This is a genomic window from Pelagibacterium lentulum (genome assembly GCF_003992625.1).
In the GTDB taxonomy this organism is placed as follows: domain Bacteria; phylum Pseudomonadota; class Alphaproteobacteria; order Rhizobiales; family Devosiaceae; genus Pelagibacterium; species Pelagibacterium lentulum.
The window spans coordinates 1-43,657 of record NZ_RZMW01000018.1; the positions used below are offsets into that span (position 1 = coordinate 1).

A 43,657-nucleotide genomic window follows, 5' to 3' on the forward strand; every position below is an offset into this window, starting at 1 on the left:
TGACCTGCTGCCGTGAATTTGGACCATTCTGAACTGGAATTTTCCAATTATGATCCCGTGGTCGGGAGATGGAGAATGCTCATGAAGAAGTCCAAGTTTACCGAGGCCCAAATCGCCTTCGTGCTCAAGCAGGCCGAGGATGGCACGGCGGTCGGGGAAGTCTGTCGCAAGGCAGGCATTTCGGAAGCCACGTTTTACAACTGGCGCAAGCGGTATGCGGGGCTGATGCCATCGGAGATGAAACGGCTGCGTCAGCTCGAGGAAGAGAACGGCAAGCTCAAGCGGATCGTCGCCGATCTGAGCCTGGACAAGGCCATGCTTCAGGATGTGCTGTCAAAAAAGCTCTGACGCCTGCTCGCAAGCGCTCGCTTGTCGATGAGATCAGAGCGACCTGGAAGGTCTCGATCCGAAAGACCTGTGATGCCTTGAGAGTCGACAGGTCGCTCTACCACTACAAGTCCAGGCGCGGCGAGCAGGCTGATCTGCAGCTACGGATCAAGGAGATTTGCGAGACCCGTGTCCGCTATGGCTATCGTCGGGTTCACATCCTGTTGCGCCGGGAGGGCTGGGATGTGAACCCGAAGAGAATCTACAGGCTTTACAAAGAGATGGGGCTTCAGCTGCGCAACAAGACGCCCAAGCGGCGGGTTAGGGCAAAGCTGCGTGATGACCGGATGGCTGCCACGAGCACCAATCAAGTGTGGGCCATGGACTTTGTGCATGACCAGTTGGCCACCGGCCGCAAGATCCGTATCCTGACTATCGTGGACACCTTCTCACGCTACGCACCAGCCGTGGACCCTCGGTTCAGCTACAGGGGCGAGGATGTGGTTATGACACTCGAAAAGGTCTGCAGGGAAATAGGATATCCGAGGACGATCCGGGTCGACCAAGGCTCGGAGTTCATCTCCCGCGACCTTGATCTCTGGGCGTATCAGAAGGACGTCGTGCTCGACTTCTCCCGCCCTGGAAAGCCAACCGACAACGCCTTTATCGAGTCGTTCAATGGCAAGTTCCGAGCCGAATGCCTGAACGCTCACTGGTTCATGAGCCTTGACGACGCCCGCTCGAAAATGGAGGATTGGCGTAGAGACTACAACGAAGTCCGCCCGCACAGCGCAATCGGGAACAAACCCCCGATATCGCTTATGAACGCATCAGGGGCAGCCGGCCCACCCTGATCGTTTATCCCCGGAAATTCCCAATCCGGGTGGTCCAAAGTCGGGGAGCACGTCACGGTGGGCCAGAGTCTATTTCAAACTGGATTAGGTCCGCGGGGCAACGTCAACCGTGCCGATGACGGAAGGGGGAAGCCATCATGGTTCGCCAAACGGTTTCAAGCGCGTTACACTTATAGAAATAACGGTGAGAGGGGCACAATGACAATGCGCGCAATTTTGGCGGCGACACTTTTTCTAGTCGGGTCCGGGCCAGTGGTAGCGGTGGCGAACGATTGTTGGGTTGCCAGTAACCTCACCGGCAAAAGCGCTATGTCATCCGAGGGCTATTCCTTCACCGATGATAGTTTCGCGGATGGAATGCTTCTGTGTTTCACCGACGGCGGTGGCACTGTATCCGGCAATGACTTGCAACTGGTACGGTTTGGCGAATCGACACTCATAGGCTGGGCCGAAACCGGTATGGGCCTTGAAACGGTGAACACCTATCAACTTGATAGGCAGCACAACAAACTTTTCATTTCGCAATCGCGGATCGGCACGGTGACTCACAATTCAGTTTTGCCGGACTATGTTGCTGCATTTGTTGCCGACGCGGTGCCTGCACCCTGATAGCATCGATGAATTTTCGGGCACCTCAAAAAAAGCACGCCAACGAAAAACGCCTTACCGAATTTGGTCCGACAAATAATCGAAGGTGAATTTGCGACCAATACGCGCGCGGGGGACTGACAAAATTCGGCCATCGACGGGTTCATTAACTAGCAGATACGTCTTTGCCTCAACGTTTCGCGCAAATTCGGAAACGCTCGCTCGACATCATGGCAAACTGCATTGGCGCCATCATCGAATCCAGCTTGATAATTGCGGCTGCGCGGGTCCAAAGTTTCCTCGCGCGTGAAAAGCCAGTACGCACCTACAATTGCGACCAAGACAAGAACTGAAACGAAAGCCCTCACGCAACCTCCCGATTGCTGTTTGTTATTGCCCCAATACCTCGGCAGCACTGAAGCTCCCCGATACCGCACTGTTGAACATTTCCACAATGATGGAAACATCGGCGGTCTGGGCATAGATCGGTGTTGCGGTCCCAAAGCCGCTACCACTCACATAGGTTGTGTTCCCGTACGTGGTAGCAGTGGCCTGACCCGATGCAGTGCGGTTCATGCCGACCAGTTGGCGGCCTCTTGTGCTGTTCGAAGATATGATGCGGTAATGGGTATATCCCCGCTCGATGGTAGCTTTCGCGGCCTCTTTGTGAACCGTCTCACCAACATTGTTGACAGAGATAAGGCCGGTTGCGGACGTGCCAAGTTGCACAACATTCGGTGCAAGGTCGATTTTGCTGGTTGTGGCACAGGCAGAAAGCGCCAAACCGATTGCACCAGCAATAAAAAGCTTCTGGATATTCATCTTAGCCCCCTAAAATAGCCCTTTGGCCATTTCCCCAAGCCCAATTGTTGACCCGCTAGGTGCAAAAAGGCAAACCTTTCCTGGGCCGAGCATTCAAATCGGGTGGGTTAATCTAAAATAGACGCGAATAGACCAGCCCGAACAGGGCCGTGCTCAAGCACTGACGCGCATTCATGTTGGGGATATTGTTAGGGTCTGGCTTACAATAAATTGGAAAAGATCAATCTTTCCAATTTATTAGCGAGCAGACTATGGCGGAGAGAGAGGGATTCGAACCCTCGAGACGGTTACCCGCCTACACGCGTTCCAGGCGTGCGCCTTCGACCACTCGGCCATCTCTCCGCATTGCATCTGCCTCAAGGGCACGATACCGGATGCCGGATTATCTGGCTTTGCCCACAATGTGAAGAGTCCAATCGCACTTTTGCGTATTTTTTTGCGACCACTGCCCCAAGGCGAGCGCTCCCATGGAGCGATCACGGCAAATTCATCGTTAAAGGCGGGCTAAAGTAACCCTATCACTTTGATTTTCTTGTCGATGGAGCCCCGTGCATGGCACAATATTTATCTAAAGCCGGATATCTTCATCCGGAAGGATATATCAATGGGAATGTTGTTGCGTATTGTGGGCCTCTGGCTTTTGGGGCTTGCTCTTATTCTACTCGTTATCGACGGAACGCGCATGCTTGCAGCCAATGCCTTCGTTATGACGCCGCTCGCCGAGACATGGGATAATCTGTTGCCCGAAACATTGGCCGGGCTGGAGGCATTGCTTGTGCAGAATTTGCATCCGGCGCTATGGGACCCCACATTGACCACAATACTGGCTTGGCCGGGATGGGCGGTGTTTGGCGTTGCAGGGCTGCTGCTTGCCTTTATTGGACGCCGCCGCCACCGGAGAAGCCTTATCGTTTCAGACCCGCTCTAGGGTCCGCTTCAAGGGAGATGGTGGCTGATGGTATTTTCTCTTTTCTCCAGGCCAAGCACATTGCCAACCAAGGATGATGCCTTGCCCGGACGAAGCGAAGCGCTCGATATCGCGCCGGATCATTTCGTTAATGGCCGGGCGCTCAAAGAGCCCTATCCTGACGGGTCCGAAGTGATTTCATTCGCCCTGGGATGCTTTTGGGGCGCTGAGCGGCTGTTCTGGAGCCTTGATGGCGTCCATGTCACAGCCGTTGGCTATCAGGGTGGGTTTACGCCCAATCCCACCTATCGCGAAGTTTGCACCGGCATGACGGGCCACACGGAGGTCGTCCGGGTGGCTTATGATCCCGAAGCGATCAGCCTTGAAAAGCTGCTCAAGATTTTCTGGGAGGCTCATGACCCGACGCAAGGCATGCGCCAGGGCAACGACGTCGGCACGCAATATCGCTCCGCGATCTATACCACGACAGCAGCGCAAACCGAGACAGCGCTCGCCAGCAGAGAGGTCTTTCAGGCCGAGCTTCAGGCGGCACGGCGCGGGGTGATCACGACGGAGATTGCCGAAGGTCCTGAGTTTTATTTCGCCGAGACCGAGCATCAGCAATATCTGGCCAAGAATCCGGCTGGCTATTGCGGTTTGCAGGGCACAGGTGTTACCTGCCCGCTGCCTGCGGCATGACCCTTTTCGACCGGGCGCGGTTTGAAGCCTTTGTTGGCAACCTGCCGCATGTCACCATCGTTCATCAATGGGGCGATGCCAGTGTCGGCAAGGTCGGCCCCATGGACAAGGGCAAGATTTTTGCCATCCTCTCGGATTGGTCGAGAAGCGAACCGGCGATCTCGTTCAAGTGCTCCGATATGAGTTTTGAAATGCTGCCAACACTTCCCGATATACGCCCTGCCCCATATCTGGCGCGGGCCAAATGGGTACAGGTCGGCGCTCGATCACCTCTTTCAGAGACGGAACTGGAGTCGTATATTGCGCAGGCTAACATGCTGGTCTGGGAAAAATTGCCGCTCAGAGTTCGCGAGCAACTTCAATACAATATATGAGGATCGTCATGATTCGACTGACATTGGCCGGCGCGGCAGTAGCGACAATAGCCGTGCTGGCCGGTTGTGCCACAATGACAAAGGCAGAATGCGAGGCCGGAGACTGGCGCAGCGTCGGCATGGCCGACGGCTCCAATGGCAGGCCGCTTGCGTATCTGGACCAACACAACGCCGCCTGTGCCGACCACGGCATTCCCGTCAATCGCCAACTCTACGAAGCTGGACGCAATGACGGATTGCGCGTGTATTGCCGCCTGGACAGGGCAGAGCGTGAAGGCCGGGAAGGCAGAACCTATTACAACGTTTGCACGGGCGATGTTGGCGTGGGCTTCAATCGCGTTTATCTCGATGCCAAGGCGATCCACGATATAGACCGGCAGGTGACAAGTACGCGCCGGGAACTCGATGCACTGCTCGACGAGATGGTAATACCCGGACTTTCGGGCGATCGCCTGACGCGCCTTCGCGCGGAAATCAGAATTGCGCAGAACGCGCTGAACAGGCTGGAACGCGATCGGTCGGCAGCCGAGCGGCGACTCGCTCTAACCCGCAGGCAGGAAGAAGAGCGTCTGGCTCAAGGATAATGTTTTTCTCCGCGCTCAAGCGTTGCCGCACATTCGGCAACCTTGCGCTGGCGTGTTTCGATGTGTTTGACCGCTATGTCGAACTCCATAGACAGTCGGCTTTCACAGCCTTACTGCGCTCAGAATTCTTCTGGAACTGAGGATTTTGGTGGAGCCAAGCGGGATCGAACCGCTGACCTCTTGCATGCCATGCAAGCGCTCTCCCAGCTGAGCTATGGCCCCATCAGACCGTTCGGACGCTGGTCGCTGACCTGCCCGAACGGCGGCGAACCTATGTGAGAGCGGGCCGGGACGCAAGTGCAAAAATACACTTTATGTCCGTTTTTTATAACCCGCTCGAAAGGCTCTATCTTTCGTCCTCATCGACCTCAACTTCGATGCCGATATCGTCATCGTCGTCATCGGTTTCAAGGAACGTATCGTCGTCGTCACCGCCAAGATCATCGTCGACCTCAACGTCATCAACATCGGGGATATCGTCCCCGTTTTCATCGTCACTGTCTTCCGCATCATCGAGCGAAATGACTTCAGCACCGGCAGCCTGAGCAGCCAGATCGACATCGGTGTCTTCCGTATCGTCCTCAGGATCTTCGGCCTTGGGGGCCGCCGCCTTGGGCGCCAGCTTTTCAGGCGGCAGCTCAAAGAAGGACAACGGATAGGATTTGCCCGTATAGGGCGAAACAACGGGATCGTTGTTCAGATCGTAAAACTTCCGCCCTGTTACCGGGCAGGTCCGCTTTGTACCGCGTTCGTCACTGGCCAAGGCATTTCCCCATTATTGGCATCGTGTAAGTGGATTGCTTGTGCTGGGATCGTTTCATTCTCTGCCGCAAATTGGCAGGCGCACCGCATTTGACTGTCCGGTTACGATGAAAAATTTGCTCATGTCAAACGCAAAATGTCCACACTTTACCGCGTTGGCACCGGCCAGCGTTCATGGTAAGCCCTGCCTCGCTTGTAAAGATGACCTAGTTGCGAGGCGAATCCGCCCATGTCCCACACTCAAACGCCCCATCCACTTGCCGCCAGCCACGGCGGCGCACTTACGGGAACGATCCGTGTTCCTGGCGATAAATCCATCTCGCACCGCGCCATGATGTTTGGCGCCATGGCCCGTGGCCGGACGATTGTCACCGGCCTGCTCGAAGGCGAGGACGTCCTTGCAACGGGCAGGGCGATGCAGGCACTGGGCGCAACGGTGAAAAAAAAAGGCGAGCAATGGGAGATCGACGGCCTCGGTGTCGGCGGATTTCTCGAGCCGCAGACCGATCTCGATTTCGGCAATGCTGGAACTGGCGTGCGGCTGACCATGGGTCTTGTGGGCGCTTACCGGTTCGTGACCCGTTTTGTCGGCGACGCGTCACTGACAGCGCGCCCGATGGGCCGGGTGCTCGATCCGCTGCGGGCAATCGGTGTGGAGGTCGTCGAGCATGACAACAACCGCCTTCCCATTGCACTGCGCGGCCCCGAAACACCCGTTCCCATCGACTATCGTGTGCCGATGGCCTCGGCACAGGTCAAAAGCTGCATCCTGCTTGCCGGCCTGACGATCCCGGGCGAAACCCGCGTCGTCGAGCCGATCATGACACGCGACCATACCGAGAAAATGCTGGCGGGCTTTGGCGCCGATATCGACATTAAAACCGACAGCGACGGAGTGCGCACGATATGCGTTCAGGGGCTGCCCGATCTTAAGGGGCAAACGTTGATCGTTCCGGGCGACCCCTCCTCGGCCGGTTTTCCCATTGTTGCCGCGTTGATCGTTCCAGGCTCGGATGTCACGATCGAAAATGTTCTGATGAACCCGACCCGGACCGGCCTGATCGAAACGCTTATTGAAATGGGCGGCGATATCACAATCGAAAACCGCCGCGTCTCGGGTGGCGAGGATATTGCTGACCTTCGCGTCAAGCATTCAGCGCTCAAAGGGGTCGTCGTGCCAGCCGAGCGCGCGCCGTCAATGATCGATGAGTATCCGGTGCTCGCCGTCGCCGCAGGCTTTGCTCAGGGACGCACGGAAATGCCCGGCATCGAAGAATTGCGGGTCAAGGAAAGTGACCGGCTTGCAGCCGTCGCCCGCGGGCTGGAGGCCAATGGCGTTGCCTGCGAAGAGGGCGATGACTACCTTATCGTTGACGGCAAGGGCGGAGTGAAAGGCGGCGGCATGGTCAAAACCCATCTCGACCATCGGATTGCCATGAGCTTCCTTGTCATGGGAATGGCCTCGGAGAAGCCCGTAAGCGTTGATGACGACCAGATGATCGCAACAAGCTTCCCCTCGTTCAAATCCGACTTCGCACGGCTGGGCGCGCGCTTTGAAGCCGTGGAGCCGGCCTGATGATTATCGCGGTCGATGGCCCTGCCGCTTCGGGAAAGGGAACACTCGCTGCCGCGCTTGGGCGACACTTCAATCTTCCGATTCTCGATACGGGTTTGCTGTACCGGGCGGTTGGCCATGCCGTTAAAGCCTATATCGACTTGCCCGATATCGAAGCGCGAGCGCTCGAGGCCGCAAGCAATCTCGATCTTGAGGCGATAGAGCCGGAATATCTGATCAGCGCCGAGGTCGGTGTGCTCGCGTCCAAGATTGCCGTCTATCCTTCGGTGCGCAGGGCCCTTTACCAAGCGCAGCGAGATTTTGCTCTGCAGCCATCGGGTGCAGTTCTGGATGGCCGTGACATTGGTACGACCATTGCGCCGGAAGCCGATGCCAAGCTCTTTATCGTCGCCGCACCCGAAGTGCGGGCGTACCGGCGTGCGCGCCAGCTTGAAGCGCGCGGGCAAAAGGTTGATCGCGAAGCGCTGCTTGAGCAGATCAAGGAGCGCGATGCGCGCGATGCCGGTGCCGCACATGGCGGATTTCGCCCGGCTGAAGATGCATACTTGCTCGATACGACCAATTTGGATATAGAAGCGGCCATTACGGCAGCCATCGCTCAAGTCGAGGCGGTCATCGCGCGCAAGTCCGCACAGCAAGGCTAAAAAGCTCTTGTGTGCAAATCCAAGGCTTGTGACTTTGGGCCGAGCACACTTTTGCGGAACGTGAAAACAAAATCCATTTGGACCTTTGTGCCTGGCGTTCACCTGCCTGAAAATGCCTAGCAGCGTGTCTTTGAGAATCCTGCGCGCGCGTGCCAACCCAGTTGGTGCGGGCGGTGTGGTCTTATAAGGCATGTGACCGACAGCATCCAATGTTCAACACTAACCCAAGCAAAGATTCCGGATCGATCCGGAATGGAGTTTTAATGGCAAACCAAACTGTTTCGGCAGAAGATTTCGAAAGCCTCCTGATGGAGAGCTTCCAGGACATCGATCCCGTTGAGGGAACTGTTGTCAAAGGCACGGTCGTTGCGATCGAAAAGGACCTTGCAATCATCGACGTTGGTCTCAAGACCGAAGGCCGCGTACCGATGAAGGAATTCGGCGCAGCAGGCCGCGATGGCACGATCACGGTAGGCTCAGAAGTCGAGGTCTATGTCGACCGCGTTGAAAACGCGATGGGCGAAGCCGTTCTGTCCCGTGAAAAAGCCCGTCGTGAAGAAAGCTGGGTTCGCCTCGAAGCGCTTTACGAAAAGAACGAAAAAGTCGAAGGCCAGATCTTCAACCAGGTCAAAGGCGGCTTTACTGTCGATCTCGATGGCGCTGTTGCCTTCCTGCCGCGCAGCCAGGTGGATATCCGTCCGATCCGCGACATCGCGCCTTTGATGAATGTTGCCCAGCCGTTCCAGATTCTGAAGATGGACAAGCGCCGTGGCAACATCGTTGTTTCGCGCCGCGCGATCCTCGAAGAATCCCGCGCCGAACAGCGTTCGGAAATCGTTCAGCAGCTCGAAGAAGGTCAGGTTGTTGAAGGCGTCGTCAAAAACATCACCGATTACGGTGCGTTCGTTGACCTTGGCGGCATCGACGGCCTGTTGCACGTCACCGACATTGCATGGCGCCGCGTCAACCACCCCAACGAAGTGCTCAACATTGGCGAAACGATCAAGGTTCAGATCATCCGCGTCAATCAGGAAAGCCATCGTATCTCGCTGGGGATGAAGCAGCTCCAGGCCGATCCATGGGAAGGCATCGCTGCCAAGTACCCGGTCGAAGCCAAGTTCACCGGCCGCGTGACCAACATCACCGATTACGGCGCATTCGTAGAACTGGAGCCGGGTATCGAAGGCCTGATCCACGTCTCGGAAATGAGCTGGACCAAAAAGAACGTCCATCCGGGCAAGATCGTTTCGACCTCTCAGGAAGTCGAAGTGGTTGTTCTGGAAGTCGATCCCGACAAGCGCCGCATTTCGCTGGGCCTCAAGCAGACCCTTGCCAACCCATGGGAAAGCTTTGCAGACAAGTTCCCCGTTGGCGCCGAGATCGAAGGCGAAGTCAAGAACAAGACCGAATTCGGCCTGTTCATCGGTCTCGACGGCGATGTCGACGGCATGGTTCATCTGTCCGATCTGGACTGGAACCGTCCGGGCGAAGAGGCGCTTGAGGACTACAACCGCGGCGATATCGTCAAGGCGAAGGTTCTCGATGTCGATATCGAGAAGGAACGCATCTCGCTTGGCATCAAGCAGCTTGGCTCCGATCCGTTTGCCGATGCAGCCGCTGGCGCTGCCGGTGGTGGCGATGGTCTGCGCAAGGGTGCGGTTGTAACTGCAACGGTTACAGCAGTGACCGACGGTGGTATCGAGGTCCAGATCGCAGATACCGATCTGACCGCCTTTATCCGCCGTGCCGACCTTTCGCGTGATCGTGAAGACCAGCGCCCAGAGCGCTTCGCCGTTGGCGAAAAGCTCGACGCGCGCATCACCCAGTTCGACAAGAAGACCCGCCGTATCGGCATGTCGATCAAGGCTCTGGAAATCGCGGAAGAAAAAGAAGCTGTTGCTCAGTACGGTTCGTCCGATTCCGGCGCATCGCTCGGCGACATCCTCGGCGCCGCTCTAAAGGGCCAGAAGGAAGAAAAGTAAGCCTTTGGCTGCTTAGGACCTTCAACACATTCGAGGCCCTCGCCACCCGGCGAGGGCCTTTTTTCCGGAACCTTGCCCCATGACACCCTTGTTCGACTGGCGCGCCATGACCTCGGACGATATCGGCGCGGTCTCGGAGATTGCCGCGCAGGCGCATCCCGATTTTTTTGAAGAAGATCATATTTTTGCCGAGCGCCAGCGGCTCGCGCCGCACGGCTGCCATATCCTTTGGATGAATGAAGTACCAACCGGATATGTCCTCTCGCATCCTTGGAAACTCGGATCAGTTCCGGCCCTCAATGTGCCGCTTGGCCAACTGCCGCCTGATCCGGATACCTTCTATATCCATGACCTCGCGCTCCTTCCTGCCGCCCGCGGATCGGGCGCTGCGGGCAAGATCATTGAAAGAACCGTTGGCATTGGTGAGCCCTACGGTTCGCTCAGCCTTGTTGCCGTCAACAACTCAGTGCCGTTCTGGGCACGGTTTGGCTTTGTCGGGCAGGATTGGCCGGGGTTGAGCGAAAAACTCAAAAGCTATGACGATGCGGCTCGCTACATGGTGCGGCCAAGCTCGCCCTTGCCATAGGCGCCGCTAACCTTTAGCGCTTACACACGTTTCTTGTTGTACAAGGCTATCCGATGAGCCAGCTTGGAAATGACCCGCTTTACGCGATCCCGGCAACGCGCGCGCTCAGGCGTTCACGCGGACGCTGGCGGATTTCCGCTTTCGTTGCGCTTGCCATAGCCATTGTCGTGGGACTGGTGCGTTTTGTGCCCGATATGGTTGCATCGCCCTCCTATATCGCGCGCGTCGAGATCAGCGGGACGATCACAACCAGCAATCGGCGGCTCGAAGCGCTCAAGGCCCTTGCCGAAAATGACGCCGTTGAGGCGGTGATCGTTGCAATCAACAGCCCCGGCGGCACAACCGCTGGCGGTGAAGAGATCTATGAGGCACTCAGAGCATTGGCCGATGCCAAGCCCACCATCGCCATCATCAACGAAGTGGGTGCATCGGCCGCTTATATGACGGCGATCGCAACCGACCAGATTTTTGCACGGCGCCTTTCCATAATCGGCTCGATTGGCGTTCTTTACCGGCATGTGGATGCGGGGCGCTTGCTCGATACGATCGGCATCGATCTCGATAAGGTCACGTCCGGCATTTTGAAGGCAGAACCCGATGTCGGCGGCCCCATGAGCCCGGAGGTGCGCGAAAGCATCGCCGCGCTTGTCCAAAACAGCTATGGCTGGTTTGTCGACATTGTTGCCGAGCGGCGCGATCTCTCCCGCGCGTCGGTGCTTGCCGTTGCCGATGGCCGGATTATGACAGGCGCCATGGGCGTTGAATCTGGGCTGATCGACCAAATCGGAGGACAGGCCGAAGCGATTGAATGGCTGGCCGCAACCTATGAAATTGATGCTGAATTGCCCGTTCACCTGCATTGGCCGCCTCCCTCGCGCACCGACTGGATATCGGTTCTGCTTGGCGAAGTGGCCGGGCAAGCGCTTGGTATTGAGATTGATGGGCGCATGACGCTTGACGGGCTGGTTTCGGTTTGGCACCCTTCAAACTGAAAATACCAACAAAGCAAGGCCATTAGGCTGCCTGTGTGCCAGGGGGCGCATGTCGAAATGATCAAATCTGAGCTGATTGAGAAACTCGCCGCGGAAAATCCACACCTGTTTCATCGCGATATCGAAAATATCGTCAATGCGATACTTGATGAAATCGGCGATGCGCTGGCACGTGGCGATCGAGTGGAATTGCGCGGCTTCGGTGCGTTTTCCGTCAAGAACCGCCCGGCCCGCGTTGGCCGTAACCCACGCACCGGCGAGCAAGTAGATGTCGGCGAAAAATACGTGCCGCAATTCAAGGCCGGCAAGGAAATCCGCGAGCGGCTCAACCGTCAATAGCCGGGCGCCGCTCCAAAATCGGAAGTGACTTTTAGATGGCAAAACGCATTGTCGGCTGGCTGGTGCTTATCCCGCTGTGCGCGATCATATTGATCTTTGCCCTGGCGAACCGGCACCTCGTCACAGTCAATTTCAACCCTCTTATTACCGTGGACACGACCCAGCCAGCTTATGGCATACCGCTGTTTCTCGTGATCTATGCAATCTTGTTCCTCGGTATCGCCCTTGGCGGTATTGCCGTATGGTTCACGCAGGCCGTTCACCGCAAGGCGGCAAAGCGCTATAAGCGCGAAGCTGAAAAACTCAAAAGCGAGCTTGATGCAGCGCGCCGTGCCCCCGCCCGCGAACCGGACCCGGCTTTGCTGGCCGCAGACGAGTTGGCTTGAACCAAAATGGCTTATGTTCCGGTTATCAAGATTTGCGGGGTTAAAACCCCCGAAATTCTCGATCATGTCATAGCCCAACGCGCCGACATGGTGGGCTTCAATAGCTTTGGCAAGAGCCCTCGCTATATCGATTTCGCAACGATTTCCGGCCTTGTCGACAGGGCCGCTAATCGCATCGAGTCGGTGGTATTGCTCGTCGATCCCGACGATGCGCTTGTCGACGCTGCTGTGGCCACCGGCGCGGGCTGGCTTCAGCTTCATGGACATGAGACGCCGGAGCGGTTGGCCGACATAAAGGCCAGAACGGGCAAGAAAATGATCAAGGCCCTTCCGATCGGCTCTTCCGAAGACATCGCCGCCATCGCCCCATACGCTGCCATAGCAGACGGGCTTATCCTCGATGCAAAACCTCCCAAAGACGCTACGCGGCCGGGGGGGCTTGGGCAGGTTTTCGACTGGACGCTGCTCAACGCGCTTGACCCCGGTATCGGCTTCATGCTTTCCGGTGGACTGACAGTGGACAATGTAGCGCAGGCGGTTTCGCAAATCCGCCCGTTCGGTCTGGACGTAGCAAGCGGGGTGGAAAGCGAAAGAGGGGTCAAGGACCCTGCGCTCATTTCCCGCTTTATCGCCAATGCCAAGGCCGAGATTTAAGAGGATAGCCCCGCAATGAGTGAAGTCATGGTCAATTCCCTGCGTCAGGGGCCCGACGAAGCAGGCAAGTTCGGCATATTTGGCGGCCGTTTCGTTGCCGAAACGCTGATGCCGCTTATCCTTGATCTGGAAAAGGCCTATCGCGCTGCGCAGAAGGATCCTGAGTTCCTCTCGGAAATGGACGATCTGCGCACCCATTTTGCCGGGCGCCCTTCCCCGCTCTATTTTGCCGAGCGGATGACAAAAGAGCTTGGTGGCGCAAAGATTTATTTCAAGCGCGAGGACCTTAACCACACCGGCTCGCATAAGCTCAACAATTGCCTTGGGCAGATCCTGCTGGCCAAGCGTATGGGCAAGACCCGCATCATCGCTGAAACCGGTGCCGGGCAGCACGGTGTGGCAACCGCCACTGTTTGCGCGCGGTTTGGCTTGCCCTGCACTGTGTTCATGGGCGCAACCGACGTTGAGCGGCAAATGCCCAATGTGTTGCGGATGAAAATGCTGGGTGCCGAAGTGCGTCCGGTTACGGCTGGCGCTGGCACACTGAAGGACGCGATGAACGAAGCGTTGCGCGACTGGGTCACCAATGTGGACACGACTTATTATCTGATCGGCACCGCGGCCGGCCCGCATCCCTATCCGGAAATGGTGCGTGACTTCCAGAGAGTTATCGGTGAAGAAATTCGTGCCCAAATCATGGAAGAAGAAGGCCGGTTGCCCGATGCCCTTGTTGCCTGCATAGGCGGCGGATCAAATGCGATCGGCACCTTTTACGATTTTCTCGACGAGCCCGGCGTGCAGATTTTCGGCGCGGAAGCGGGTGGACACGGTCTTGATACCGAAACCGGACACGCCGCATCCATGACCGGCGGACGCCCCGGCGTCTTGCATGGCAACCGTACCTATCTGTTGCAGGACAAGGATGGTCAGATCATTGAAGGCCATTCGATTTCGGCCGGGCTGGACTATCCCGGTGTCGGCCCCGAGCACGCTTTCCTGCGCGATTCCAAACGCGTGAATTACGTGCCTGTGACCGATAACGAGGCGCTTGACGCCTTCATGGCCTGCACCAAGTTCGAGGGCATTATTCCCGCACTGGAAAGCGCGCATGGATTGGCTCACGTCATGAAGCTCGCCCCTGAGATGGATAAGGACAAGATCATCGTTCTGTGCCTGTCGGGTCGCGGCGACAAGGATGTTGAATCGGTGGGCAAGCATTTGGGCATGGCGCTGTAGCCAAGGGCAAGCCATTCGGTTTTTGCATGGCTGGAATACCCCTTTGGCGCTTGTGGAAAAGCCATTTTGGGCCCATTTCATCTATCAGAGATTTTGATGAACGGAGGCCAAGATGGCTCGGAACAGACTTGTCAGTGGTTTTGCAGACTTCTTTGGCGATATTGCTCGTGCCCGTCAGGCATCAAGCATTTACAACGACCTTTCCGGTCTGAGCGATGAAGGGCTCAAGGCGCGCGGACTGAGCCGCAGCGATTTGCCCAACTATGCCTTCAACAAGGCATTCGGCAGCAAGTAAGCGGCAAATTCCTCGTCACGAACAAGGAGCATTCGCAGGGACCTGCGGATGCTCTTTTTGTTTTCTGTTGTTGGTGTTGACTCTCAAGGGCTTAATGTCCTTTATCCGGGGCCGGAACCAATGAAAGGTAGCATCCTCATGCAAGCCACCCGGATCGACAGAAAGTTTGAGCAAACGCGCGCGGAGAACCGAGCCGCTTTTGTTTCATTTGTCATGGCCGGGGACCCCGATGAAGCGACCGCAGATGCGATTCTCGCGGGCCTGCCGGCAGCGGGTGCCGATGTGATCGAGTTGGGCATGCCATTTTCCGACCCAATGGCCGATGGCGTTGCCATACAGCTCGCCGGGCAGCGCGCGCTTGCCGCCGGCATGACGTTGGAAAAAACCCTTGCCATGGTGGCTAGGTTTCGCAAGCAGGACGACCAGACTCCCATCGTGCTGATGGGCTATTACAACCCGATCTATATTTATGGGGTCGAGCGCTTCGTTGAAGAAGCTGTCAATGTCGGTGTGGACGGCTTGATCGTTGTTGATCTGCCTGCAGAAGAAGATGCAGAGCTTTGCCTGCCTGCCCTCAAGGCCGGCCTTAATTTCATTCGCCTGACGACGCCGACAACCGACAATCACCGGCTCGAAACGGTGCTGAACAATACTTCCGGTTTCGTCTATTACGTTTCGATGACCGGCATTACCGGTGCGGAGATCAAAAACCGCGCTGCAGTCGGCGAAGCGGTTCAGCGGATCAAGAGCCATACGCAACTGCCTGTCGCTGTCGGGTTTGGGATCAAGACGCCGGAAGATGCGGCATTGATCGGCAAGTATGCGGACGGTGTCGTGGTGGGCTCCGCCTTGGTTTCCGCTGTTGAAACGAGCCTTATCGAGGGTAAGGCAAGCGCCAATACAGCCAGCGATGTCCACAAGTTGGTGGAAGCGCTCTCCCAAGGTGCAAAGCGCGCCAGAAGCTGATATAATTTGCCACAATCATCCAATAATGTGGTCAGGACTTCGCGTTTTCGTGGAGCCATGAACCGCCATCAGGTCGAGGCTTGAATTTACGATGAACTGGATCGACAACGTCGTTCGCCCGAAAATCCGTTCCTTTCTCAATAAGCGGGAAGTGGAGGAGAATCTTTGGGTGAAGTGCCCCGAGAGCGGGGAAATGGTGTTTTATCGCGACCTTGAAGCCAATCAATGGGTCGTGCCCAATTCGGGCTATCATATGAAGATCAAGGCGAAGGACCGCCTCAAGAACTTCTTTGACGATGGCAAGTATGAAACCGTGGCACTGCCTGAGGTTGCCCACGATCCGCTGAAGTTCCGGGATACCAAGCGTTATGCCGACCGGTTGAAAGAAAGCCGGACCAAGACCGGTCTTGATGATGCAGTAATCGTTGCGACCGGTCAGCTTTACGGCCAGAACATCGTTGCCGCCGTTCAGGAATTCGATTTCCAGGGCGGATCGCTCGGCATGGCGGCCGGCTCGGCCATCATCAAGGGGCTTGAAACAGCGGTCGACCGGCGCGAGCCGTTCGTTCTGTTTGTCGCTTCGGGCGGCGCGCGCATGCAGGAAGGCATTCTTTCGCTGATGCAGATGCCGCGCACCACTGTTGCCGTTCAACGCCTCAAGGAGGCCGGCCTACCCTACATTGTCGTGCTCACCAATCCCACGACGGGCGGGGTAACGGCGTCTTATGCAATGCTTGGTGACGTCCATATCGCCGAACCGGGCGCCCTGATCTGTTTTGCGGGGCCGCGCGTGATTGAACAGACGATCCGCGAGAAACTGCCCAAGGGCTTCCAGCGCTCGGAATATCTGCGCGATCACGGCATGGTGGATATGGTTGTGCATCGGCACGATTTGCGGTCAACCATTGCATCCTTGTTCGGCATTCTGACAAAGGCTCCGGCAAACGACGCGATTACGCGTTCGGGCAGCTCAGGCACCCAGCTTACCTTGCGTGATGTCGCAATCGAGGCGGAAGGCGCTGGCGAAGATGACGTGTTGACCAATCCTCCGGTCGCCGCACACGCCGAATAAGTCGAGTTTGCCTGACTGGCTCTGATTTGCGGAGGGACACTTGTCCCGCACTGATGCGATCTTGAAACGTCTGATGACGTTGCATCCCAAACTGATTGACCTTGAGTTGGGGCGCACATTGCGTCTGCTCAAGGCAATGGGTGAGCCACATCTTTCGGTTCCACCCGTTATCCATGTGGCGGGAACCAACGGCAAGGGTTCAACCATCGCCTATCTGCGCGCGATGCTCGAGGCTTCGGGTAAGAGCGTGCATGTTTATACCTCCCCTCATCTTGTCTCGTTCCGCGAACGTATCAGGCTCGCGGGCAAGCTGGTTTCAAGCCGGAAACTCAATGCTGCGCTTGAAGCGTGCGAAATGGCCAATAAAGGCCAGCCCATCACCTTTTTTGAGATCACCACGGTTGCCGCGTTCCTTCTGTTTTCAAAGGTAAAGGCAGACTATCTGCTTCTGGAAACCGGGCTTGGCGGCCGCTTTGACACAACCAACGTAATCGCCGATCCGCTCGGAACCATCATCACACCCATTTCAACCGATCACACGCAGTTTCTGGGCGAAACGCTTGGCGAAATTGCTTCGGCCAAGGCCGGAATACTGAAAAAGGGCGCGGCGGCGGTTTTCGCGCGCCAACCTGATGAGGCCATGGCTGTCCTGGAAGCCGAAGCGCGCGCGCTGGGTATTTCGCCGTTTGTCGCCGGGGTCGATTTCGATGGCTACGTGCAGCGTGGCAGGTTGGTCTATCAGGATGATGCAGGGCTGCTCGATTTACCTCTGCCTTCGCTTTATGGGGGCCACCAGATCGAAAATGCCACCGTTGCCATTGCTGCGGCGCGCCAGTTCCGGCTGCCGATCAGCGAAAACGCAATAGGGCAAGGTCTGCGCAGCGCAATATGGCCTGCACGCCTTATGCCTCTGCGCGGCGCGCTGACAGAGTTGATCGGCGCTGAACAGGAATTATGGCTCGATGGTGGCCACAATGCCGCCGGTGCGCAGGTTCTCAGTGAAGCCCTGGACGATATGCAAGCCTCACGTCCGGCACCGCTCGTCCTGATCTGCGGCATGATGGCGTCCAAAGACGCTGCGCGGTTCTTTTCGCCCTTTTCTAAAAAGGTGCAACACGTCTTTACCGTGCCTATTCCCGGTGAGCCGGGCGCGCTTGATGCCAAGGCATTGGCGCCGTTTGCCAGCGCTGCTGGGTTGGAAGCAAAACCTATGCGGTCGGTTCGTGCCGCACTCGGCGAGGCAGCAAAGGTTGAAGGCGCCCGCATCGTGATTTGCGGTTCTCTTTATCTGGCCGGGCACGTCCTTGCGCAAAACAAAACGCCCCCGGAGTGATCCGAGGGCGTCATCGCAAATACTCAAAAACCTATCAGGCGTGACCTTCAAGCCATTTAACAAGACCAGCCTTGGGGGTGCCAGCGCCGATCTTCATATCGGCCGCCTCCCCGCCCTTGAACAAAATCATCGTCGGAATGGAACGCACGCCATACTGAGCTGCAATCGAGGGATTCTCGTCGACATTGAGCTTAACGATCTTCACCTTGCCCGCCATTTCGGTGGAAATCTCATCAAGAATAGGTGCAATCGCGCGGCACGGCCCGCACCATTCGGCCCAGAAATCGACAAGCACGGGCACATCGGCGCCCAGAACATCGGTGGAAAATGTAGCTTCGCTCACATGCGCGGTCATTGGTCTTCCTCAACAAAGGGGGTGGAACCGGCGCGGCTCCACAATCAGGTTGCATAATAGCTAGGCAGAGTCGGAGCCCAGTTCAACCCCGTCAGGCGGGTACGAAATGATCGTGACCGATGTTAAGCTCGCTTGCCTCGACCAGCATCAACTTACGATTTGCCGTCCAGAGGATGCCAGCCTCAATGTCGCGATCTGGAAACAGTCGTTGCGCGGCAAGGCGATAAAGCGCCAATTGGCCGATATAGGCAGGGGGAATGGCATGTCGATCGGCAGATGGGCTTGCGTCCGACTTGTAGTCGACGATCAACACCTTTTTGTGATCGACCACAAGCCGATCAAACCGGCCCGATAGGCGTGCGGGCATCCCGTTTTGTGTTCCGGCCAGTGAAAAGCTCACTTCCGCGCGGCTGTTGGGGCCGAAAATCGAAGCGAGATCTGAATCGTTGAGGATAGCAAGCGCCTCTCTTGCCAATGGCCCTGCAAGATCGGCCTCATCCTCGAGCAGCGTATAGGCCGCGGAATGAGCAACAGCTTCTCGCTTTGCCTCCGGGACGGACGCCAAGTGCTGCAAGAGCGCGTGCAGCACCGTGCCGCGCTGGCGTGCCAATGCCGGATCGAGCGCATTTTCTCCCGATGTTGCAAAGCTATCTGGACGCACAGCGCCATCATGACGGGATGGCGAGAGTAAAATAACCGGGGCCGCTGGTGGCGGAACTGAGGCTTGGTACGTTTCCACCTGTTCAACCGAAACAAGCGTTCCGGACTCACCCAAGCGCTCTTGTAGCGGCGTTGCACCTTTGGGATAGCGGATCAGAATGTCTTCGCTACCCTCGATGGCAATTTCTTCACCGCAAGGCGCGAGCGCATTTTTGACCGCGCCATACCATGTATTGCCGATCTCACCGCGCGGCGGTTTGGGTCCGGCAACGATCAGCACATCTTCGGCGCGGGTCATGCCGACATAGAGGTTGCGCCAATATTCGGCATTGTTGCGGGCAGCGAGTGCTTCTTTGAGGCTGGCCGATTTTTCCGTGTGATCGTCAGATCGACCGCAATAGAGCATGAACGGCTTGCCTTCATGCCGATCGAAAAAGGTTCTGTCTTTTACGCTCCCTGGCCCTTGCGTCGCATCGGCAAGAAAAACGATCGGAGCCTCAAGTCCCTTGGCACCATGCACCGTCATGATCCGAACGCCGCCAGTGCGTTCGGCCAGTTCACGTTTGATGGTGATATCGCTTTTTCGCATCGCGGCAATAAAGCCTGTTAGCGAAGGCTGGTCCGATTGTTCATGGGCAAGCGCCAGATCTAGAAACTCGCCCAAGACGTCATCGACTTCCGGCCCCAACCGTGTGTGAAACGCCCTTAGTCCGCCGTGGCGATAAAGGACGCTGGCAAAAAAATCATAGGGGCGGTCAAAATCAAGGCGGCTTCTCAATTCGGTGAGAAATCCATAAGCTCGGATACAGGTCTCGATTGAGGACCGGCCCAACGCTGTCCAAAGAGACTGCCCATCGAGACGATTGGCGGCGAGTTCATAGAGGTCGTCTTCACTGACGGCGCAAAGCGGTGAACGCAGGATTGCCGCCAGCATCAAATCGTCGTCTGGATTGAGCAGAATATCGGCAAGGCCGAGCAGATCATCCACCGCAATATGGGTTGAAACCGGCAGGCGATCTGCGCCAGGGCTTGCGATTCCCGCTTCCTTGAGCGCGCGGACGGTTTCGATAAATACCGATTTTCGCGCCTGGACGAGGATCAGAATATCGTCTGTCCGGATCGGGCGACCACGCGTGCCCAGAGCGATATTGTTGTCGATCCAAAAGCGGATGGTTTGCGCAATCTTGCGCGCGACGCGGCGCGAAGCGTTGGCGAGGTTTTCGACCGGCTCAAGCGGCCAGCCCTGCTCTGCGCGGGAGACTTCGGGTTCTGCCTCCATAGGCCATATTTCGATCAGCCCGCCGGTCTCGTGTCGTGCGCTTTCGTGAGCAATATCGCCCTCCGGTGCAAACAGGGCGCCGGAAATGATGGGGTTGGCACAGACGCAATCGACGCCCGAAAGGATGCCCGGCAAGGTCCTGAAACTGGTGCGCAGCCGGACATCGTTCCATTGCTTTTCGGCACGATTGGCTGCAAGGGCATAGTTGCGGCCCTTCTCGCCAAATAGCCTGGGTTCAGCGCCCTGGAACGAATAGATCGATTGCTTGGGATCGCCCACCGCAAAAAGCGTCTTGGGGCGCTGCGCGGCGCCTTCACCTGCAAAATAGTCCTGCACCAGTTGATCGATCACGTCCCATTGCTCAGGATTGGTGTCCTGGCTTTCATCGACGAGCACATGATCGATCCCCGCATCGAGCTTGTAACGAACCCATGCGCTTGCCTCGGTGTCAGCGAAAAGAGCTGCTGTGCGCATGATCAGATCGTCAAAGTCGAGAAGCGAGCGTGCGCGCTTATGCTCTTCATATTCAAAAACGATAGCATCGAGGACTGCCAATAGCGCTTCGGTTCGCGAGAGCAGCGTTGCTGCCTTGAGCTTTTGATTAAGCTCCGCGAGCCGCTCTGCTTCAGCCAGAATCTGGTCGGCAAGCGCCGGGGCCGTTTCACGAATGGCTTTTCGTGGGAAGCTTCTTTGGGGGACTGAGCCATCCTTGTTGAGATACGCACCGACAAGTTCCGCTGGATCGGGGTTGAAGCGGTCGATCCGGTTCAACTTGTCCTCAAAGCGGCTGCCCTCGGGCTTGGGCTGTTCAATCGCAAAGATGTCGGCGAACCGATCAAACGGCACGATCATGCCGTTTATGATCTCTGCCTCAATAGCGGTCTTGGTTTGGCCCACCTGCAGCCCTAGAAACGCTTGCAGGGCAGATATGGCCTGTTGGCGGCTGGAAAGCACGCCGTCGAGCTTGCGGCCTGCCGTCAGTGCGCTGGCGATTGCGGTTTCGATCTGGCTATCGCTCATCATCTCGAAAAGATGCGCGACCGCCTGCTGAGTTTCGGGTTTGCCACGCAAGCCACCTGCCAAAACGCTTTCGCGCGCACGGGTGATCAATTCGGCGCGCGGCTGGTCCTCGATAACGGAGAAGTTGACGGGCACGCCGGCCTCGTAGGGAAACCTCTGGAGCACGGCCTCGCAAAAGGCATGGATGGTGCTGATCTTGAGCCCGCCTGGGGTCTCCAACGCCCTGGCAAACAGTGAGCGCGCATTGTTGCGCAAGGCCGCGTCGGGTCTTTGGTCGAGAATATCGGTCAAAGCCTTATCGAGCGCCTCATCGCCAGCGCGCGTCCACTCGGCAAGAATGTGCGACAGCCGGTGACGCATTTCCGCGGCAGCGGCCTTGGTATAGGTGAGACACAGGATTGTTTCGGGTGCCGCTCCCGCCAGCAGAAGCCGCAAGACCCGGCGCGTGAGAATAAACGTCTTGCCGGACCCGGCATTGGCACTGACCCACGCCGAAGACGTCGGCTCGGCCACCAGACGCTGGTTTCTTATCGCATCGGACGGAACGATTACGGCACGTTCGGTCATTCGTCGTCCTCGCTGTCGCCCAGAAGGCTCCACTCGCCGGTCCTCGCCAAATGGTCGTAGTCGCCCTTGAAACGTTGTCCCTTGCGCGGCATCACCCGCGCGGCCATCGGATGGGTGTCGGACTGCAAAATGCTGGCCACATGGTTCTGGAAATGGCGGAATACGGCGTCAATTCCAGCCTCAAGCGACATAGCACCAAAAGCAAGCTCGGTCGGCTTGAACGCATCGGGACCATTGGAAATCTTGATGTAGGTCAGCGCGTCGCTAGGCGCGGCGATAATATCGGCAAATGCGCCATTGCGCGCCATTACTGCTTCAAGCGGCAATTGCGGGGCATAAAGCGCCTTGATGTCCTTGGCTGGCGGGGGCGAGCCCGTCTTGAAATCGATGATCTCAAGCGCATCGGACATCAGAACATCGATCCTGTCGACGCGGCCACGCAGGGTGAACGGCTTGCCTGAGATCTCGAACGTCATCTTGCCGCCAATTTCGGCGTGACGGCTGACGATGGTGCCGTCGCGCTCGGTTTCATAAGCGATATAGCGCTGCGCAATATGATCGAAGCGCATCAGCCAAATGTCACGGCGCTCGGGGATAGCCTCCAGGCTGGCAAATCGCTCATGCGCCAGTGCCATCAACCGCTCATGCGCGTCAGGCGCAAGGGGTTGTCCTCCCTGCTTAAGGAAGTCGCCGAGAATATCATGGATGATCGTGCCGCGTTCGGCAGCATCCGGGTCGGCGCCAAGCGCAGCTACGGCGCGCAAACCAAGGACGTATTTGGCGTAAAGGTCATAGGGCGAGCGCAGCAGGATTTCTGCTTCGGTTATCGAAAGCGTATCGGGACGGCGATGCGCTGGTGGACGCGGCGCGGGGCGGCTCGCAGGCTGGGGCAGTCCGACAACAGCATCCAACCGATAAGCCCGCTTGATCCAGACATCACCGCGCTCACGCATCCACTTTGAAATTTCATTGCCAAAGAACGCTTCCAGCCTTTGGACCAGCCGCGATGGATTGGCAGGCGATGTGCCCGAGCGCTCGGCATAGCTAATGATCAACTGGTCAGCTCCCGCTGCCATGTAAAAGTCATGCGCCGCCAACCCATGCAGCTTTTCAGGGGGTTCCAGCCCCACGGCCATGCGCATACCGCGGCTCATCCACGGACCGGGATCGGCGACCTCGGGCCAGGCACCTTCGACAAGGCCAGCCATGACGACGAGATCGGCATCCATCAAACGCGCTTCAAGACGACCGAAAAGTGCAATCGCAGATTGCTCGGGTTGTGGCGGACGAACGGAACGCCCAGCCATCAGGCCATCCAGCGCGCTTGCGAGGCCGGCGACCGAGAACTGCGGGCCAAGGCCCGACAAATTGGCTAACTCGGCAAGCCAAAGCCCAAGCTCAACTTCCCCTTCCAGCCGCGCGAGCCCATCGCCCTCAGCGGGCGCGCGCACGGCCTCAAGACAGGTTTGAAGAGCAAGCGCAAACTGGGCGGCGGAAAACCTGTCTTGGGTGAATAGCGTCGAGATCGGTGCCAAGGCGGTTTCGAGCGCATCCAGCAATGCGTGAACCGCCTCGGCCTGTTGGGGAGAGAGCCGCAAGGGCGCATGTCGGGGCCGTTCGGCGAGATTGGTATCAACAGCCCGACGGATACCATCGAAACCGGGCGCAAGCCGCCCGGATCGGAAGACCGAGAAATCAAGCCAATTGGCTGTCTCCCCAAGCCGATGGCGCTGCAACCCCAGCACAACATTGCGATTGCGCAGCAGCGCCATCACATCAACAGCCGATAGCCCATTGGCCAGAACCGAGACAATCTGGCGGACAAGACGACCAGCCCTTGAACGCGCCAGTGGTGTTCCCGCAGCATCATCGACAGCAACGTCAAATCTCGATAGCTCAGCAGCGATCCGACGTGACAGCACCTGATCGGGAACAATCAGGGCGACACTTTTGCCGCTCTGCAAACCTTCGCAGGCCGCAAGCGCCACTGCCCGCGCTTCAAGTTCCGGCGTACGGGCAACGACCAGCGATATGGGTTGTGCCGCCCGCTCAAGCGCTTTGATTTCAAGCGCTGCAATCTTGGCTGGCCAAGCTGCTGTCTCGGCCGGCAGATCCAATGCCGCCTGCAAAGCGGAAGTACGAATTTCCTTTTGGCCCGCCAACTCCTCAACATCTTCTGGCTTTGCCTTGAGGTGCCGCAGCAGGCGCATAAGGCCATACTGGGGGTGGCCGTGGGGATGGCGGGCGCTATCGGCAAGCGCTTCGCATTGGGCAGCATTTAGGTTCCTGTCCAAGCCGGGGAGAACGACCGCGCCAAACTTCAAGTCTGCGATCGCGGCAATGAGGTTGGCGGTTGCCGGAATGGAGCCGGTTGAACCGGCAATAATGACTGGCTTATTGGCAAAAAGCAGGGGCAGAGCTTCGACTTGGCGTGCAAGAAGCTGATTGGTGCGTTCCACCCCATCGATTACGTCCATGTCTGCGAGAATGGACGGCCAATGCTCGAGAATAAAACGAACAAAACCCAGATTTTCCTGCCAGCGGGCGGGAAGTTGTGCATCCTCGATTGCCTCGAGTGCAGAAAGCTCAATTCCAGCGATGGTAAAGTCGTCGATCAACTGCGCAAGCGAATCGGCCAACGCGATCACTTCGGCGCTGCTGGGTGCCCCACGATAACCACCGAGCGCTGGCGCCGAGAAAGGAGCATCGGTCTGGAGTGCCAGCCATTTTTCCGTTAGTTGCGAGAGGATAAGTCGCCGCTTCAGCGCTCCAATTGCCGGTTTTGGCGGCGGGCTATCAAAGGGGGGCAGAAACGGTTCGGCGTCGGGATCATCGCCGCCCAAGGCCCGAATATCGGGCAAAAGCATGGGGTTGTCGGCAAGCTGGGCACGCAGCGCCTCGATCAAAACGGTACGCGCCCTGCGCGTTGGCAGGAAGATGGTTATGTCTGACAGCCAAAACGGTCCCTCTCGCGGCCATTCGGGGACCAACTGCCCATCAAGGAGCGCTTGCGCGAGAGTTGACAGAAAGCGTCCGTGAGGCGCGATCGTATAGAGCGAGCCGTGGCGGGCCATCACACCAGCGTGCCTATGGCCTGTTCGGTTCGGACAATCGCGGCAGGGTCGCCCACGTGATACCAGGGCGTTTGAATCATGATGCCCTTGATGCGTCCGCGATCCCGTGCAACGCCAAATGAGCGGGCAAGAGAAAACGGCACATCAGGTCCAAGGCTCGCGAGTTCACGGCTGAACACTGCCGTTCCGGCATAAACGACCGGCCGTCCTACAGTCTGACCGAGATTGCCCTCGCCATCGATCAGGAAATCGGCGCTCTTGTTAAAACCCGTGGCCTTGTCGGGTTCGACGCAGAGCAGCACGCAATCGGCTTCATCCTTGGCATATTCCGCTACCAGTCTGGCAATCGGATTGTCCGAACCGGGCAACCAGAAGCTATCGGTGTTCATCACCAGAACAGGGTCGCTGCCGAGCAAGGGCAAGGCATGTTTCAATCCACCGCCGGTATCGAGCAGGCGATCTTTCTCGTAACTGGTTTCAAATGTGAGATCGGGCAGCGCGTTTGCCAGCCGCGCGATATGGGCAGCCATCAAATCCGGCTTGTGGTGGATATTGACAACAAATTTCCTGGCGCCTTCAGCCAAGGCGCAATCTATGACGTGATCGATCAACGGCTTTCCGGCAACTTCGATCAGCGCCTTGGGTCTATCGAAGGTCAGTGGGCGCATGCGTGTACCAAGCCCAGCAGCGAGCAGCATCACATCGGGGAGCACCACATCGGCCTGAGTGGCGGCTGGGGAAACTGGAAAGGCATCCATGGAAGCGTCTCCGAACCTTATCGGGATTGAAATTGGCGCAGTGCGCCTGCAAGCTCAGACATATCGCGGCCAGCGCGCGGCTTAATCGAAATCATGCGACCAGCGCCACTTTCCAACATGTCGATTTCAATTGTAAGTCCCCTGAACGCTGCCAAGCCCGGCGCGCGGGACGGCCATTCGACCAAAACGATCTGATCCTCATCGTCAAGCAATCCCAGTTCATCGAGTTCGGTTTCGTCGCTTATGCGGTAAAGATCGGCGTGAACGATGCCAGGATAGGGCTGAACAATCGCAAATGATGGCGAGGGAACATCAAGGCCCGGCGCGTCAAGACGCGCACGGATGATGGCGCGGGCGAGTGCTGACTTACCGGCGCCCAGTTCTCCTTCAAGCAGCACGACATCACCAGCAACGAGGTGGCGAGCAAGGAGGGTGCCGATTGCGTCTGTCTGCTCAGGGCCGATGGCAAGAAGCGTAATGCCTGCCATCCTCTATTCTCCAGCGATCTGTGTCGCTACTGCATTGGCCGGAATAATGACTGCGACCCGTGTACCGCGCGGCTCGCGCGCCTCGATTGAAACCGAACCGCCGTGCAGATTGACGAAGGTTTTGACAATCGCAAGGCCCAGCCCTGCCCCGCGCTGGCGGCCCTCGACCGATTGCCCCTCGAAGCGATTGAACAGCGCCTTGCGCATGTCCTCGGGGATACCGGCCCCCTCATCCTCGACCACGAAGGCAATCTTGTCGCCCCGCGCTGAGATATCGAGCCAAACCGACGCGCCAGGATCGGAGAACCGCGTAGCGTTCGAGAGAAGGTTATAAAGAACCTGCACGATGCGTGTTCCATCGGCGAAAAATTTCGGCAAATTATCGGCGATGGATACCTTGAGGTCCACTGGCTGATCCGCACCGGCAAAGGTGGCTGCAAGCCCGGCCCGCGCCTTCTCAACCAGCGTGCTGATTTCAAGTTCTTCGTAATTGAGTTGGGCAATCCCTGCGTCGACCGTAGCAAGATCGAGAATATTGTCGATCAGCAGCCCAAGATTGGCGCTTGAGGCACGGATGTAGTCGGTATAGGCGCGCTGTTTTTCATTCAGCGGGCCGACGGTTTCTCCGGCCAAAAGATCGGCGAAGCCAATAATATTGGTGAGCGGGGAGCGCAGTTCATAGGAAACATTCTGAACGAATGTGTCCTTGAGCCTGTCGGCAGCAATAAGCGCTTCATTGCGCTCCTTGAGCACGCGCTCATAATTAGCGCTTTCGCTCACGTCCACGAAGGTCATCATGGTTTGCCCATCAGGCAGGCGCACGATGGCATAGTCGAGCAATCGCCCATCGGCGCGATTGATACGCCCCTTGGTATCGGCCCGGTTGGGATTGAGATCGATAATGCCTTGCTTGAGATTGCGCCAGATACGCGCGCCATCCTCGGGAAAGGCTTCTGCGCAGGCTTTTGCTATCGTATCGATATGGGGGGAATTGCCGAGCACATTGAGCGGCAGCGACCACAGGGCAGCAAGCTTGGGGTTCTGCAGTTTGAGCCGCCCGTTTGTGCCGAACACCGCCACGCCTTCGGACAGCGCATTGAGCGTTTCGCGCTGAACGTGGATCAGTGCATTGTGGCGTGTCTCCAGGGCGAGGCGTTCTGTGATGTCCTCAAAGACATAGATCACCCCGCCTGTACCCACCGCCGGAGCCGCGATCACATTGGCGCAACGGCCATCTGGCAGATACCAAGGTGTTTCCCGCGGGCTGGTCAGCGCATAGCTCATAAGATGACGCGCGCGCCAATCGCGGTAATCGGGTTCGCTGGGCAACTGGCCCTGAGTACGCAGCTTGTCGAGGATCGCGCGTTCGTCAGGGCTTGTGTTGAGCCAGCTTGTATCCAGGCCCCAATATTCGGCATAGGCCTGATTGAAGTGGGTCAATTGCCGCTGCCGGTTGAAAACGGCGATCGGGGTTGCAAGCGTATCGATAACCGCCGTGAGGTCGCCGAGGTCTGGCGCAATTCGTTCTGGCTCGCGGGTTTCTGGCCGTTTAAGCGGCATATAACAATAGCCCGCGCTGCCGCCGTTCAACGGAAACAGAACAAGATCGAGCTTGCCGGCCTGGGGATGATCTTCACAAAAGGCGATGGTATCGGACGCATCGTTGAGAGACTTAAGATGCGCATTGCGCACCTTTACCTCGAAAATATCGGGCGCCGTGCCGCGATCAGATTTAAGCCCGAGACTGCGGGTCAGGTGAAGATAGGCAGCATTGGCATAGATCATCAGCCCGTCTGCATCGCGCAGCCAGGCTGGAATCGTGAGATTGGCAAGAACGGCCTGTGCTTCGGCAAGCGAGGGCAGGCGTGCAAGCGCGTCGCCGGTCAATGGAGGTTCGACCGAAGCACCCGAGGCGCGCAAGCGCAGCACCGCCGTCCCGCCCACGAGCCGTCCGGTCGCGCGGATGATGCGACCGTCGCGCGCCGATAGCGTAGTCTCGAAAACCTTGCCTTCGATTCTGAGATCGGTCAGACGCTCTGCAAGATCGAGCGCGGGGCCGGAATCGAGCCAGGACCGGAAATCGAGCACCGCATCATGCCGGGTTTCCCCCGGCAGCAGCGCGGAAACCGGGCCAAGCACTTCCGGGTCCAGCCCTGTATCTTTCCAGATGATTGTGACTTCAGGCATGCCCGAAACCAGCATCTCAAACTCGTCGAGTGCCGCGCGCATGGCGCCGAGCTGTTCTGCGCTTTTCTGTTGCGCCTGCTCAGCCTCGCGGCGCCAGCGCAACGCCAGGATTGCCGCAACGAGCCCGAAGCCCGCTGCTCCGAGCGCAACTGCATAAGGTGCGAAAGCTGTTACTGTGGCGGAGGCAAGGGGTGCTGCCAGCGCTGGACTTGCAGCGGCAAGCGCGACAGGCGCAGCAGAAAGAACCAAGAATCCCGTAAGTTTCCGGAATCCTGCCGGACTCATTCGCCATGCCCCTTTTTCAGATTTAATTGCCCGAGTGGCCACCGGGAGATGGTGACCGAATCAGTTAACCATACCCGGCTGCAGAATCGCGTCCAAGAGTCAAAGTGCCAACAAGTGAATAACTTATTGCTTGCAAGCCTAAACGAAGCATTTTTCCCAAGTGATTTGTCTTGCTCGCCGCAAACAAAATCGGGGGCCTAAGCCCCCGAAATCGTTAATCAATAGCGGTAATGATCGGCCTTGTATGGCCCCTCCTGAGGCACGCCGATATAATCGGCCTGATCCTTGGAAAGGGTTGTGAGTTTAGCGCCCAACTTCGCCAAATGCAGGCTGGCTACTTTCTCATCGAGGTGCTTGGGCAGGACATAGACCTTGTTTTCGTACTCGGCTCCCTTGGTCCATAGCTCGATCTGGGCCAGCGTCTGGTTGGCAAACGAGGCGCTCATCACAAAGGAAGGGTGCCCCGTCGCATTGCCCAGATTAACCAGACGGCCTTCGGAAAGGAGGATCATCTTTTTGTTGTCAGGGAACTCGATGATATCGACCTGCGGCTTCACGTTGGTCCATTTCAGGTTACGCAGCGCACCGACCTGAATTTCGTTATCGAAATGGCCGATGTTACAGACGATGGCCATGTTCTTGGTACGGCGCATATGGTCAATGGTCACGATGTCCTTATTGCCGGTTGCGGTGACAATAATGTCGGCACGCTCAACCGCGTCGTCTAGGGTCACGACCTCATAGCCGTCCATGGCAGCCTGCAATGCGCAGATCGGATCGACTTCCGTGACCAGCACGCGCGCGCCAGCGCCGCGCAGGGACTCCGCCGAGCCCTTGCCCACATCCCCATAACCGCAAACGATGGCAACCTTGCCAGCCATCATCACGTCGGTTCCCCGGCGAATGGCATCTACAAGGCTTTCACGGCAGCCATATTTGTTGTCGAATTTGCTCTTGGTAACGCTGTCGTTGACGTTGATGGCAGGGAACGGCAATTCGCCCTTCTCCTGCAACTGATACAACCGCATCACGCCGGTCGTCGTTTCTTCCGACACGCCTTTGATGTTGGCGCGAATGGTCGAATAGAAGTTGGGATGCGTGGCCAAGCGCTTACGGATGGTTGCAAAGAGAATTTCTTCTTCCTCGTTGCCCGGATTGTCGAGCACCGAAGGGTCGGTTTCGGCCTTGGCACCGATCAGCACCAGCATAGTGGCGTCACCACCATCGTCGAGGATCATATTGGGCGTGCCGCCATCGCCCCATTCCATCATGCGGTCGGTATAGGCCCAATATTCCTCAAGCGTTTCACCCTTATGGGCGAAGACGGGAATACCTGCCGCAGCGATCGCGGCAGCGGCGTGATCCTGAGTCGAGAAGATATTGCACGATACCCAGCGAACCTCGGCGCCAAGCGCAACGAGCGTTTCAATCAGCACAGCGGTCTGGATGGTCATGTGGAGCGAACCGGCGATCCGGGCACCCTTGAGCGGCTGACTCTTGGCAAACTCGCTGCGAATTGCCATCAGCCCCGGCATTTCGATTTCTGCCATTTCGATTTCCTGGCGACCGTATGTTGCCAGCGCGATGTCCTTGACGACATAGTCGGTAAATGGCGCATTCATTGCCGCTTTACTCCTGCATTTGTCAGAATCTTTTGATCTTGCCGTGCTTATACGCGGATGCGCGCCCGGCGACAACAAGGATATAAAGAAAGTTTTATGTCTTACATCGACCGCGCGGCGCGGCGCGCTCTTCTGCTTCGCCGGAACGGCAAGGCGCCCGCCGACCAGATGCCCCAGATCAAGCCGTAGCCGGCGATGAGGCCTACGACGGCATGGCCGAAGCCTTCGGTCGTAACCGGCACTGCCGGGGCGTAATTTTCCAGCGCGGCAGCGCCCACATCGGTATCGAAATATCGCGTCAGCGAACCGACGCGCTCCAAAGGCCCCGCATTGCGCAATGCTTCGAGCTGGGCCGAGAGTCTTTGGTGACGTTCAAAGACCAGCCGCATGGATTGCCCTCGATCGGCCAGAAACGCATCGGCGCTTTGTTCATACCGTTCCAGGCCCTCTTGCCGCGTCAGCCCGCTTGCGGCCGCATCGGCATCAAAGCGCACGGCAATGGCCGCCAACTCGTCGATTGCGCCGCCGAGCCTTTGCGCATATTGCTGGGAGTATTCTGGCACCTGGGAAAAGGTGACTGCGCCGAGAATAGCGCCTGTTAAGCAGACAAGGCGTTTCATGGCCCACCTTTGTGTCTAGAGGCTGTTCTGTTCCAGGTTTTGGGATCAGAAGGTGGCGTCGCTTGCCGCCTCCTTGTCCTCGTCAAAGCCACTATTGACCAGTTCCGCGATGGCTTCGATTGCCTGTCGCGCCTCGTTACCGCTGGCCTGTACCAGAATGGTCGAACCCGGTCCTGCCGCCAGCATCATCAATCCCATGATCGAGGTGCCGCCGACGGTAACGCCGTCGCGCGTCACCGTAACCTTGGCATCAAAATGGTCGGCCGTGCGCACGAAACGGGCCGAGGCGCGTGCATGCAGCCCCCGCCGGTTACAGATTGTCAAACGCTGACATATTGCGCGGTCCGGATCAGTCATCGCCTCTATTTTCCGAGCACATCGTTGGCAACATTGATATATTTGCGCCCGGCTTCCTGCGCGTCGCGCACAGCGTCGCGCATATCGGCGTCGCCCCTAATGCGTGCCAGCTTGACGAGCATGGGCAGATTAACCCCGGCAATGACTTCAATGGGCCGACCCTGCATGACCGAGATGGCAAGGTTGGATGGCGTACCGCCGAACATATCGGTGAGGATCACGACGCCTTTACCCCCATCGACGGAATCGACTGCAGCAATAATGTCATTGCGCCGCGCTTCCATGTCGTCCTCAGGCCCGATGCAAACCGAGGCAATCGCCTCCTGCGGTCCTACAACATGCTCAAGGGCTGAACGAAACTCTTCTGCCAGCCTGCCGTGGGTCACAAGGACCAAACCAATCATCGAAATACTAACCTTTTTGCACTGCAGCGCCGCAACAAGAACCGACTTTTGAACGGGAAGTTCCCGGTTTCAAGTGTTTTTCTGGAAAATCAGCGTGAGACAACCGTGAACCGATACTTATGCCCGCTAAAAGGCGCCGAGCGCCCTTAATGCGGCATGAACGAGAAAGCGTTGATGCAGTCCGTCTATCAGGCCCCGGTGCGGCACAGGACATCGCGGCACGAATATGCCATTTATATTGGTGGTCAGCTCGCTTTCCTCAAGAAGGCGCTCTTCCTTGTCAACAAGATCGACGACGAGGTGAACATGGGCTTTTTTTGCATAGGGCAACCGGATGATGCCCCGGCCGCGCAACTCGATCATGCCTTCGATCGTTGCGGGCGGCTCCATGACCAGACCGTCTTCATCAGTGGAAAGCAGAACTCTGTCATCGGAAATCAGCAGGCCCTGCTCGCCTCGCAATTGCGCTTGCTCGATAAGATCCAGCGCCAGAAGCGATTTTCCAGCGCCCGAAACGCCGGTAATCAAGATGCCATGGTCACCGATAAGGATGCCGGTGCCATGGCTATTATTCTTTTTTGTCACGATTTAGCCCGCGGTAAAGTGAGGGTGAAGACCGCCCCTGACCGGTCATCACGATTCCCCGCTTCTAGCGTACCATTATGGGCCTGCGCAATCTGGCGCGAGATTGAAAGGCCAAGACCCGAATGGTCCCCGAAGGATTCTGTTTCCGGCCGATCCGTGTAAAAGCGCTGGAACACCTTCTCGGTATCTCCTGCGATCCCGCGCCCTTCATCGATTACCGTGACACTGACATGATCGGGGTCGGCGTTCACACGGACGGTCACAGTCCCGTCTTTGGGGGAAAAGGAAACGGCATTGTCGATGAGATTGGTAAATACCTGCGCCAGCCGGTTGTCATGGCCGCGCACAAGAGGGTCGTAACGGTCCGAAGTGTTTTCAAGAACCACGGAAACGCCCCGCGCTGCGGCAAGATCGGCCTGGATGGAAACGATGGCCTCGGCAAGTCCTGCTATATCGACCTTCTCGACATTTTCGCGCGCCAGTTCAGCATCGATCCGGCTGGCGTTGGAAATATCTGAAATCAAACGATCGAGACGGCGCACGTCGTGCTGGATGATGTCGATCAGCCGTTTTCGGTCCGCCGCCTTTTTCGCGAGCGGCAAGGTTTCCACCGCGCTTCGCAGCGAGGTCAGCGGGTTTTTCAGTTCATGGGCCACATCGGCGGCAAAGCGCTCGATGGCTTCGATGCGGTTATAGAGCGCGTTGGTCATACTGCGCAGGGAGCCGGAAAGATGCCCGATCTCATCGGACCGGTCGGTAAAGTCCGGGATTTCGGCACGCGCTTTCATAGAGGTTTGAACCCGCTCGGCAGCTTCCGACAGCCTGCGCATCGGCCCGGCAATCGTTCCCGCCATAAGAGCGGACATCAGCCCGGTCACTGCCGCGGCAACAAAGGCAATGCGCAGGATCTGCCAGCGCTCCTGGGTTACAATCGCATCGATCTCACCTGGCGATGTTGACAGCAGCAGGGCACCGACCACCGAACGCTGGCGCTGAACCGGGACGGCGACCGAGACGACCAATTGCCCCCGCGCATCCACCCGCACGATATCGGCGGGCGATCCGTTCAACGCCGAAGCGACCTCTGGATAGCGCAGGCCTTCATGGGCCGGGTAGTCCTGATAAACGGGATATTCCGCCCCGCGGAAGAACCGGGTGATGCCGTTCCACCAGTCGAACAGGAAAAACCCGGTTCCGACATTTTGCTGTGGCTGGCGGCTGGCGAGAATCTCGCCTGCCGCATAAATGTTGCTGCTGTCGAGAATCATCAGCCCGTCCCGGTCATATATACGCGCGCGGGTCCGGGTCGGCGTCACAAGGTTACGCAGGAGCGGCGCAACCCGCTCAGGGCTGATGGGAAATTCGAGGCTCGGATCAAAGAAGGTAAAGGGTGAGGCCAAGTCGCCCATATAAAGGTCGAGCAGCCGGTCGGGATTGACCGAAATCACATCGGAATCCGCGGTTGCCGATGCGGCAATTGCCGCGGACATGATTTCACCCTGCACGCGCAGGGATTGCACACGGCTGTCGATCAGGCCAGAACGGAACGAATTGAGATACATGATGCCGGCGACAAGCGCCGCCAGTGCCACGAGATTGAGAATAACGATACGGCGCGTAAGCGAGGAAAAAAACGTGAAGTTGATGATCCGGCCAATGGCGCGGAAAAATGCAAAAACAGGTCGCAGGACTGGCTTGCGGCCCGCGCGACGTTTCTGGGCATCAATCTGCTTTTTTTGACCTCGGGAGGCTTGCGCCTCCGCGGATGTGAACTCGCTTACGTCCACCAAATCGGACTATTGCTCCTTGAAGCGGTAACCAACGCCGTAAAGCGTCTCGATCATGTCAAAGCTCTGGTCAACGCTTTTGAATTTCTTGCGCAGCCGCTTGATGTGGCTGTCGATGGTTCGGTCATCAACATATACCTGATCGTCGTATGCCGCATCCATAAGTGCATTGCGGCTTTTGACCACACCCGGACGCTGAGCCAGGGCGAGCAGGATCAGAAACTCGGTTACTGTGAGCGTGACCCGCTGACCGTTCCAGGTGCAGGTATGACGCTCCTGGTCCATCACGAGCGCTCCGCGCTCAAGTGACGTTTTGGGTATGCCGTCTTCGCCATTGGCAGATGCTCCGCCACTGTCTTTTGGCGCTGCCACACGCCGCAGTACCGCCTTTACGCGTTCGACAAGCAATCGCTGGGAAAAGGGCTTGGTGATAAAATCGTCCGCGCCCATCTTGAGGCCGAACAGTTCGTCGATTTCTTCATCCTTGGACGTGAGGAAGATCACCGGAACGTCAGACTTCTGGCGCAGCCTGCGTAAAAGCTCCATTCCATCCATGCGCGGCATCTTTATATCGAGAATGGCAAGGTCTGGCCGGTCGTTGCTCAAACCCTCAAGACCGGATGCGCCGTCAGTATAGGTGGCAACCTGATAGCCTTCGGCTTCCAACGTCATCGAGACGGAGGTGAGAATATTGCGATCATCATCAACAAGAGCGATTTTGGGCATATACTTCCCTTTGCATGTTTCCGTACAGACCAGGCATAGTCATGTCCCATGATATAGGAACGCGCTTGCCCATTTTCTTGCCTTATTGACGCTTTTGCCTCTCATATTACGCGCAAATTATGGCAAGGCCAATTCCATCCCGAACGCGTGAAGATGCCAAAGCGTTCTAGACGAACGTCTTACGACCCATTGCCAGATGGTTTTTGCGTCGTCTCAGCCTTTAGAGTCGGGTCCATTAAAGGCTGCTCCCCATTCCGGCCGGATTGGCCTTTCATGCTTCAAACCAATGAGTCAGGACCCATGAGCACGATCACCGCCGAGACCCTTGCTGCCGAGATTGCCAACAAGGCGCGCAGCGTCGCCTATAACGACACTGCCGCACAGCTTGTAGAATATGCAATCGCGCGCAAGGAAGGCCGGTTGAGCGCAGACGGGGCCTTTGTCACCGACACCGGGCAATTTACCGGCCGCTCACCCTCGGACAAGTTTATCGTGCGCGACGAGCTTACCGACAAGCTGGTCTGGTGGGACAATACCAAGGCGCTATCGCCCAAGCATTTCGATGTCCTTCTTGCCGATTTCACCCAGAGCCTTGCAGACAAGCACCTGTTCAGCCAGCAGCTTTATGCGGGTGCGGACCTCAAGCATCAACTCAACGTTGCCGTGATGACACCATCGGCATGGCATGCGCTGTTTATCCGCAACCTGCTGATCCGCCCTGCCCTGGCCGCTCTTGAAGGCTTTGCCCCCAATGTGACGATCCTGCACAATCCCGAGTTCAAGGCTGATCCCGCCCGTCATGGCACACGCAGCGAAACCGTGATTGCGCTCGACTTTTCGCGCAATATCGTTCTGATCGGCGGCACGGCCTATGCCGGTGAGATCAAGAAAAGCGTGTTTTCGCTGTTCAATTTCCATGCACCTTCCGATGGCGTATTGCCCATGCATTGCTCGGCCAATACCGGAAAGGACGGCGATACTGCTTTGTTCTTCGGTCTGTCGGGCACGGGCAAGACCACGCTTTCCACCGACCCCGAGCGCGTTCTGATCGGCGATGACGAGCATGGCTGGTCAGACGATGGCATCTTCAATCTCGAGGGCGGGTGCTACGCAAAAACCATCAATCTCTCGCAAAAGGCCGAGCCCGAAATCTATGCCGCGACCAAGAAGTTCGGCACGGTGCTTGAAAACGTGGTGATGGATGAGGCGACCCACGAGCTGGATTTCGCCGATGGTTCAAAGACCGAAAATACTCGCGCCGCCTATCCGCTTTACGTGCTTGATAACGTATCGCGCACCGGCACCGGGCCAACGCCGACCAACATTGTCCTGCTGACCGCCGATGCCTTTGGCGTTCTGCCTCCAATCGCACGGCTCAACGCTGAGCAGGCGATCTATCACTTCCTTTCGGGTTACACCGCAAAGGTTGCCGGTACAGAACGGGGCGTGACCGAACCGCAAGCCACCTTCTCGGCCTGCTTTGGCGCCCCCTTTATGAGCCTGCACCCGACCGTTTATGGCCGCATGCTGAAAAAGCGCATAAAGGAAAGCCTTGCCGAATGCTGGCTGATCAATACCGGCTGGACGGGCGGCGCTTATGGCGTCGGCCAGCGGATTTCCATCAAGGACACCCGCGCGCTTCTCAACGCCGCGCTTTCGGGCGCGTTGGTCAATGTGCCATCGCGGACCGATCCGGTCTTCGGTTTTTCCGTGCCGATCTCGGTGCCTGGCGTCGATTCAACGCTGCTGAATCCGCGCGACACATGGGTGGACAAAGAGGCCTATGATCGGCAGTCGGCTAAGCTGGTGAGCCTGTTTGAGGACAATTTCGGGAAGTTCGCTGCGGCCGATGCCCAGATCGCGGAAGCTGGTCCGCGCCTTGCTGTGGCCGCCGAATAGGGTTTCCCAACCTCGACAAATAAATCACCCGCAGTCCAGATCGGAAGGCGGGTGATTTACTTTGATCGGAGAAAAATCAGTAGAAAATATGGGCGCCGATAGTCGCCACTTCCACATAGGCGGATGCCCAACTTGGCGAAACGCTTGTGGTGTGGAAATGCATTGCCGTCGTCAGGCCATCTTCGTGTTTTTCGCCCAACAGAAAATTCCTGTACGCAGTATCGGCAATGATGTGCGATTTGACCCAGGACTCGCGATCGATCGTGTTGCCACCGCCGCCATCGACGGGCCGGCCATTGCAGGCAAACGAGAACTGGCATCGATTGAAAAGATGCGCGTTCTGAAAGACGACATCGCACACTGAATTGGGGTATCGGCTCGAATTCACGCGATTGAGGATGACCGAAGCCACCGCCCATTGTCCCGTTTCGGGTTCGCCGCGGGCTTCGTGATAAATCGCCTGCGCCAGACAATAGCGCTCGGCGCTTGCCAGCTCCTTGCGCTCATCGGTCGGTTGATAGCCGGAGACATAGCTGGCGACCAGTTCCGGCGTCAGCAACTGATCCTGTGCGACCGCCTGGCTACCCAATCCAAAGGCAAACAGAAGGGCGGCAATCGCCCCGAGTCCGTTCTTCTTTGTGGCGTGCATGCCCCGCGCCAAAAAGTTCAATATCCCCTAGCCCCGCGTCTCGCACCCGCCTTGATATGGCTGTGCTTGATTGTCTGAGGTTACTAACCCGGATAAGCCATTAACGCGATGTTAAGCTTAATCAATGGTTAACGCGCTCTGTTTTAAGCATCTCTGTTGGGGTGGGTAAAGGGCTCAAATTGCATTCGGGTTATATATTTGGGTGCAATTTTACAGAACTGACGCGGACATTCTCATTTTTGACCAGTGACATAGAGGCCGGTTGAGCGTAAGCAGACAACTGACATGTCACTTGCCGCTCCTTCTCCCCCTCTTAAAGAACTGACCCCACGCCAGATCCAATGGATTGGCGGCGGCTACCTTTCCATGTTCGGTTCGCTGGGCGGTCAAACGATTTTCATCGCGCTTTTCGGCTCTGCAATACGCGCCGAATTCGGGCTGACCGACGGGCAATATGGCCTGATTTATACCGCGGCTACGCTGATCTCGGCGATCTGCCTGGTATTCGCCGGAACGCTGGCTGACAAGCTGCCGGCAGCCGTTCTTGGTGGCGGTGCCGCGTTGGGCCTGGGCGTCATTGCACTGATCATGGGCATGGCTCCCGATGTCTGGGTGCTTGGCTTTGCCCTGTTCGGCTTGCGGTTTTTTGGCCAGGGCATGCTCGTTCACAATGCTGCGACAGCCATGAGTCGCTGGTTCTTTCGGTTTCGCGGGCGCGCGCTCGCCTTTTCGCAATTGGGACTTTCGACCGGTGAAGCAATTCTTCCAGTGCTTGTTGCGCTCGGCATCGCGGCCTTTGGTTGGCGAAGCGTTTGGATGATTGTTGCCGCAATTGCCATCTTGATCCTCGCACCAGCGATATTTGCCTGCTTTTCCAATCCACCGGACGGCAAGAAAGCCAAAGCTCAGGGGTTGGCCAATCCCGATGCCGCCGACGAAGTGAATACCGGCGCGCGATGGCGTCGTAGCCGCGTTATCCGCGATCCGCTGTTCTGGATCGTTCTCTATGGCGCCCTTGCCGCCCCCGCAATTTCCACCGCAATCTTTTTTCATCAAACAAGTCTTGTCGAAGACAAGGGTTGGGACCTTCTTGTGTTTGCGGCCTTCTTCCCGGTGATGTCGGTTACAACCGTAACCTTTTCCCTGCTGGCGGGGATAATCATCGACCGGATCGGAGCCAATCGTATGCTGACGTTTGCACTGGTGCCGATGGCACTGGCCTGTCTTTTGATCTGGCTGGGGGATGCCTATTGGGTGATTCCGGGCTTCTTTCTGCTCTGCGGCATGTCGAACGGCATGCTTGGAACATCATTTAATGCTCTTTGGGCGGAACTTTACGGCACGGCCAACCTTGGTTCGATCCGGGCGCTCGCAACCTCAGCAATGGTTTTATCCTCAGCAGTGGGGCCGGGTATTGTAGGCATCTTTATCGATCTGGGTGTAACCTTGCCCGACCAGGGACCCGCATTTGCGGCCTATTTCCTCTCAGCCTCGGCGCTTTTCGTCGTCTCACGCGGGAGATTGGCGCGGCGAGCGCGCGAAATTCGCGAGAATATCTAGAGCACCAGAACGCCGGAATGCTTGGCTTTGTGCTCAGGCTCGACATGGATCGTGATGGCACTTCCGGGCCTCTCGATCTTGAGCGCAGCTTCGATGCGGTCGCAGATTGCGTGTGCTTCGTCCACGCTCATTTCGCCGGGCACAACGAGATGAAAGTCGATAAAGGTCATCTGTCCAGCCTGTCGTGTCCGCACGTCATGGGCCTCGAGCGCGCCATCTGCGCTGTTCTGGATGGTTTCACGAATCTGCGCCAATTCATCGGTCGGCACGGCCACGTCCATCAGCCCGCCAACGCTTTTGAACATCAGCACGCTGCCGGACCAGAGCACGTTGATCCCGACAAGCGCGGCAATGATCGCATCGAGTTGGTTCCAGCCGGTCCAAACAACCAAGAGCAGCCCGACCACAACGCCGACGGATGAAATGACGTCCGTCATCAGGTGAATGCCATCGGCCTCAATGGCGGGGGAACGCATGGCACGTCCGGTCCGAATGAGAATGAAGCACCATGCCCCATTCAGCACCGTGGCGACGATATTGATGAGGATGCCCATGAATGGGGTATCGATGGGCTGGGGATCGAAAAAGCCTTGCCAAGCCTGGTGAAAAATCAGCAGCGCGGCAACAAGGATGAAAGCCCCTTCGATAACCGCGGAGATATATTCGGCCTTGTGGTAGCCATAGGGCATGATGTCGTTGGCCGGTCTTGCGGCCAATGACACCGCAACAAGCGCCGCCAATGCCGCAACCACATTGACGATGCTTTCGAGCGCGTCAGAAAGCAATGCCACCGAGCCGGTGATATGGGCGGCCCAATACTTAAGGCCCAACACCACCAATCCCACAGCGACACTGGCAGATGCCAGCATGCTCAACTTCTTCATCGCTACGCCACCCCACAACATCGGGTTATCGGGGCATAAGCGAAAAGGATCGTCCTGTCTATCCCTTTGATTTTACTTGAAAATGAGTTGCAAAATCATTCGCAGATCACCTCTGCGTCGAAAGGGCTCGAACGCTGAAGATATGGTCATGAGCATGTTCGAGACTTTCAGCGACGTGGTGGCAGAGGGCTGCAATTTCGTCCGTGGCCTCAACAAGATCAGGCACCATGATGGTAAACATGCCCGCCGCATGAGCAGCCCTGACACCCATGTGCGAATCTTCAAACGCAACACAGCGCACCGGATCGGCTTTCAGTCGCAAAGCGGCGGTGAGATAAGGCTCCGGGTGCGGCTTGGGATTGGCTACATCGTCGCGTGTAACGATGGTCTCGAAATGATCGAGAAGCCCGGCCGCGCCAAGATGAGCGGTTGCATGTGGCGAGCGCGAAGAGGTTGCCACGGCCGTTGGAATGTTCCGGGCGTTGAGCATGGCAAGCATCTCTTTGGCGCCGCGCTTTACCGGAATTGGCTCGTTGGCGAGCCTCGCCCGCATTGAGATGCGGCATTTTTCGTCAAAGACCGTATAGGGAAAGGCGACGCCATAAGATTCCACCAGCAAGCGTTCAGTGGCTTCATGGGATGAACCGACCATGCGCCTATGGACATGATCGGTCATTTCGAACCCGAGTTCGGCCATCACGTCAAAAACAATGGCACGGAAAACCGCCTCGGTATCGAGCAGGGTTCCGTCCATATCGAAAATTGCTGCATCGAAGCCCGCTGCCAATCGGTCTGCGAGCTGTTCTTTTTCAGTAGTGTTCATCATGGCCTGCTTCTAGCGCCATTTCGTCCTAAGGGAAACACCTCGATCAGCGATCCGGCCCCGCATCGACATCTGGAAGGTCAGGACTGCCATCCGCGCTTTTCTTGCGGCGGCGGCGCGGTTTTGAATTTTCCTGCCCATCGGTTTCCTTGGTACCCGGCTCGATCTTTGTGGTCTTGCCCGGCTCCGAAACGACATGCAATGGAGGCGCCTTGCCCTGCTTGTCCTCGCCAAAATAAACCGTCTGATGCGGGAAGGGGATTTCTATGCCGCGCTCATCAAAGATGCGCTTGATAATCGCGTTGTAAGCCCGCTTGGTGCCCCATTGCTTGCCCGGCAGCGTCTTTATGCGCGCGCGCAGCACAATTTCACTCGGCCCAAACGCATTGAGACCCAGCCATTCGAGGTCGGCAATGATATTGGGGCGATGATCGGGATCCTTACGCAACTCTTCAAAGGCATCGAACATGGCTTGCTTGGCTTCTTCGGTATTTTCGCGATAGGCGACCCCCATATCGAGCAGTGCATAGGAAAATCCGCGCATGAAATTGGTGACGGTATCGACCGAGGAGAACGGGATGATGTGATAGGAGCCTTCGACATCGCGCAGCGAAGCCGAACGGATGGTGAGGCGTTCTACAACCCCCGATATGCCGCCGATCGAAACCACATCACCCACATCAATGGCGCCTTCGAGCTGAATGAAAATGCCGGTAATGATATCCTGAACGAGCTTTTGCGCCCCAAAGCCGATGGCCAGGCCAATCACACCGGCCGATGCCAGCAGTGGGGCGATATTGATGCCCAGCTCCGAGAGAATGAACATCAGCGACACAACGATCAGGGTAATGGTCAACGCATTGCGCATCAGCACCAATAGCGTCCGCTCGCGCGCCGAGACCGCCAGCGCATATTCGGGATTGATGCGGTAATCGACCCAGGAATTGAGCACCAGCCAAATGGCAAAGCTGACCAGGAGGATGATCGAAACTGTCACTATCGTTCCGGCGAGACGCGCGCCGAGCTGACTTTCAAGTACGGCGAAGAAATCGATGGCGCCGAGCGTATGGAGGCAAAATATGACAACGGTTGCCACCACTGCCAGACGCAAAACGTAGAGGATGCGCGGAACGAAGGAATTGAGCTGGCGTTCAAGCAGCGGCACACGCATGGCTATGCCCGAGGGCAGATGCACACCGCCGCCAATCATGCGGGTGATGATATTGGCTACAATCACGCCTGCAAGAATCGCCAGAGCAACCTGCAAATTGGCGATGAGGATGACGTAAAAATCGGCAATGGGCCTTGTGATTGCCACAATGGCAAGCGCACCGATATAGATCAGAACCGGCACATGCCAATAGCGCACCAGCACTCTGAATCCCTTGTTCGCCCGCACATTGCGGAACCGCCGGATCGCCAGAAGGCTGACCGCGCGGTGCATACGCATGACCACAAAGGCCATCAACCCGAGCATGATGAGCAGCCCGAGCACGGAAAGCGCCCGACCGGCAGCGGGAGAAACCATGCGCGAAAAGAGCGGCAACACAAGGAACTGGCCGAAAACGAACAGCGACGCGAAAACGCGCAGCCAGGCCATGACCTGCCGGGCATGGGCATCCTTGAGCCGGACCAGGCGGGCGACAGTGATCTTGGGTGAGAAAACCACGCGGGCCAGGGCCATCACCACTTCGATCATCACGAAGGCATTGAGGTAAAGCGAATGGGCAAAGCTGATGTCGCCCGGCGTGCCGAGAATCGACAGCGCCACCACATAGCCCACAGCCCAGGGCACGATTGCGGAAATCACATCGACGCTGAAGGTGGTCACAATCGAGATCGTGCGGGCGATCACCCCTTCGGTTGCCGTCGCGCTGCGCATGGTCGTGCGGAAACCGTCGGTGAGCGCTTTCATGGCGAAAAAGCCGCCATAGGTGATCAGGATCAGCGACAAGAGATCGACGACAATGGACCAGACCACCGCCAGATCGCCCATCGAAAGCGCCGAGAAGATTTGCGGGGCCGCAGCAATCTGGATCCAGAGATTGGCCAGCCCGGACGCCGTGCCTTCGGCCATGCGCTGGGTGAAATCGGCCACCTGCCCGCCGACCGAGCGCAATTCGAGCGAGAGCAGTGAGCTTTCCTCTTCCGCAGCTGCCGGTGCGTCCGGGTCTGTGACGCGTTCCAGTTCGGCGATCAGCGCCGCGCGGGCTGCATCGTCGCGGAGAACCTCAATGAGATTTTGCAGCGCCTGTTCGCCTTCCGAGCTGGCTTCCTCAGCCGCCCCACCCAGATTGAGACCCGGCACCTGGGCATTTGCGGCAAGCGGGCTGGCAAGAGCAGAGACGAAAACGAGCAGACAGACGACGAGGCGGCGCAGGAACGGGTTCGGCATGGGACCTGTAAAGATGTTGAAGCCACAATGATTTGGCCCAAGCTTACAGAGTTTTGCTGGTCAATGAACCCCCCGTGCGTATTGAAGGCACGTTGTGATCTCGGAGGGCTTGCGCTTTGTCTCATGGGCCGCACCGCTTCGCTTTTTTGTTTTGCCTCACGGGCCGCACCGTGAAATCCATGACGGGCTAAAGCCGCCCTATGGATTTCACTGGCCCTCCGGCTGGGCGCGCGAAACGTCGCGCGAGGTCCTCACCTACGGTTCGTCCGTGGGGTGGCCGGAAAATCATCACGCGAGCCTGGTTTGCCTCACGGCGCGTACCACTGCGGGCATGACGCTCGTCGCTATGCCCTTCGTTGCGCCTGCGACGGCGCGGCGCAAAAGGGCGCCGGGGTCGTCACTCCGTTCCTCCGTGTGCCTGCCGAATAGGCATCACGCGAGTTTGTTTTGCCTCACGCCGCGTGCCGGATTTCTCGCGACGCCTAAATCCGGCCTGCTCAAAATCCTGCCGCTCCGGCGGGGCGGCCAAAACGTTGGCCGGGCTCCTCGGCTTCGCCTCGTCGGTTTCGGGCAGTTCCGAAGTCATCACGCTTGCCCCTCACCCCTGCCCCTCTCCCACCAGGGGAGAGGGGTAGATAGTGGCTTCCCATTGCACACTTCCCCTTCTCCCCTCGTGGGAGAAGGTGGCGCGTAGC

Annotated in this window: 40 protein-coding genes and 2 tRNA genes; 21 read left to right on the forward strand and 21 right to left on the reverse strand. The window is 57.5% G+C overall.

All coding sequences use genetic code 11. The features are described 5' to 3' along the window. Window positions 1–81 precede the first annotated feature (81 nt). Window positions 82–1,181 (forward strand): IS3 family transposase gene (locus EO133_RS05355; RefSeq protein ID WP_371870951.1). Its coding sequence is split into 2 segments (ribosomal slippage): window positions 82–343 and window positions 343–1,181, totalling 1,101 coding nucleotides; the frame shifts between segments, so codons are not numbered across the junction. A 198-nt stretch (window positions 1,182–1,379) separates the two neighbouring features. Continuing rightward, window positions 1,380–1,790, forward strand: a complete 411-nt coding sequence (locus EO133_RS05360; protein ID WP_127071640.1) for a hypothetical protein — start codon at window positions 1,380–1,382, stop codon at window positions 1,788–1,790. Between the two features lie 369 nt (window positions 1,791–2,159). On the opposite strand, the gene EO133_RS05365 is transcribed toward EO133_RS05360, so the two are convergent. Beyond that, entirely contained in the window at window positions 2,160–2,591 is a 432-nt protein-coding gene (locus EO133_RS05365; RefSeq protein ID WP_127071641.1) for a hypothetical protein, read from the reverse strand. Between the two features lie 252 nt (window positions 2,592–2,843). After that, a tRNA-Ser gene (locus tag EO133_RS05370) sits at window positions 2,844–2,933 on the reverse strand. 262 nt (window positions 2,934–3,195) lie between these two features. Here EO133_RS05370 and EO133_RS05375 point away from each other — a divergent pair. Genes EO133_RS05375 through EO133_RS05390 form a run of 4 tightly spaced genes read left to right on the forward strand, consistent with a single transcriptional unit; the run spans window position 3,196 to window position 5,155 of the window. Further along, window positions 3,196–3,519, forward strand: a complete 324-nt coding sequence (locus EO133_RS05375) for a hypothetical protein (protein WP_127071642.1) — start codon at window positions 3,196–3,198, stop codon at window positions 3,517–3,519. Between the two features lie 27 nt (window positions 3,520–3,546). Beyond that, window positions 3,547–4,197 carry a peptide-methionine (S)-S-oxide reductase MsrA gene (msrA, locus tag EO133_RS05380; RefSeq protein ID WP_127071643.1) on the forward strand — a complete coding sequence of 217 codons (651 nt, stop codon included), beginning with the start codon at window positions 3,547–3,549 and terminating at the stop codon, window positions 4,195–4,197. Further along, the gene (locus EO133_RS05385; protein WP_127071644.1) at window positions 4,194–4,571 is read left to right on the forward strand and encodes an MmcQ/YjbR family DNA-binding protein; all 378 of its coding nucleotides are present in this window, start codon (window positions 4,194–4,196) and stop codon (window positions 4,569–4,571) included. Before msrA ends, EO133_RS05385 begins: the two co-directional genes overlap by 4 nt. 8 nt (window positions 4,572–4,579) lie before the next feature. Further along, window positions 4,580–5,155, forward strand: a complete 576-nt coding sequence (locus EO133_RS05390; protein ID WP_164734901.1) for a DUF2799 domain-containing protein — start codon at window positions 4,580–4,582, stop codon at window positions 5,153–5,155. Window positions 5,156–5,301: 146 nt separating this feature from the next. Here the strand turns inward: EO133_RS05390 and EO133_RS05395 are convergent. Both EO133_RS05395 and EO133_RS05400 read right to left on the reverse strand, forming a co-directional pair. Then, window positions 5,302–5,377 (reverse strand) — tRNA-Ala (locus EO133_RS05395). A 124-nt stretch (window positions 5,378–5,501) separates the two neighbouring features. Next, window positions 5,502–5,918, reverse strand: a complete 417-nt coding sequence (locus EO133_RS05400) for a TIGR02300 family protein (protein WP_127071646.1) — start codon at window positions 5,916–5,918, stop codon at window positions 5,502–5,504. Window positions 5,919–6,146: 228 nt separating this feature from the next. On the opposite strand from EO133_RS05400, the gene aroA reads away from it, so the two are divergent. From aroA to EO133_RS05465, 13 genes are all read left to right on the forward strand, one after another. Then, a complete protein-coding gene (aroA, locus tag EO133_RS05405; RefSeq protein WP_127071647.1) occupies window positions 6,147–7,493 on the forward strand; it encodes a 3-phosphoshikimate 1-carboxyvinyltransferase in 1,347 nt (448 codons plus the stop codon). Next, window positions 7,493–8,137 carry a (d)CMP kinase gene (gene cmk / locus EO133_RS05410; RefSeq protein ID WP_127071648.1) on the forward strand — a complete coding sequence of 215 codons (645 nt, stop codon included), beginning with the start codon at window positions 7,493–7,495 and terminating at the stop codon, window positions 8,135–8,137. The genes aroA and cmk overlap by 1 nt, the downstream gene beginning before the upstream one ends. Window positions 8,138–8,400: 263 nt before the next feature. After that, a complete protein-coding gene (gene rpsA / locus EO133_RS05415) occupies window positions 8,401–10,119 on the forward strand; it encodes a 30S ribosomal protein S1 (protein ID WP_127071649.1) in 1,719 nt (572 codons plus the stop codon). 79 nt (window positions 10,120–10,198) lie between these two features. Beyond that, window positions 10,199–10,705 carry a GNAT family N-acetyltransferase gene (locus tag EO133_RS05420; RefSeq protein WP_127071650.1) on the forward strand — a complete coding sequence of 169 codons (507 nt, stop codon included), beginning with the start codon at window positions 10,199–10,201 and terminating at the stop codon, window positions 10,703–10,705. A 53-nt stretch (window positions 10,706–10,758) separates the two neighbouring features. Beyond that, the gene (gene sppA / locus EO133_RS05425) at window positions 10,759–11,697 is read left to right on the forward strand and encodes a signal peptide peptidase SppA (RefSeq protein WP_127071651.1); all 939 of its coding nucleotides are present in this window, start codon (window positions 10,759–10,761) and stop codon (window positions 11,695–11,697) included. Between the two features lie 57 nt (window positions 11,698–11,754). Further along, window positions 11,755–12,036 carry an integration host factor subunit beta gene (locus EO133_RS05430; RefSeq protein ID WP_127071652.1) on the forward strand — a complete coding sequence of 94 codons (282 nt, stop codon included), beginning with the start codon at window positions 11,755–11,757 and terminating at the stop codon, window positions 12,034–12,036. Between the two features lie 35 nt (window positions 12,037–12,071). Then, entirely contained in the window at window positions 12,072–12,422 is a 351-nt protein-coding gene (locus EO133_RS05435) for a LapA family protein (protein ID WP_127071653.1), read from the forward strand. 6 nt (window positions 12,423–12,428) lie between these two features. Next, the gene (locus EO133_RS05440) at window positions 12,429–13,076 is read left to right on the forward strand and encodes a phosphoribosylanthranilate isomerase (RefSeq protein ID WP_127071654.1); all 648 of its coding nucleotides are present in this window, start codon (window positions 12,429–12,431) and stop codon (window positions 13,074–13,076) included. 15 nt (window positions 13,077–13,091) lie between these two features. Continuing rightward, the gene (trpB, locus tag EO133_RS05445; protein WP_127071655.1) at window positions 13,092–14,312 is read left to right on the forward strand and encodes a tryptophan synthase subunit beta; all 1,221 of its coding nucleotides are present in this window, start codon (window positions 13,092–13,094) and stop codon (window positions 14,310–14,312) included. 112 nt (window positions 14,313–14,424) lie between these two features. Beyond that, window positions 14,425–14,607 carry a hypothetical protein gene (locus tag EO133_RS05450; RefSeq protein WP_127071656.1) on the forward strand — a complete coding sequence of 61 codons (183 nt, stop codon included), beginning with the start codon at window positions 14,425–14,427 and terminating at the stop codon, window positions 14,605–14,607. A gap of 138 nt (window positions 14,608–14,745) precedes the next feature. Continuing rightward, on the forward strand, window positions 14,746–15,573 hold the full coding sequence (gene trpA, locus EO133_RS05455; RefSeq protein ID WP_127071675.1) for a tryptophan synthase subunit alpha: 828 nt from the start codon (window positions 14,746–14,748) through the stop codon (window positions 15,571–15,573). A gap of 91 nt (window positions 15,574–15,664) precedes the next feature. Continuing rightward, the gene (gene accD, locus EO133_RS05460; protein ID WP_127071657.1) at window positions 15,665–16,645 is read left to right on the forward strand and encodes an acetyl-CoA carboxylase, carboxyltransferase subunit beta; all 981 of its coding nucleotides are present in this window, start codon (window positions 15,665–15,667) and stop codon (window positions 16,643–16,645) included. 40 nt (window positions 16,646–16,685) lie between these two features. Beyond that, entirely contained in the window at window positions 16,686–17,978 is a 1,293-nt protein-coding gene (locus EO133_RS05465) for a bifunctional folylpolyglutamate synthase/dihydrofolate synthase (protein ID WP_188681850.1), read from the forward strand. A 34-nt stretch (window positions 17,979–18,012) separates the two neighbouring features. On the opposite strand, the gene trxA is transcribed toward EO133_RS05465, so the two are convergent. The 13 genes from trxA to EO133_RS05530 form a co-directional block, all read right to left on the reverse strand. Continuing rightward, window positions 18,013–18,333: a thioredoxin gene (trxA, locus tag EO133_RS05470; protein ID WP_127071658.1), complete on the reverse strand. Its 321-nt coding sequence runs from the start codon at window positions 18,331–18,333 to the stop codon at window positions 18,013–18,015. A gap of 91 nt (window positions 18,334–18,424) precedes the next feature. After that, window positions 18,425–21,859 (reverse strand): double-strand break repair helicase AddA, encoded by a 3,435-nt coding sequence (addA, locus tag EO133_RS05475; RefSeq protein ID WP_127071659.1) that lies wholly within the window; start codon window positions 21,857–21,859, stop codon window positions 18,425–18,427. Then, complete coding sequence (addB, locus tag EO133_RS05480) at window positions 21,856–24,933, reverse strand: double-strand break repair protein AddB (RefSeq protein WP_127071660.1); 3,078 nt, start codon at window positions 24,931–24,933, stop codon at window positions 21,856–21,858. Before addB ends, addA begins: the two co-directional genes overlap by 4 nt. Beyond that, a complete protein-coding gene (locus EO133_RS05485; protein ID WP_127071661.1) occupies window positions 24,933–25,691 on the reverse strand; it encodes a nucleotidyltransferase family protein in 759 nt (252 codons plus the stop codon). The genes addB and EO133_RS05485 overlap by 1 nt, the downstream gene beginning before the upstream one ends. Window positions 25,692–25,708: 17 nt before the next feature. Beyond that, window positions 25,709–26,179, reverse strand: coding sequence for a tRNA (adenosine(37)-N6)-threonylcarbamoyltransferase complex ATPase subunit type 1 TsaE (gene tsaE, locus EO133_RS05490; RefSeq protein ID WP_127071662.1), 471 nt, complete (start codon window positions 26,177–26,179; stop codon window positions 25,709–25,711). 3 nt (window positions 26,180–26,182) lie between these two features. Then, window positions 26,183–28,615 carry a sensor histidine kinase gene (locus EO133_RS05495; protein WP_164734902.1) on the reverse strand — a complete coding sequence of 811 codons (2,433 nt, stop codon included), beginning with the start codon at window positions 28,613–28,615 and terminating at the stop codon, window positions 26,183–26,185. A gap of 254 nt (window positions 28,616–28,869) precedes the next feature. Continuing rightward, entirely contained in the window at window positions 28,870–30,273 is a 1,404-nt protein-coding gene (gene ahcY / locus EO133_RS05500; RefSeq protein ID WP_127071664.1) for an adenosylhomocysteinase, read from the reverse strand. Between the two features lie 101 nt (window positions 30,274–30,374). Further along, window positions 30,375–30,893, reverse strand: coding sequence for a DUF2937 family protein (locus EO133_RS05505; RefSeq protein ID WP_127071665.1), 519 nt, complete (start codon window positions 30,891–30,893; stop codon window positions 30,375–30,377). Between the two features lie 45 nt (window positions 30,894–30,938). Next, complete coding sequence (locus tag EO133_RS05510) at window positions 30,939–31,250, reverse strand: HPr family phosphocarrier protein (RefSeq protein WP_127071666.1); 312 nt, start codon at window positions 31,248–31,250, stop codon at window positions 30,939–30,941. 5 nt (window positions 31,251–31,255) lie between these two features. Further along, window positions 31,256–31,654 carry a PTS sugar transporter subunit IIA gene (locus tag EO133_RS05515; RefSeq protein ID WP_127071667.1) on the reverse strand — a complete coding sequence of 133 codons (399 nt, stop codon included), beginning with the start codon at window positions 31,652–31,654 and terminating at the stop codon, window positions 31,256–31,258. A gap of 126 nt (window positions 31,655–31,780) precedes the next feature. Continuing rightward, window positions 31,781–32,239, reverse strand: a complete 459-nt coding sequence (locus EO133_RS05520; RefSeq protein ID WP_164734903.1) for an HPr kinase/phosphorylase — start codon at window positions 32,237–32,239, stop codon at window positions 31,781–31,783. Continuing rightward, window positions 32,236–34,026 (reverse strand): sensor histidine kinase, encoded by a 1,791-nt coding sequence (locus tag EO133_RS05525; RefSeq protein WP_127071677.1) that lies wholly within the window; start codon window positions 34,024–34,026, stop codon window positions 32,236–32,238. The genes EO133_RS05520 and EO133_RS05525 overlap by 4 nt, the downstream gene beginning before the upstream one ends. Before the next feature lie 9 nt (window positions 34,027–34,035). Then, window positions 34,036–34,752 carry a response regulator transcription factor gene (locus EO133_RS05530; RefSeq protein WP_127071669.1) on the reverse strand — a complete coding sequence of 239 codons (717 nt, stop codon included), beginning with the start codon at window positions 34,750–34,752 and terminating at the stop codon, window positions 34,036–34,038. Between the two features lie 300 nt (window positions 34,753–35,052). Between EO133_RS05530 and EO133_RS05535 the strand changes: the two genes are divergently transcribed. Continuing rightward, entirely contained in the window at window positions 35,053–36,651 is a 1,599-nt protein-coding gene (locus tag EO133_RS05535) for a phosphoenolpyruvate carboxykinase (RefSeq protein ID WP_127071670.1), read from the forward strand. A gap of 76 nt (window positions 36,652–36,727) precedes the next feature. Here the strand turns inward: EO133_RS05535 and EO133_RS05540 are convergent, their stop codons facing one another. Beyond that, on the reverse strand, window positions 36,728–37,300 hold the full coding sequence (locus tag EO133_RS05540) for a cell wall hydrolase (protein ID WP_127071671.1): 573 nt from the start codon (window positions 37,298–37,300) through the stop codon (window positions 36,728–36,730). Window positions 37,301–37,585: 285 nt separating this feature from the next. Between EO133_RS05540 and EO133_RS05545 the strand changes: the two genes are divergently transcribed. Further along, entirely contained in the window at window positions 37,586–38,860 is a 1,275-nt protein-coding gene (locus EO133_RS05545) for an MFS transporter (protein ID WP_127071672.1), read from the forward strand. Here EO133_RS05545 and EO133_RS05550 read toward each other — a convergent pair. The 3 genes from EO133_RS05550 to EO133_RS05560 all read right to left on the reverse strand — a co-directional run bounded on the left by EO133_RS05550 (window position 38,857) and on the right by EO133_RS05560 (window position 42,962). Next, on the reverse strand, window positions 38,857–39,744 hold the full coding sequence (locus EO133_RS05550; RefSeq protein ID WP_127071673.1) for a cation diffusion facilitator family transporter: 888 nt from the start codon (window positions 39,742–39,744) through the stop codon (window positions 38,857–38,859). The genes EO133_RS05545 and EO133_RS05550 overlap by 4 nt on opposite strands. 106 nt (window positions 39,745–39,850) lie before the next feature. After that, window positions 39,851–40,570 carry an HAD family hydrolase gene (locus EO133_RS05555; protein ID WP_244640620.1) on the reverse strand — a complete coding sequence of 240 codons (720 nt, stop codon included), beginning with the start codon at window positions 40,568–40,570 and terminating at the stop codon, window positions 39,851–39,853. Between the two features lie 43 nt (window positions 40,571–40,613). Continuing rightward, window positions 40,614–42,962, reverse strand: coding sequence for a mechanosensitive ion channel domain-containing protein (locus EO133_RS05560; RefSeq protein WP_127071674.1), 2,349 nt, complete (start codon window positions 42,960–42,962; stop codon window positions 40,614–40,616). Between the last annotated feature and the right edge of the window lie 695 nt (window positions 42,963–43,657).

Bases quoted from the DNA above. Each gene is read 5' to 3' on its own strand.
- EO133_RS05555 (WP_244640620.1), bottom strand. From the start codon at position 40,570: ATGATGAACACTACTGAAAAAGAACAGCTCGCAGACCGATTGGCAGCG.
- EO133_RS05430 (WP_127071652.1), top strand. From the start codon at position 11,755: ATGATCAAATCTGAGCTGATTGAGAAACTCGCCGCGGAAAATCCACAC.
- accD (WP_127071657.1), top strand. From the start codon at position 15,665: ATGAACTGGATCGACAACGTCGTTCGCCCGAAAATCCGTTCCTTTCTC.
- EO133_RS05435 (WP_127071653.1), top strand. From the start codon at position 12,072: ATGGCAAAACGCATTGTCGGCTGGCTGGTGCTTATCCCGCTGTGCGCG.
- EO133_RS05540 (WP_127071671.1), bottom strand. From the start codon at position 37,300: ATGCACGCCACAAAGAAGAACGGACTCGGGGCGATTGCCGCCCTTCTG.
- addB (WP_127071660.1), bottom strand. From the start codon at position 24,933: ATGGCCCGCCACGGCTCGCTCTATACGATCGCGCCTCACGGACGCTTT.
- EO133_RS05420 (WP_127071650.1), top strand. From the start codon at position 10,199: ATGACACCCTTGTTCGACTGGCGCGCCATGACCTCGGACGATATCGGC.
- ahcY (WP_127071664.1), bottom strand. From the start codon at position 30,273: ATGAATGCGCCATTTACCGACTATGTCGTCAAGGACATCGCGCTGGCA.
- EO133_RS05535 (WP_127071670.1), top strand. From the start codon at position 35,053: ATGAGCACGATCACCGCCGAGACCCTTGCTGCCGAGATTGCCAACAAG.
- EO133_RS05530 (WP_127071669.1), bottom strand. From the start codon at position 34,752: ATGCCCAAAATCGCTCTTGTTGATGATGATCGCAATATTCTCACCTCC.
- rpsA (WP_127071649.1), top strand. From the start codon at position 8,401: ATGGCAAACCAAACTGTTTCGGCAGAAGATTTCGAAAGCCTCCTGATG.
- msrA (WP_127071643.1), top strand. From the start codon at position 3,547: ATGGTATTTTCTCTTTTCTCCAGGCCAAGCACATTGCCAACCAAGGAT.
- EO133_RS05515 (WP_127071667.1), bottom strand. From the start codon at position 31,654: ATGATTGGTTTGGTCCTTGTGACCCACGGCAGGCTGGCAGAAGAGTTT.
- trpB (WP_127071655.1), top strand. From the start codon at position 13,092: ATGAGTGAAGTCATGGTCAATTCCCTGCGTCAGGGGCCCGACGAAGCA.
- EO133_RS05390 (WP_164734901.1), top strand. From the start codon at position 4,580: ATGATTCGACTGACATTGGCCGGCGCGGCAGTAGCGACAATAGCCGTG.
- trxA (WP_127071658.1), bottom strand. From the start codon at position 18,333: ATGACCGCGCATGTGAGCGAAGCTACATTTTCCACCGATGTTCTGGGC.
- trpA (WP_127071675.1), top strand. From the start codon at position 14,746: ATGCAAGCCACCCGGATCGACAGAAAGTTTGAGCAAACGCGCGCGGAG.
- EO133_RS05510 (WP_127071666.1), bottom strand. From the start codon at position 31,250: ATGACTGATCCGGACCGCGCAATATGTCAGCGTTTGACAATCTGTAAC.
- aroA (WP_127071647.1), top strand. From the start codon at position 6,147: ATGTCCCACACTCAAACGCCCCATCCACTTGCCGCCAGCCACGGCGGC.
- tsaE (WP_127071662.1), bottom strand. From the start codon at position 26,179: ATGGCAGGCATTACGCTTCTTGCCATCGGCCCTGAGCAGACAGACGCA.
- EO133_RS05375 (WP_127071642.1), top strand. From the start codon at position 3,196: ATGGGAATGTTGTTGCGTATTGTGGGCCTCTGGCTTTTGGGGCTTGCT.
- EO133_RS05560 (WP_127071674.1), bottom strand. From the start codon at position 42,962: ATGCCGAACCCGTTCCTGCGCCGCCTCGTCGTCTGTCTGCTCGTTTTC.
- EO133_RS05505 (WP_127071665.1), bottom strand. From the start codon at position 30,893: ATGAAACGCCTTGTCTGCTTAACAGGCGCTATTCTCGGCGCAGTCACC.
- EO133_RS05485 (WP_127071661.1), bottom strand. From the start codon at position 25,691: ATGGATGCCTTTCCAGTTTCCCCAGCCGCCACTCAGGCCGATGTGGTG.
- EO133_RS05360 (WP_127071640.1), top strand. From the start codon at position 1,380: ATGACAATGCGCGCAATTTTGGCGGCGACACTTTTTCTAGTCGGGTCC.
- cmk (WP_127071648.1), top strand. From the start codon at position 7,493: ATGATTATCGCGGTCGATGGCCCTGCCGCTTCGGGAAAGGGAACACTC.
- EO133_RS05365 (WP_127071641.1), bottom strand. From the start codon at position 2,591: ATGAATATCCAGAAGCTTTTTATTGCTGGTGCAATCGGTTTGGCGCTT.
- EO133_RS05450 (WP_127071656.1), top strand. From the start codon at position 14,425: ATGGCTCGGAACAGACTTGTCAGTGGTTTTGCAGACTTCTTTGGCGAT.
- EO133_RS05440 (WP_127071654.1), top strand. From the start codon at position 12,429: ATGGCTTATGTTCCGGTTATCAAGATTTGCGGGGTTAAAACCCCCGAA.
- EO133_RS05385 (WP_127071644.1), top strand. From the start codon at position 4,194: ATGACCCTTTTCGACCGGGCGCGGTTTGAAGCCTTTGTTGGCAACCTG.
- addA (WP_127071659.1), bottom strand. From the start codon at position 21,859: ATGACCGAACGTGCCGTAATCGTTCCGTCCGATGCGATAAGAAACCAG.
- EO133_RS05550 (WP_127071673.1), bottom strand. From the start codon at position 39,744: ATGAAGAAGTTGAGCATGCTGGCATCTGCCAGTGTCGCTGTGGGATTG.
- sppA (WP_127071651.1), top strand. From the start codon at position 10,759: ATGAGCCAGCTTGGAAATGACCCGCTTTACGCGATCCCGGCAACGCGC.
- EO133_RS05545 (WP_127071672.1), top strand. From the start codon at position 37,586: ATGTCACTTGCCGCTCCTTCTCCCCCTCTTAAAGAACTGACCCCACGC.